The organism is Geopsychrobacter electrodiphilus DSM 16401, assembly GCF_000384395.1.
Lineage (GTDB): Bacteria > Desulfobacterota > Desulfuromonadia > Desulfuromonadales > Geopsychrobacteraceae > Geopsychrobacter > Geopsychrobacter electrodiphilus.
The window spans coordinates 1-56,011 of record NZ_ARWE01000001.1; the positions used below are offsets into that span (position 1 = coordinate 1).

General features: G+C 50.7%; 60 protein-coding genes, 2 pseudogenes and 3 riboswitches (1 of these 65 cut by a window edge). Of the genes and pseudogenes, 12 read left to right on the plus strand and 50 right to left on the minus strand.

Annotated features, from left to right (window positions below; translation table 11 throughout):
• The 22 genes and pseudogenes from D888_RS23845 to D888_RS0100105 all read right to left on the minus strand — a co-directional run.
• A partial coding sequence (locus tag D888_RS23845) for a hypothetical protein (protein ID WP_211215650.1) occupies positions 1-303 on the minus strand: 303 nt, incomplete at its 3' end.
• A 197-nt stretch (positions 304-500) separates the two neighbouring features.
• Positions 501-575, minus strand: a riboswitch (cyclic di-GMP riboswitch).
• 60 nt (positions 576-635) lie between these two features.
• A riboswitch (cyclic di-GMP riboswitch) is annotated at positions 636-711 on the minus strand.
• A 60-nt stretch (positions 712-771) separates the two neighbouring features.
• Positions 772-848: riboswitch (cyclic di-GMP riboswitch) on the minus strand.
• A 482-nt stretch (positions 849-1,330) separates the two neighbouring features.
• On the minus strand, positions 1,331-1,882 hold the full coding sequence (locus D888_RS0100010) for a cysteine hydrolase family protein (protein ID WP_020674460.1): 552 nt from the start codon (positions 1,880-1,882) through the stop codon (positions 1,331-1,333).
• Between the two features lie 398 nt (positions 1,883-2,280).
• Positions 2,281-2,637, minus strand: coding sequence for a hypothetical protein (locus D888_RS0100015; RefSeq protein WP_026362136.1), 357 nt, complete (start codon positions 2,635-2,637; stop codon positions 2,281-2,283).
• Positions 2,638-2,843: 206 nt separating this feature from the next.
• On the minus strand, positions 2,844-3,254 hold the full coding sequence (locus D888_RS23510) for a GFA family protein (protein WP_083928731.1): 411 nt from the start codon (positions 3,252-3,254) through the stop codon (positions 2,844-2,846).
• Between the two features lie 23 nt (positions 3,255-3,277).
• On the minus strand, positions 3,278-3,859 hold the full coding sequence (locus tag D888_RS20150; RefSeq protein WP_020674462.1) for a class I SAM-dependent methyltransferase: 582 nt from the start codon (positions 3,857-3,859) through the stop codon (positions 3,278-3,280).
• A 278-nt stretch (positions 3,860-4,137) separates the two neighbouring features.
• A pseudogene (locus D888_RS24840) lies at positions 4,138-4,257 on the minus strand (transposase); the annotation flags it as partial.
• Positions 4,258-4,417: 160 nt separating this feature from the next.
• On the minus strand, positions 4,418-5,728 hold the full coding sequence (locus D888_RS0100025; protein ID WP_020674463.1) for a DUF2254 domain-containing protein: 1,311 nt from the start codon (positions 5,726-5,728) through the stop codon (positions 4,418-4,420).
• 546 nt (positions 5,729-6,274) lie between these two features.
• Positions 6,275-7,138, minus strand: a complete 864-nt coding sequence (locus D888_RS0100030) for a DMT family transporter (protein WP_020674464.1) — start codon at positions 7,136-7,138, stop codon at positions 6,275-6,277.
• 76 nt (positions 7,139-7,214) lie between these two features.
• Positions 7,215-7,790, minus strand: a complete 576-nt coding sequence (locus D888_RS0100035) for a GNAT family N-acetyltransferase (protein ID WP_033423267.1) — start codon at positions 7,788-7,790, stop codon at positions 7,215-7,217.
• Positions 7,791-7,946: 156 nt separating this feature from the next.
• On the minus strand, positions 7,947-8,432 hold the full coding sequence (locus D888_RS0100040; protein WP_020674466.1) for a GNAT family N-acetyltransferase: 486 nt from the start codon (positions 8,430-8,432) through the stop codon (positions 7,947-7,949).
• 123 nt (positions 8,433-8,555) lie between these two features.
• Complete coding sequence (locus tag D888_RS0100045; RefSeq protein ID WP_020674467.1) at positions 8,556-9,143, minus strand: hypothetical protein; 588 nt, start codon at positions 9,141-9,143, stop codon at positions 8,556-8,558.
• 101 nt (positions 9,144-9,244) lie between these two features.
• Complete coding sequence (locus D888_RS0100050) at positions 9,245-9,586, minus strand: lipid-A-disaccharide synthase N-terminal domain-containing protein (protein ID WP_020674468.1); 342 nt, start codon at positions 9,584-9,586, stop codon at positions 9,245-9,247.
• A gap of 141 nt (positions 9,587-9,727) precedes the next feature.
• Complete coding sequence (locus D888_RS0100055) at positions 9,728-9,994, minus strand: hypothetical protein (RefSeq protein ID WP_020674469.1); 267 nt, start codon at positions 9,992-9,994, stop codon at positions 9,728-9,730.
• A 140-nt stretch (positions 9,995-10,134) separates the two neighbouring features.
• Positions 10,135-10,416 (minus strand): antibiotic biosynthesis monooxygenase family protein, encoded by a 282-nt coding sequence (locus tag D888_RS0100060; RefSeq protein ID WP_020674470.1) that lies wholly within the window; start codon positions 10,414-10,416, stop codon positions 10,135-10,137.
• 188 nt (positions 10,417-10,604) lie between these two features.
• Positions 10,605-11,534, minus strand: coding sequence for a DMT family transporter (locus D888_RS0100065; protein ID WP_020674471.1), 930 nt, complete (start codon positions 11,532-11,534; stop codon positions 10,605-10,607).
• Between the two features lie 129 nt (positions 11,535-11,663).
• Positions 11,664-11,963: a hypothetical protein gene (locus tag D888_RS0100070; RefSeq protein WP_156826907.1), complete on the minus strand. Its 300-nt coding sequence runs from the start codon at positions 11,961-11,963 to the stop codon at positions 11,664-11,666.
• A 52-nt stretch (positions 11,964-12,015) separates the two neighbouring features.
• Positions 12,016-12,417: a hypothetical protein gene (locus tag D888_RS0100075; protein ID WP_020674473.1), complete on the minus strand. Its 402-nt coding sequence runs from the start codon at positions 12,415-12,417 to the stop codon at positions 12,016-12,018.
• A 137-nt stretch (positions 12,418-12,554) separates the two neighbouring features.
• Positions 12,555-13,283, minus strand: a complete 729-nt coding sequence (locus tag D888_RS0100080) for an NYN domain-containing protein (protein ID WP_020674474.1) — start codon at positions 13,281-13,283, stop codon at positions 12,555-12,557.
• A gap of 170 nt (positions 13,284-13,453) precedes the next feature.
• Complete coding sequence (locus tag D888_RS0100085; protein WP_020674475.1) at positions 13,454-14,098, minus strand: hypothetical protein; 645 nt, start codon at positions 14,096-14,098, stop codon at positions 13,454-13,456.
• A 145-nt stretch (positions 14,099-14,243) separates the two neighbouring features.
• Positions 14,244-14,852: a DUF1294 domain-containing protein gene (locus D888_RS0100090; protein ID WP_020674476.1), complete on the minus strand. Its 609-nt coding sequence runs from the start codon at positions 14,850-14,852 to the stop codon at positions 14,244-14,246.
• 516 nt (positions 14,853-15,368) lie between these two features.
• The gene (locus D888_RS0100100) at positions 15,369-15,761 is read right to left on the minus strand and encodes a hypothetical protein (RefSeq protein ID WP_020674478.1); all 393 of its coding nucleotides are present in this window, start codon (positions 15,759-15,761) and stop codon (positions 15,369-15,371) included.
• A gap of 154 nt (positions 15,762-15,915) precedes the next feature.
• Positions 15,916-16,503, minus strand: a complete 588-nt coding sequence (locus D888_RS0100105; protein WP_020674479.1) for a hypothetical protein — start codon at positions 16,501-16,503, stop codon at positions 15,916-15,918.
• A 139-nt stretch (positions 16,504-16,642) separates the two neighbouring features.
• Here D888_RS0100105 and D888_RS0100110 point away from each other — a divergent pair, with 139 nt between their 5' ends.
• Positions 16,643-17,752, plus strand: a complete 1,110-nt coding sequence (locus tag D888_RS0100110; RefSeq protein WP_020674480.1) for an IS110 family RNA-guided transposase — start codon at positions 16,643-16,645, stop codon at positions 17,750-17,752.
• 397 nt (positions 17,753-18,149) lie between these two features.
• Here D888_RS0100110 and D888_RS0100120 read toward each other — a convergent pair whose 3' ends face one another.
• The 12 genes from D888_RS0100120 to D888_RS0100175 form a co-directional block, all read right to left on the minus strand.
• The gene (locus tag D888_RS0100120; RefSeq protein WP_211215651.1) at positions 18,150-18,944 is read right to left on the minus strand and encodes a hypothetical protein; all 795 of its coding nucleotides are present in this window, start codon (positions 18,942-18,944) and stop codon (positions 18,150-18,152) included.
• Positions 18,945-19,188: 244 nt separating this feature from the next.
• Positions 19,189-19,857 (minus strand): hypothetical protein, encoded by a 669-nt coding sequence (locus D888_RS0100125; RefSeq protein ID WP_020674483.1) that lies wholly within the window; start codon positions 19,855-19,857, stop codon positions 19,189-19,191.
• 63 nt (positions 19,858-19,920) lie between these two features.
• Positions 19,921-20,406, minus strand: a complete 486-nt coding sequence (locus D888_RS0100130; protein ID WP_020674484.1) for a hypothetical protein — start codon at positions 20,404-20,406, stop codon at positions 19,921-19,923.
• A gap of 122 nt (positions 20,407-20,528) precedes the next feature.
• Positions 20,529-20,912 (minus strand): hypothetical protein, encoded by a 384-nt coding sequence (locus tag D888_RS0100135; RefSeq protein WP_020674485.1) that lies wholly within the window; start codon positions 20,910-20,912, stop codon positions 20,529-20,531.
• Between the two features lie 31 nt (positions 20,913-20,943).
• Positions 20,944-21,675 carry a S1 family peptidase gene (locus tag D888_RS0100140; RefSeq protein WP_020674486.1) on the minus strand — a complete coding sequence of 244 codons (732 nt, stop codon included), beginning with the start codon at positions 21,673-21,675 and terminating at the stop codon, positions 20,944-20,946.
• Positions 21,676-21,811: 136 nt separating this feature from the next.
• Complete coding sequence (locus D888_RS22725; RefSeq protein ID WP_020674487.1) at positions 21,812-22,381, minus strand: hypothetical protein; 570 nt, start codon at positions 22,379-22,381, stop codon at positions 21,812-21,814.
• Between the two features lie 150 nt (positions 22,382-22,531).
• The gene (locus tag D888_RS0100150; protein WP_020674488.1) at positions 22,532-23,284 is read right to left on the minus strand and encodes an aspartate racemase/maleate isomerase family protein; all 753 of its coding nucleotides are present in this window, start codon (positions 23,282-23,284) and stop codon (positions 22,532-22,534) included.
• Positions 23,285-23,697: 413 nt separating this feature from the next.
• Complete coding sequence (locus D888_RS0100155; RefSeq protein WP_156826909.1) at positions 23,698-24,456, minus strand: hypothetical protein; 759 nt, start codon at positions 24,454-24,456, stop codon at positions 23,698-23,700.
• 137 nt (positions 24,457-24,593) lie between these two features.
• The gene (locus D888_RS0100160; protein WP_020674490.1) at positions 24,594-25,280 is read right to left on the minus strand and encodes a DUF4145 domain-containing protein; all 687 of its coding nucleotides are present in this window, start codon (positions 25,278-25,280) and stop codon (positions 24,594-24,596) included.
• 134 nt (positions 25,281-25,414) lie between these two features.
• Positions 25,415-26,062, minus strand: a complete 648-nt coding sequence (locus D888_RS0100165) for a hypothetical protein (RefSeq protein WP_020674491.1) — start codon at positions 26,060-26,062, stop codon at positions 25,415-25,417.
• 127 nt (positions 26,063-26,189) lie between these two features.
• Positions 26,190-26,603, minus strand: coding sequence for a hypothetical protein (locus D888_RS0100170; RefSeq protein ID WP_156826910.1), 414 nt, complete (start codon positions 26,601-26,603; stop codon positions 26,190-26,192).
• Positions 26,604-27,094: 491 nt separating this feature from the next.
• A complete protein-coding gene (locus tag D888_RS0100175; protein ID WP_020674493.1) occupies positions 27,095-27,553 on the minus strand; it encodes a hypothetical protein in 459 nt (152 codons plus the stop codon).
• A 144-nt stretch (positions 27,554-27,697) separates the two neighbouring features.
• Here D888_RS0100175 and D888_RS20160 point away from each other — a divergent pair, with 144 nt between their 5' ends.
• The 3 genes and pseudogenes from D888_RS20160 to D888_RS0100185 all read left to right on the plus strand — a co-directional run bounded on the left by D888_RS20160 (position 27,698) and on the right by D888_RS0100185 (position 29,881).
• Positions 27,698-28,966 (plus strand): integron integrase, encoded by a 1,269-nt coding sequence (locus tag D888_RS20160; RefSeq protein ID WP_020674494.1) that lies wholly within the window; start codon positions 27,698-27,700, stop codon positions 28,964-28,966.
• A gap of 89 nt (positions 28,967-29,055) precedes the next feature.
• Positions 29,056-29,181 (plus strand): annotated as a pseudogene (locus D888_RS23515) (tyrosine-type recombinase/integrase); the annotation flags it as partial.
• Between the two features lie 226 nt (positions 29,182-29,407).
• Positions 29,408-29,881 (plus strand): EVE domain-containing protein, encoded by a 474-nt coding sequence (locus D888_RS0100185; RefSeq protein ID WP_020674495.1) that lies wholly within the window; start codon positions 29,408-29,410, stop codon positions 29,879-29,881.
• A gap of 22 nt (positions 29,882-29,903) precedes the next feature.
• On the opposite strand, the gene arfB is transcribed toward D888_RS0100185, so the two are convergent.
• Positions 29,904-30,293: an alternative ribosome rescue aminoacyl-tRNA hydrolase ArfB gene (gene arfB, locus D888_RS0100190; protein ID WP_020674496.1), complete on the minus strand. Its 390-nt coding sequence runs from the start codon at positions 30,291-30,293 to the stop codon at positions 29,904-29,906.
• Positions 30,294-30,651: 358 nt separating this feature from the next.
• Between arfB and D888_RS0100195 the strand changes: the two genes are divergently transcribed.
• The 5 genes from D888_RS0100195 (at position 30,652) to D888_RS0100215 (ending at position 38,779) form a co-directional block, all read left to right on the plus strand.
• Complete coding sequence (locus D888_RS0100195; protein WP_020674497.1) at positions 30,652-31,071, plus strand: hypothetical protein; 420 nt, start codon at positions 30,652-30,654, stop codon at positions 31,069-31,071.
• Between the two features lie 162 nt (positions 31,072-31,233).
• On the plus strand, positions 31,234-33,306 hold the full coding sequence (locus tag D888_RS0100200) for a serine protein kinase (RefSeq protein ID WP_033423270.1): 2,073 nt from the start codon (positions 31,234-31,236) through the stop codon (positions 33,304-33,306).
• 31 nt (positions 33,307-33,337) lie between these two features.
• On the plus strand, positions 33,338-34,699 hold the full coding sequence (locus D888_RS0100205; protein WP_020674499.1) for a DUF444 family protein: 1,362 nt from the start codon (positions 33,338-33,340) through the stop codon (positions 34,697-34,699).
• A gap of 164 nt (positions 34,700-34,863) precedes the next feature.
• Positions 34,864-36,474 (plus strand): SpoVR family protein, encoded by a 1,611-nt coding sequence (locus D888_RS0100210; RefSeq protein ID WP_020674500.1) that lies wholly within the window; start codon positions 34,864-34,866, stop codon positions 36,472-36,474.
• 16 nt (positions 36,475-36,490) lie between these two features.
• The gene (locus D888_RS0100215; protein ID WP_020674501.1) at positions 36,491-38,779 is read left to right on the plus strand and encodes a serine protein kinase PrkA; all 2,289 of its coding nucleotides are present in this window, start codon (positions 36,491-36,493) and stop codon (positions 38,777-38,779) included.
• Between the two features lie 71 nt (positions 38,780-38,850).
• Here the strand turns inward: D888_RS0100215 and rsxE are convergent, their stop codons facing one another.
• The 9 genes from rsxE to D888_RS0100260 all read right to left on the minus strand — a co-directional run bounded on the left by rsxE (position 38,851) and on the right by D888_RS0100260 (position 46,329).
• Positions 38,851-39,474: an electron transport complex subunit RsxE gene (rsxE, locus tag D888_RS0100220; RefSeq protein ID WP_020674502.1), complete on the minus strand. Its 624-nt coding sequence runs from the start codon at positions 39,472-39,474 to the stop codon at positions 38,851-38,853.
• Positions 39,471-40,076 carry an RnfABCDGE type electron transport complex subunit G gene (locus tag D888_RS20165; protein WP_020674503.1) on the minus strand — a complete coding sequence of 202 codons (606 nt, stop codon included), beginning with the start codon at positions 40,074-40,076 and terminating at the stop codon, positions 39,471-39,473. The genes rsxE and D888_RS20165 overlap by 4 nt, the downstream gene beginning before the upstream one ends.
• Positions 40,077-40,080: 4 nt before the next feature.
• Complete coding sequence (locus D888_RS0100230) at positions 40,081-41,073, minus strand: RnfABCDGE type electron transport complex subunit D (RefSeq protein ID WP_020674504.1); 993 nt, start codon at positions 41,071-41,073, stop codon at positions 40,081-40,083.
• A gap of 1 nt (position 41,074) precedes the next feature.
• Entirely contained in the window at positions 41,075-42,391 is a 1,317-nt protein-coding gene (rsxC, locus tag D888_RS0100235) for an electron transport complex subunit RsxC (RefSeq protein ID WP_020674505.1), read from the minus strand.
• Between the two features lie 20 nt (positions 42,392-42,411).
• Complete coding sequence (locus D888_RS0100240) at positions 42,412-43,263, minus strand: RnfABCDGE type electron transport complex subunit B (RefSeq protein WP_020674506.1); 852 nt, start codon at positions 43,261-43,263, stop codon at positions 42,412-42,414.
• A gap of 66 nt (positions 43,264-43,329) precedes the next feature.
• Positions 43,330-43,911, minus strand: a complete 582-nt coding sequence (rsxA, locus tag D888_RS0100245; RefSeq protein ID WP_020674507.1) for an electron transport complex subunit RsxA — start codon at positions 43,909-43,911, stop codon at positions 43,330-43,332.
• A gap of 160 nt (positions 43,912-44,071) precedes the next feature.
• The gene (locus D888_RS0100250) at positions 44,072-44,383 is read right to left on the minus strand and encodes a hypothetical protein (protein WP_020674508.1); all 312 of its coding nucleotides are present in this window, start codon (positions 44,381-44,383) and stop codon (positions 44,072-44,074) included.
• A 248-nt stretch (positions 44,384-44,631) separates the two neighbouring features.
• Positions 44,632-45,543, minus strand: coding sequence for an electron transfer flavoprotein subunit alpha/FixB family protein (locus tag D888_RS0100255; RefSeq protein ID WP_020674509.1), 912 nt, complete (start codon positions 45,541-45,543; stop codon positions 44,632-44,634).
• A gap of 15 nt (positions 45,544-45,558) precedes the next feature.
• Positions 45,559-46,329 (minus strand): electron transfer flavoprotein subunit beta/FixA family protein, encoded by a 771-nt coding sequence (locus D888_RS0100260; RefSeq protein ID WP_020674510.1) that lies wholly within the window; start codon positions 46,327-46,329, stop codon positions 45,559-45,561.
• Positions 46,330-46,786: 457 nt separating this feature from the next.
• Between D888_RS0100260 and D888_RS0100265 the strand changes: the two genes are divergently transcribed.
• Together D888_RS0100265 and D888_RS0100270 are read left to right on the plus strand one after the other, a co-directional pair.
• Positions 46,787-47,197: a helix-turn-helix domain-containing protein gene (locus D888_RS0100265; RefSeq protein ID WP_020674511.1), complete on the plus strand. Its 411-nt coding sequence runs from the start codon at positions 46,787-46,789 to the stop codon at positions 47,195-47,197.
• A gap of 135 nt (positions 47,198-47,332) precedes the next feature.
• Positions 47,333-47,719 carry a YbgC/FadM family acyl-CoA thioesterase gene (locus D888_RS0100270; protein WP_020674512.1) on the plus strand — a complete coding sequence of 129 codons (387 nt, stop codon included), beginning with the start codon at positions 47,333-47,335 and terminating at the stop codon, positions 47,717-47,719.
• 3 nt (positions 47,720-47,722) lie between these two features.
• Here the strand turns inward: D888_RS0100270 and D888_RS0100275 are convergent, their stop codons facing one another.
• Positions 47,723-48,706, minus strand: a complete 984-nt coding sequence (locus tag D888_RS0100275; RefSeq protein ID WP_020674513.1) for a lytic murein transglycosylase — start codon at positions 48,704-48,706, stop codon at positions 47,723-47,725.
• Positions 48,707-49,089: 383 nt separating this feature from the next.
• On the opposite strand from D888_RS0100275, the gene D888_RS20170 reads away from it, so the two are divergent.
• Complete coding sequence (locus D888_RS20170) at positions 49,090-50,700, plus strand: HD domain-containing phosphohydrolase (RefSeq protein WP_020674515.1); 1,611 nt, start codon at positions 49,090-49,092, stop codon at positions 50,698-50,700.
• A 102-nt stretch (positions 50,701-50,802) separates the two neighbouring features.
• On the opposite strand, the gene D888_RS0100290 is transcribed toward D888_RS20170, so the two are convergent.
• The 5 genes from D888_RS0100290 to D888_RS20180 all read right to left on the minus strand — a co-directional run.
• Complete coding sequence (locus D888_RS0100290; protein WP_020674516.1) at positions 50,803-51,771, minus strand: iron-sulfur cluster assembly scaffold protein NifU; 969 nt, start codon at positions 51,769-51,771, stop codon at positions 50,803-50,805.
• A 41-nt stretch (positions 51,772-51,812) separates the two neighbouring features.
• Entirely contained in the window at positions 51,813-52,973 is a 1,161-nt protein-coding gene (locus D888_RS0100295; RefSeq protein ID WP_020674517.1) for a NifS family cysteine desulfurase, read from the minus strand.
• Between the two features lie 232 nt (positions 52,974-53,205).
• Entirely contained in the window at positions 53,206-53,574 is a 369-nt protein-coding gene (locus D888_RS0100300) for an iron-sulfur cluster assembly scaffold protein (RefSeq protein WP_020674518.1), read from the minus strand.
• A complete protein-coding gene (gene mobB / locus D888_RS24700; protein WP_020674519.1) occupies positions 53,561-55,522 on the minus strand; it encodes a molybdopterin-guanine dinucleotide biosynthesis protein B in 1,962 nt (653 codons plus the stop codon). The genes D888_RS0100300 and mobB overlap by 14 nt, the downstream gene beginning before the upstream one ends.
• Before the next feature lie 12 nt (positions 55,523-55,534).
• Positions 55,535-56,011, minus strand: the 3' portion of a protein-coding gene (locus D888_RS20180; protein WP_020674520.1) for a formate dehydrogenase accessory protein FdhE. The gene runs 375 nt beyond the window's last position; 477 of the gene's 852 nt are visible here — the last part of the coding sequence; its start codon lies beyond the right edge, outside the window; it ends in the stop codon at positions 55,535-55,537.

The window sequence follows — 56,011 nt, forward strand, 5'->3', positions numbered from 1 at the left end:
CGGAGTCGGAGTCGGAACCGGTACTGGGGTCGGAGTCGGAGTCGGCACTGGCACTGGAGTCGGAGGAGTGGTCACCGCATCATCATCCTCATCATCATTACTACGTTGATGCCGATTGTATCGGTGGGACGTTTGGTTATGACTGTCGCCTTGATCACTCCGGCTGTAGCGTGAAGAACGGTCGTGTGAAGAACTGTCATGGCCATCATGGCCATCGTACGCAAAACTGACTGCAAGCAGACAGGGAACAAGCAACGCGGCCATCCCTAAAACGGCAATAACTTTTTTGAATTCACGTAACATTAAATTAATCTCCATTATTGATTAAGTAATTTAGTTCCAATGTTTGACACAGGCCCTGTTTGACTCAGGTCCTGTTCGACAAAGATCCTTCCTTGTAACTCCTAGACTTTCGGCGCGACAAACCTCCATTTCGCCTAAGGGTCTCGGTTTTTCCGTGTCCGGACACAAAAAAACCGGGACCGATTATCAGGAGATACTTCGGTAACCCGGCTGTCTCTGAGAGACCCTTGGCTTTCCGCCCCACCCTCGCGAGTGGTTTAGTATTGTCGTGTATCGTCAAAAATAGACGATGAGGGCACAAAAAAACCGGCTCATCGAATATCTAACGATATTTCGGTGAGCCGGCTGTCTCGGTGAGACCCTGTGGCTTTCTGCCCCATCCTCGCGGATGGTTTAGTATTATCGTAATCGTCAGGAACCAGGCGGTGTAGGCACAAAAAAACCGGCTCACCGAATATCTGGCGATATTTCGGCAACCCGGCTATCTCAGAGAGACCCTATAGGTTTTCCGCCCCACCCTTGCGAGTGGTTTAGTATTGTCGTTTATCTTCCCCGCTAAATTTTGTAGGACCATAAATTGAGGCAGGATTCATGTCAACAGTTTTTTTTGAATAAAAAGAATAAACTGGATAACTTGCTAAAATCACAAGAATAAAAAAACAAACCTGCAATTTATACAGTAATTAACTGCCAATAGTCGTTTTTACAATGATTAATAGCTCGACAACTAATAATTTATACTTATATAAAAGCTTAAGAACTTAAATAATAAAGCACGTTAAATATGTTGTTTTTTGTATTAGATGAATCTATCGCAGTGGGAAAATGGCGCGAGGCCTTTGTCCTGACCCTCCGAGGTAATGGTCGCCCTGCTTTAGTAGCGCCAGATTCCATGCAATTTGGCTGAGAGGACAAGATCTCATCGATCATAAATTGCGGGGCTATTAAGATTTCGCTCTCAGCTGCGATAAGAAGGGCAGCACCCCTGAAGCGGGAAGCAAGGCCGGGGAGGAACAATGATCGACTCCTATGTCAGGCCTCTGATAATTTCTTCTGTCGCATCGATTTTAGCGTAAGGGGCAGAAAGGGCGGCCATAAAAGAGGCGTGAACCTCTGATGCCTTTATGGTTTTCCCTTTAAAAAGCAGATCCCTTGTCGCACACGCATCCTCGGCAACGACACAGTTAAAACCAAGATCAAACGCCGCTCTGGTTGTTGCATCGATACACATGTGGCTCATCGCGCCGCAGATGATCAGGTTCTTAATTTTCTTATCTTTTAATATTTCCAGCAGGGAGGTCTCTCGAAAACTGTTGGGGTAGTTTTTCACCACTACCTTTTCTCCGGCTTGTGGTGCAACGATTTTATTTATTTCAGCCCCATGTGTTTCTGGTATGAAAAAGGTGGCGCCTGGTCGGGCTGAAATGTGCTGAATGTGAATGATTGGCAAATTTCCCCTTCTGAATTTATGCAAAAGCAACTGCGCATTTGCCGCTGCCTTTGCAGTACCGACAAGCTCCATAGTACCGCCGGGGAAATAGTCATTTTGCAGATCAACCAGGATGAGACAATCATTCATTTTTACTCATTCCTTCCGTCAGGATCAGGTCTTAAAATGTCAGGGATTGCAAATTATTCGGAAAAGCCACCCTTGGGACAAGCGCGCGTAGGGTCAGGAATTATTTTCCCTCTGGTTTAATGCCTTTCGCGCTTCGTTCACGACACGGTGAACGTCAGGGAGGCATCACCTGCCCTCGGGATGTTTTGTTGAGCACTGGCAGGCACCCTTTTGTTTTTCTGCAACGATCCTTTCGAGAGCTGACGATTGACCGTTGTTACGAACGACATCGTGGCAAATGTCACTTTCAGTGTAATTGAAGCAGTAGCAAATTTTCTTGTGCATATTGATTCTCTTGAAAGGTGTTGATTTTATTTCACGAAAGCACCCGGCCTTTTTCTTGCCGCTTGATTATGTGTTTAATGTGCCTCTAACAATTCTATTATTTCGTTAAAAACTACTTCCAGGCTCATATTTGATTTTTCAAAATAAATATTTCTGTCATTTTTACTGTTTTTGCTTTTGTTATATAAATTGATAAGGGTTTTTTGGGTCCATTTCTTTTTTATTGCAAGAGGTGATACGATTAATGGTTCGACGTTTAGAAACCAGCCTTCAACTTTTGAATCTATGGTTGAATAAATGTGATTTGGCTTAAGTTTGAAATTTTTCAATTGATTTTCAAAATCATCCAATGAAACAGCAACGATCAATTCGCCTTCAATGTCACAGATGATCGGAAATATTGGTTTTCTGAATAAGCATTGCATTGTCATATTTTTATTTCTTACCCCTGACGGGCGTGATAAACAGCGGGGACGCGACCTGAGACAGCTCCCGGAATGGAGAGTGCCCAGCTATTATTCGTCCGCTGGAACTGCTGTTTCGGTGATACTTGGTTCCATTTTTGCGAATAACGATTGCTTCAGACGCATTTTTTAGGCGAATGCAAAGTGGTAAACACATGCTGCACGCTTTTTTGTTATGGAAAGCCATTACATCTTGATGCATTTATTCCATCCTCATACCATGGGGATTTGTCAGCCCAGAAGATGTTCTTATCCGGTCGAATATTCGGGTCACAGTCAAGAGAGCCAGCAGGGATAAAAAGTGTCTTACCGCTTTCATTGAGAAATGGCAGGCGGGAACCACATTCATTGCAAAACACATTTGTGAAAGACCTGCCTCCAGGATAGTCAAAGCGTTTTATATTTTCATTTCCTGAAATCCACTTTATTTCAACTGGTTTAGCTAATATATTTGACGCAAAAGAAGAACCTGTTAACTTTCGACATTGCTCACAATGGCAAAAATAAAAATTATTTAGTTCCGTTGATATTGTATATTTCACTCTGCCACACAAGCAGCTTCCGTTGAGTTTCGTTTCATCCATTTTTAGCCCCTTTATTTTCTGTGTTATGTGTAGATAGCCCTTTTTCCGACAACCAAAAAATGCTTTTGTAATTCACTATAAATAGCTACATCTTTAAATCCGGCATTGATCATTTGTTGCTTAACATTTTCGGGCAAACATCTGATTTTTGTAGGCGGCCCCTCAGGCATATCTTCCTTTTTCCAATCGGCAATAAAGATTTTTCCATCTGGTTTCAAGATCCTGTAGGCTTCTTCAACTGACAATGAAGGGTTCTCTAATTCATGATGAAGGTTAATCATAAACACCAGGTCTGCAATTCCGTCTTCAAGTGGCACAGTATACTCTTCAGCCTTTACGGGAATAATAGCGGGATACTTCGAAGACACATTTTCCTTCATCCAGTTGATCATTACTTCGGATAGGTCACAAGCATATATGGTCGAAGGTTTAAATTTTTGAAGAAACGCAATACTGAAAAATGCTGTTCCAGCACCTATTTCAACAAAGATATCTGGTTTCTCCAGATGCAATTTTTCCCAAATATAATCAGGAGGAATATCTATCAACCTCTGGGGATCATTCAATTTGTGTAATTTTTTGGGATCAAATTTCTTTTCAATCATTGGTAAGACCTTTCTTACAGTCAACACAGCCAAGCAGCCAGGGCGTCGATCCCAGCCCCGGGCTCTCTAAGAACCGTGCGTGCGACTTTCACCGCCCACGGCTCAAGCCCTCGCTAAAGTCGTTTTGCGATCCGTTCGTAATGTTTCCAACCTTGGACAGCGCCACTATGCGTTACCCTGACAAACTTGTTGCATCAAAGAGCAGCTGGACAGAAACCGGAAGTATTCCGACCAGGCCAACCTCCCGTTTCGACATTAAATCGCTTGCGAGCTTTTTACAACCAGGGGATGTAGCGCTGGCGGGTTTTGGCGAATTTAAATAAGAACGCCTGCTTATGGCAGCGATGTGTGATGTGCCAAACGTAGCCCGGTACAAAATAGCGATTTGCTCTCGGCAGGAGATCTCCCCTCCATCCCGCCAACCTTTTACGATGAAATTATAAGTCTATTTTGACCCTTGAAAAATGAGCTATAAGCCGTTTTGAGGGTGACATGTTGTACGTACAGCTTGTTATTTACGGAGTTAGATTGGTCCGACCTCAACCGCCCAACTCAGTCCTAATCCAATGATGTGGCTCGCTGAGTTTCTGACGAAGCAGCGGCCTCCGCGAACCTGGCGGCGTCTTGAACGGCCGTTAAGTCCTCCGCCAAATGCAGCGCACTCCGCGCACGCTTCAGTGCCAGCCGCCCGTGATATTCGGCGGCATCTCGCATTTCCGCATCGCCGTTTGATGCGAGAGAATGAAGCGCCTTCTGTAGCCGCACTGACACCTCGACCACGCCAGCGCCGTCACGGGCGATCGCCGTGAAAGCGTCATCGAACATGTCCCGCACCGAGATTTCCGGCACTTCTACGCGGTCGAACTTCAGCGTACGTTTTTCTTCAGCGAGCTCAGACTTACTCCACAAAACAAGGAGCCGTAGCAGTGTCCCGATGATATCTATTGCCGTACCGGGATCATTGACGGCGGGCGACAAGGCGCGACCCGCGATTTCCGACAGCACCACTAAACCAAATCGTGGGTCGTCGTCGAAAAGACGATCGCCTCCAATATGGAACGAATCGACGACGCACTTGCAGTCAATCTCGGTCTGATCGTCTGGGCGGGTGCTGACGAACGCCAGTGCCCGGCCGGGGGCGGCAAACGTGCCCGGCAGAGCCGCGACTACCACCCGCACCTGGGCTTCCTCCGCCCACGTCTGGAGCGCGGCGATGTCGATGTGTTGCACGTAACCCACGCTCGTCGCGAACACTGCTCGTCCGTGCGGCTGGGACCGCGCCGGCAAACCGCGAAGGGTTGGTGCCTCCCGCCGCCGTTTCAGGGCCCTGGCGGTCGCCTGTTCAACCTTGTCGATCGTCGATCCCATGCGTCCGAGGCGGGCGATGCGGTCAACCCAGCGGACAAAAGTGATGATGACCGTGCCGAAAACGATCAACGTCTGGACGAAGAGGATAAAGAGGCCTGCCGTCTCGAAGTAGCCGTTCTTCGCCGCCGTGAGTGATACGATGCTGAAAATGAATGCACCAACAAAGGTAGAAAGGGCGTTCTGTGATACGTCGTCGGCTACGACCAAAGTGAATGACCGCGGAGTTGCCGTGCTGCCTGCCGAGGCGTAGGCCGACACCATGGCCGTCACCGAAAAGGTCGCAATTACCAGCATGCTGGCAGCCATGGTGGACAGCAGAGTCTCGATGGAGTCCGCTGAAATCACAGGCGCGAACTGCGCTAACGTAGTACCATCAGCGAGTTTTGCGACGAACGCTGCCACGATTGATACTAGGCAGACTGCCAATGGCTTCACCCAGAGCCGATCGCGAAGCCGATTGAGGAGAAACCTGACGCGGTCCGCCGAAACGATTGAGGCCATCTCAGTCTCCTTTGCGCCGTCTAGCGAGGCTGTAAACGTGATTTAGATGCCGCTCTCTACGCCAGGAATTAATCTTATCACCAGAACGATCACCTGCTACCGGCACCTTGCCTGAGCGGTACGCGGTCCACCACATTCAGAAGCGGGAATTCAGCGATCCTTTACGGGCTTTTTCCTTTTAGGCCATTCCAAATTGATGAATCTTGGTTAGATTTTGTCGCATGTTCATCAACTGCTACTGCTCGTTGCCCTTTTTCTTGCCACGCCGACTAAAGCGCTTTATGCCGATGGGATCATTGATATGACCTAAAACCGGTTCAACGAAGTGTGGGGCCGGGGTCGGACCAAACAAACATCCCATTTTTCAAAAATAAATATCCCATAATTGCAGGTTGTCGGGGGATAGGTCTATTTTCGACCTTTAACACAGCCCCTTAATTTTATTCGACATCCCGCAGCACAGACGCGCCATTGTTTTGAACAGGCTTGGGGCTGCGGCCTTAGAGGTTTATATGGGGCTTGTTTATGCCCAGGCTTTGAGAGTCTCTAAGCGAGAGTCAGTAATAAGATTGAGCAAACGGCCGCCGCAACTGCCGCAAACTTGCGCGGGGTAAAGCGTTCCATTCCAAGCGCTACCGACAAAATGAGAGCGAGGATAAAGCTCATATTGGCGATGGGGATAACCGTACTGGCCTGACCATGTTCGATGGCGAGCAGGAGAGAATTGACAATCAGAAAGACCAATACTCCGGAAATAAGCGAATAGGTCGCCTTGATGCGCGTCATCCGCAGACGTCCTTCTCGAAAAAATGCGTACCCTGCACCACCGACAACCCAGCTGAGCGCACCGAGAATCAGCATCGGTTGAAGGGACGCTCCATTGAGCAGGCCAGCCTTAGAGGTTACCCCGTAAAGTGCCCGAAACAGGGAAGCCACCACCGCAAGGGTGAAATAGAGCAAAAATGTTCGCTGCGTGACCTGGTGGCTATGCCCGTCCCGCCGATAGAGTAGAAAAACCGCCAGGATTCCTGCTGCGATGCCAACCCCTTTATAGAGCCCCAGTGATTCATTAAGGAACAGCAACGCCAATACCACTACGCCCATGGTATTGAGCCGATAGATGGTTGAACCAAGACTGGCGTCGATATGCGTCAGACTCTCAAGCAGCAGCAGGTTGGATGCCGTCAGGAACAAACCTGCGATCAACCCGTAAACCAACGTCACGCTGGCAAAATGAAACTCGACTCCGCCAGCTAATGCAGTGGGCAGCTGCAAAATGACCCAGATCAGTCCGATCCCGAAGACATAGGCACCGCGTGAGCGATCCTTTGCCGCATATCGCTTAAACACAACATCATTCACCCCAGCGAAAACAAGACTCAACAGTGCGTAAAGGATGGAAGATGGCATGTCGTTACCGTTCGCGAGAGAGCAACCGTTATGCTGGCTGCTTCGGGAATTCTCAGGTCCTGTGCCGGAGGATATCCTATCCCCAGGCGTTTCTGATTTTAATCGCAGCCCATTCCGCTCGCAATAGACTATAAAAAACAGTGTCCCGTCGGCGACCATGAGTCATAAGCGTATGGCTTCTCAAGATCCCTTCTTCCACCATTCCGATTCGGGTCAATGCTCTCCTTGCGGGTGCATTCAGGACATCAGTTTTAAATTCAACACGTTCAACATCTAAATCTTCGAAACAGTGCTTAATCATTAAGTATTTCGCTTGATCGTTCAATCCCTGACCTAGGTATTCCTGGCCAAGCCAGGTCCACCCGATCTCAATCCTTTGGTCACGACGTGAAATATTTCCGAAGCTTGTTGAACCCACAATCTTGCCTATTGACTTGTCGATAATTGAAAAGGCGAGCCTTGATTGTTCCTCCAATTGCTTTAACGCCGAATTGATCCACTCATCGAGTTCATTCTCAAGCGATAAATCACTCGTAAAATACGTCCACATGGGCTCTTCTCTTGTTAACGCTTTGAATGAGGCTGCGTCTTCACGTGAAATTGGCCTTAACAGGACATCTTCCGCCTGGAGTATTCGATTGAAATCAATCATCTGGGACCTCACAAACGTCAGGTATTGAACAAATTATTTTCCTGGGACTTCTTGAAGCACAATAGTGCGCGATAAGCGGCGGCGCTGCGAACTTACGAGACCCACTGAATTCTTCGTGAACCGCACCTGATTACTCCATCCGCTTGATTATAAGTGTTATTTGGCCTTTGCAAATGACCTGAGATCTTCGCCCGTTAAGCGATAAATAACCCACTCCTTTTGAGCTTTTGCACCAATTTTTTCGTAAAATTTGATAGCAGGTTCATTCCAATCCAAAACGCACCATTCAAAACGGCCACAGTCATTTGCAACCGCCAGCTGTGCCAAATGGTTCAGTAGAAATTTTCCGGCACCACAATTGCGGTGGTTTGGTGAAATGTAGAGATCTTCGAGATAAAGCCCGTTCTTTCCGAGCCAGGTAGAATAATTGTAAAAGTAGACCGCATAACCAATGGGTTTGTTGTGAAGAGAGCAAATGAGAGCTTTGGCAGTGGCGTTTTTTGAGAAGAGCGATTCAAGTATGCTTTCACGCGTGGCGAGAACCTGATGCTCTGCTTCTTCATACTTTGCCAGTTCGGCAATAAAATTCAGGATTAATTGAGCATCTTCGGGTCCGGCTTTTCTTACCGTAAAATTGTTCATTGCTCCCTCCATTTTTGCCATAAACCGGTTCGTGCCAGGCGGTGGCGACGCGAGGGTTGGGCCTGTTACGGCAATTTGATTTTGCTTTTCAATTTAGCGTAGAAGTATTTTTCGTCCGGTTGCTTAAGTTGTCAGCGTTTTTTCGGACTTTATTGCCACGATGAAACCATAAATCACAAGGCACAGGGAACATAGCTGTTGAATTGAAAGTATTGGTTTGCTCTGAATGAACATCAGGGTTGCCATGCTTCCATTCATCAGCATGAAGAATAACCACCCATAAGATCGATTCATCGCCAGGAAGTAGCTCCCCAATAAAAAACCGATCATAACGCCAATCTCCAGCAATTGTGGAATTGAATTGAGACCTCCGTTTTCAAACAAGCTGTATCCTACGCCCAGTGCAAGGGAAACGTAGGTTACCGCTTTAGCAAACAGATCCAAACGTGAGGTGGAAACTTCCATTTTTTTGTAGACATTGTAAAGTCCCAATAACATTGAGGGGACGCCACCAACTTCAATTGAGGCAGCTATCCAATTCTGTTTTGAAACCAAAATAATTACCCAGGCGGGTACACCGAGGATATAGATTAACCACCCGGTCAATTTGAGTGACCTTTTTGACTTTTGGGGTCTGCCCTCTGCGCTGGCAAGCAAAATTTTATTGGCAAGGTAAAAGCCGCCACCCCAAATTTGAAGCAAAAGATTCATGAAGTTATCTCTGAACGCTAACGGGTCGTGATAAGCGGCGGCGACGAGGGGCGGCGACCTGCCAGCCAAATTTTAGATTTTGTTTTTTTAGAAGCACACCGCTATTTCCCGTGCGCTTGATTTGATGGTGGGGCGTTTTTCTTTTCTTCATTTTTCTTGTGGGTGATATCCAAATACAAATTATAGCCAGACACGCCGCAAGGAAAGAGATACGCAAGAATGCCCACTGAGTCATTCTTGCCGAAAACGAAATAGAGCAGGCATAAAATGCTTCCAGCCATGCTGAGTATCCAGAATAGACGGGGAATCATTGGTCTGCCTGCTTTTTTGGATGCCCATAGCTGTAAAAACCAGCGAGAAGTGAAGAGGAAAACACCTGTATAACCGATGAGTTTCCAGGCTGTGACACGAATTCCTAAAAAGATTACAATTGTCTCGTTCATATTTACTCTTTCGCTTAAGCGCTAGTGATAAGGGGTGGCGACACGAACTTGCGTGACCACCCGCAATTTTAGATTTTGTTTTTCGGGGAGCACACGGCTATTTTACCTCTGCTTGATAATAGGGTTCGGTTTGGGTCTTGTTTATTTGGTTTTTTTGCTCTTTTCTTTTAAATATTTCTTTTCCATAAAGTTCCAAGTCACATGTCCAAACAAAACACCACCGATAGGAAAAACTACAATTGCAATTAAGAAATAGTTTAAAAAACGACTTCCTGATGTATATGACATCACCAGTGACCATAAAATTGCTGTTAATACCCCCCAATTTAAAACACCGCTTATGAGAACAAATCTCTTTTTACCCTTACTCCGGGTTGCCTCCCAATTTTTAATTTGTTTTTTATTCATTTATTACCTCTTTAATTTTTTTAAAATAGCGGTAGTGATACCCGGTGGCGACGCGATCTGGGAGAACCCCCCAGATTTGCCTTTCGGGGGTAGCACTCAGCCATCCCCCCTCCGTTTGATTATATAAGTTATGTGCCGTTTCAATACTTTCGTATAATTTCAGTAATTTGAACCTGATACGCCTTGTACCATTTGGATTTACCCAGCTCTTGTGCTTTTTGATGTTCCGGGTCGTTTTTCCATGCCTTTATTTGGTCCTGATTGTTCCAATATGATATCGCGATTTCCTGATTTCTTTCAGTCACGGCCCTGAATTCAACGCAGCCATATTTATTTATTGCCAGATCTCGCATACGAGAGGCCATTTCAAAATAGGCCTCATCGAGTCCTTTAATTTCTGCCCTAAATATTACCGCGTACATGTTTGAAGTTTATTCCTTTTTGAGGACATAACGGTCTTGATAGGCGGTGGCGATGCGAATTTGCGTGACCCACCGCAATTTAGATTTTGCTTTTCAAATTTAAACTGACGTATTTTCCGTCCGCGTTGATTTGATAAGGGTTCGGCGTCATTGTGACACAGGCCGAGTTGTTGTGTCTCAATGCGAACCTACACTGCCGGCAAGGTCCGCCTGCGCCCAAGACCCCAGATACTAAACAAGAGCAGAAATCCACCGAACCACTGCCAGGCCCCCAGTTGCTCACCTAGAAAGAGGGCCGCCAGCAACACTGCGGTGAGTGGTTCGACCAGGGTGGCAACCGTCAATGCTGTTGGGGATAGCCGCGCGGCACCCCAACTGAAGGCGAGCAGCGCAAGTGCGGCAGTCACCACACCAAGGTAAAGGAACCAGGCTTGGGGTGGAACGCCGGTTGGCCAGTAAATAGGCCGGTACAGCGAGGAGAGGCCCATGACCAAAGCTGCAACGACAGTCAAGCACGTGGTTGCCTGCCCGGCACCGAGCCGGGTAGAAAGACGGCCGCTGATGAGCGCAAAACCTGCATAGAGCATTGCAGATCCGAGAGAATACGAGACGCCAATGATCAGTTCGTGTTGATCTGTAGTGCCCGCTCCAGCGTCATGTCGCGACACGATTAAGATCGTACCAGTCAAGGCGGCCGCTAACACAGCAAAAAGTTGAACGTTAAGTGTTTCCTGACCCCGAACAAGCGCGAAGACTGTCACAAGGACTGGCGGTAGGCATAAGGCGATCAATGTTGGAATTGCGGCTCCAATGTGTTCAATTCCAAGAAACCAGCACAGAACGTATCCGGCCATGGCAGTGCCGGCGGCGAGCACTGTCATTATAAGAGGTCGCAGCTGTTGCCAATGAATACGTCTCCCGAATACCGCGAGCAGTATCACAGCACCAACAGCGAAGCGCCAGAATGAGATGTTCTCAGGCGTGAAACCATGTTTAGCGATGAGCACATTCACTACCACAGCACCAGTCCCCCAAAGGAAGCCCGCGGAACAGGCTGCACCGAGGGCAATGAACGATGGTGAAGATGCTCGGTTAGAGCTGTTGGATGAATTGGGCATGGCTTGTAACGCCTTACGGTCGTGATTAAGTGGCGACGCGAACTTGTGTGACTTGGCGCAAGTTTGGATTTTGTATCTCTGGAAACACCCAGCCCCATTCCATCCGCTTGATTTGCTTGTTAGATGCCTCTACAGCACCAATGCCAGTAAGATAGGGAGAACAACAATTAAGGCAAGAGATGAGATTTGCCAGATGATCAATGCCTTTGTTCGCGCTTTGCCAAACTCCTGGCTGTGTGTCGCGTAAAACGCCTTGTAGAAATCTTCCATCTTCCCGGTTACTGACATGATGATCGTATCTTTAAAGCTGACATCGGCCACACCGCGAGTTCGCAGATACCGGCAAAAATAGAGAAGCAGCCCACCGTGGCAGCAGAACAGAAACATTAATACTGCCGCAAGACTCCACATTATTTGATCATTATTCATGATTTAAGCTGCTATTCGTCCTCGTTGATTAAATTGTCATGCATTCCTGACACTATCCCCAGCCCCTGAACTTCGCAGCGAGCCATGGCGCAAGTGCCGTAACTATAAGAACAACCGGCCAAATATTGCCTCCCTTGAACATGTACGCCTCCAGCAATGTCTGCCAGGATTTACCTTGCGCAAGGCCAAAAGAGAACTCGAACACAATGGTAAGAGCGAACCAGCCAAGGCCAATGCCTAAGAACTCAGCGGAACGACGAGCGCCCAGCCAGGGCAACGAAATATAGGCAATCACAAAGATGAGCGCCGACAAGAGCACACCACTCAGCATAAAGCTGGTTACCGTCCCGAGTTGTGGAATAAGGATCGTCTCCCGTAGCGTGCCGTTAAGTACGGCCAACATCAGAATGCCTGCCCATATAGCCAACGATTTAAGTGCAACCACCACGGGCATAGATCTTTCCTGAAACGCCTAACGGGAGTGATAAACGGCGGCGATGCGAAGATTCGGCCTCCCACCGCAATATTAGGTTTTGTTTTGGGGGGGAATACACCTGCCTATTCAGTCCGCTTGATTTGCTTGTTATCAGGTTATTTTTTCTTGTCCTTCACATACATACCACTATTATCTTTTTTAATTTCTATTTCAAATAATTCACTAGCTCTTATGAGATCGCTAAGCTTTAAGTACCCATAGTTTACTGAAGAAAATGAGCTATTATTTGAAATATAACTACCCACTTGGCCTAAATGTGACCAGCCATCGTCGCCTGCTGTTTGTTCTACTGCTGTTCTTAGAAGGGTTACAAGCTCGGTATCACCACGAAGTTCATTTCGTGATTTTTTTGATTTATTACTGCCATTGTTCTTTTTTTCATCCAAGGACTTAGCTAAATTTTCGGTATAAATAAACTGAGAGCAGGCATTAACAAAAGGAAGTGGGGTTTTCTTTTCTCCAAAACCGAATACGGTAAATCCACTTTCGAGTAAACGCATTACTAATGGAGTGAAATCGCTATCGCTGGTCATTAGTGCAAAGGCGTCAACAGTTTTACTGTACAGCAAGTCCATTGCATCAATAATCATTGCAGAGTCAGTAGCATTTTTTCCGGTGGTGTACGCAAATTGCTGAAGCGGGCGTATAGCATTTGGATGTAATTTTTCGATCCACCCGGACAGGTGTTCGCTCTTCCAGTCACCGTGTGCATGACGCACAGTGACTTTCCCATATTTTGCGATTTCCTCTAGAACGCCTTCAATGGAGTTGTAGCTGACATTGTCGCAATCTATTAGCAATGCAATGCGTTGCGTATTATCCATCGCCTCCTCCAATTCATTCTTGCTTTTAATGGTTCGTGATAAGCGGCGGCGACGCGAAAATTCGACCACCATCGCAATTTTAGGTTTTACTTTTCAATTTTGCACAGACGCATTTTCCATCCGGTTGATTAAGGTGTTAGCTGTCATTTCTTTTTTGATTATTTATTAAACTATAGCGCCTGCTCTGTATTTTTTTGTTGGGTCGTGACCGGTTCGAAAAGCCTGATTGAAGCTCTTGGCAGGTCTTTTAGCGGTTGCCATTTCGTATCAAATGCCGATTCATCGACAATTTGCATTCGGTTGAGGGAGTCGAAGACTCGCTCTCCTGTAAAGTCGATCACGGCATTCATCTTCCTTGAAGTTACATCTACTAGGAGGGTGCCGAGATAGTGTATTTTTCCTGATGCTGCAAACAGGCGATATCCAGGGTAGGTAAATCCATTTACCCGCCAATATTTACCCCTGTCGCGCATAAACATCGGTTGTCCGACCGGACCCATTCCGCCAAACAGCACAGCGATTTCATAGTCCCCTTCCGGGAGCATCCAAGAGAACGTACCGTTAGAGTCGACCTTGGGGGTTTCGTAATACTGGCCGTTTGTTACTCGAAACAAACGCATGAGGGGTCTGTTGAAAAGGTTGTATTTTAATACTTCCCCATCGACGACAAACTGAACTTTTCCAGTCACAACGCCCTTGTCGGTAGGTGAAACTTTGGTTGCATCAATAGATCGGATGGTTCCGACATTTAAGCTGCACCCCGTGAACAACAACAAAGTCAATGGTACACATAGAAGACTCTTAATAAATCTCATACGGAATATCCATACGCAGCTAACGGTCGTGATAAGGGGCGGCAACGCGAACTTGCGTAACCACCCGCAATTTTAGATGTTGCTTTTTGGGAAGCGCACAGCTATTTTCCGTCCGCTTGATTGCATGGTTAGCCCTCACACAAATTTACCAATAATAGAACTGTAGTGTAGCAACCCCGTTTGGCGTGAACAGCCATGCAAACGCTCCGCAATTCAACAATACTGTTACCCAAAATACAGAGCGAAATGATTGTTTCTTGGATTTGTGACGCAACTTTTGCTGGGCGATGAGGGCACCTGGCCAACCTCCTGCTAATGACAGTAGGTGTAGGGTACTTTCTTCAGCTCGCCACGCCCCATTCTTGGCGGCCGATTTATCTAATGCGTAAATGATAAAGGTTAGTAGGCTAAGAACCATGTATAGCCCGAGAATGTAAGGCGGAATTTTGGATGAGAGAACAGAGATTCCAACAACGATGAGAAATAAAACAGCAACAACGATTGAAAGGGAACCGCTCTTCCGTTTTGTTTTCTCGGGGCGTCGATCACCAGGTAATGTGGCTTCTACAGCGCATGGTCTGCCTTGTTTGTCGGAAGAGAGTGCGTAAGTTACTATCTGACCAATCGCCGGACGTTGATTGCGGTTGCGGAATTCTTTGATATGAACAAAAATTCGTTTTCCGCCAGAAATAGGCGTAATAAATCCAAATCCCTTTGCTTCATTCCAAGAAGTTATTTTTCCTTTAGTTCGCATGTTTTTTCTATTTCTGGGCTAACGGTGATAATAAGCGGCGGCGACGCGACGGTTCGGCCCAGTAGCGGCCTATTCGGGAATCACACGTTTATTTCCGTCCGCTTGATGACGTGGTTAGATTTTGATCTTAATGTATAAAATTATTTATCAATATAAATACAAACAATCCAAAAATTACTGAAAATATATAAAACACGAAACCGATAACTTTTGTTGCTTTTCCGGTAATTACCTTACTTCCTATCAGTACCACCTCATTTTCTCTGAATGCTTTTCTTGCAGCATTAAAGCTACCGATTGAAGCCCAAGAAAATAGACCTATAAATAATATATATGGCAGCAGGAATACTAAGACTGTCATAAGACCTACCTTCTTGATTTATAAAATCTAACGGTTCATGATAACCGGCGGCGACGCGAAGTTCAGGTCACCACCGCAATTTGGATTTTGCTTTTCAATATACCGCAGACGTATTTTCCGTCCGGTTGATTGGGTTGTTATGCGTTTTTGACCACTTACCTTATTTTGTAATACGAAAAGGCAATTTCCCCATTATGCCAACTTTCGTATTGATTTTGATCAATTTGGTAAACGTCATAGCACCGTTCTTTGCCTTCAAAGGAGGTCTTCCAGATTACGCATGTTTGATCGTTTATGAATCGATGGGTTCCTGTGTCTATGCCTGATTTGATTCCATCGTTCCAGTAGAGTTCGCGAGTGCCGTTCTGAAATGCGACAACCATGAAATTGAAACCAATGCCTGGTTCTTTGGACACACCAGCGAGGACTTCGTACCCTTGAATTCTTTTGGTAAGTTGCTCACCGGTTAATTTGATTTTTTCATCTGCTTCGGCGGTGACCACAGAAATTGACAAAACGGCCAACACAAATAGAATACAAAATTTCATTTATCATCCCCCTTGGTTGGTATTCGATCTTTTAAATTTTTACGCATAACGGTTCGCGATAAGCGGTGGCGACGTGAAGAAACGGCCTACTACCGCAATTTGATTTTGTTTTTCGGGAAGCGCCCAGCCCCATTCCATCCGCTTGATTTGCTGGTTAGCACTCAATTTCTGCAAATAACTCATCAAGTAACGGATCCATAAAATCACGATAATAGTGATTGAATGCTTTTCCGGGAAGTTTGCCTCTATGTGTAAAGTTGGCTTCAGTGCTAAGCGGTACTGGGTACCGACCAATCCACTGAATACACACGGTTGAAAATGCCAATAACTCACGGGTGTCAGCATTTTCGTTTTGCTTGATAACACCGGCGACCTCAGCCAATTTTTCAAGATTATGTGTGTCGATTTGGGTATTACCGAGTTTTTTAATTTGTGCGCTGACAAATTCGCCAGTTCCATCAATAGTTGCAATTATTGATGTGGATTTTGGATCATTTTTTATAATGATGCCTTTCAATAAACATTCCGCGCATAATGAGTAAAAAAACTGACAATTTCGCAAAATGTTTACAGCGCTATCGAATTTATCTTCATCTTGTTTACGTGTTTCTTTGTCAATTGATTTCAGAAGCTCGGAAGTAAATATTTCCCATAAAGCATCAGCAGATTGACGAAGAGATTTCGCTTTTTTGCACCATGCTTTTGGGTCAGTTGCGGTATTGATAAATTCTTCAGTTTTCATAATTTATTTCTGGATGCTAGACAATATGGTTCACACCTAAAGAAGTGACCTGTCTCCTTGTTAACGTGGATTGCGTGTCAGACACGTAGAGCCACATGCTTAGCTATGCGCTTAAGCAACCTATCAAAGGAGACAGGTCATGGAAAATTTTAGCACAGCTTTCGTCGGCTTGGACGTCCACAAAAATTCTATCGATATCGCCATTGCCGAATTTGGTCGTACTGGCGAGGTTCGGCATTACGGTGCTGTCGGCGGCGATCTCGATGCTCTCGGCAAAGCGGTGCGCAAGCTGCGCTCGCGTCATTCCACTCTCCACTTTGCCTACGAAGCTGGCCCCTGTGGCTATGAGGTTTATCGCTACCTGCATGGACAAGGTCTCGACTGCGTGGTGATTGCCCCATCGCTGATTCCGAGGCGTCCCGGAGATCGTATCAAGACCGATCGTCGTGATGCCCTGCAACTTGCGCGTCTTCATCGCTCTGGGGAATTAACCCCGATCTATGTGCCGCATCCTGAGGATGAAGCGATTCGCGACCTGGTTCGCTGTCGTGAGGATGCCCGGATTGCCCGGCATAAATCTCGCCAGCAGTTGAAAGCGCTGCTGTTGCGCAACGGTATCCGCTACGAGGGTAAGTCCTCCTGGATTCCGGCCCACCTGCGCTGGTTGTCTGAACTGCGTTTGCCGCAACCAGCCCAGCAGATCGCCTTCCAAGAGTATCTCGATGCCACGAGCAACGCTCAAGAGCGGGTCGAGCGACTAGAGAGACAGATCAGTGTCCAGATCGATTCCTGGCGGATGAAACCGTTGATCGCTGCCTACCAGTCATTGCGCGGAGTGCAGTTGGTGGTGGCTGCTACCGTAGCTGCTGAATTGGGTGACCTGCGCCGCTTCGACAATCCCCGCCAACTGTCGGCCTATGTCGGTCTGGTCCCGAGTGAGCATTCCAGCGGGGCCAGTACAAGACGTGGAGGCATCACCAAAACCGGCAACGTCCATGTGCGTCGTATATTGGTCGAAGCCGCTTGGGCCTATCGCCTGCCGCCACGGGTGTCGCGCATCATCCGCTTGCGGCAGGAGAACCTGCCATCGGCGATCAACGAGATTTCCTGGCAGGCGCAACTGCGTCTCTGTGGGCGTTATCGGCGGCTTATGGCGTCCGGCAAGTGCAAGCAACAAACGGTCACCGCCATTGCTCGTGAACTTTTGGGCTACCTCTGGGCCATCGCGAAGGAGGTCAGGGTCGGCTAAGTAGTGTTATGACAACCTACATCCCCACTGGCATGGGGCGAGGTGCAGCCACGGTCAGGAGAACCCTCGGGAACCGTTATGGGCGCGACAGAAAAGGTCGAAATGCCCGATCCTAGAGTGAGGCAGCTCCGTGACGTAATACGGTCAGGTGGTAACCAACCCACGAATATCAGCAGGATCAACCGTCGCAAAGACGGCTCCACCTCGCTTCATGCCTTCGGGGATGTGCATAAAAGTAAAAGAGCAAAGCCAAGGGAGCAGTGTGCCTACTTGACAGATGTAAACCATATCAACGGTTTGAGATAAGCGGCGACGACGAACTGTTTACGCTAACACCACAATTTGATTTTGTTTTTCGTGAAGCACCCAGCTATTTTCCGTCCGCTTGATTTTCTGGTTAGCTGCGGTTTTTATTATTGTTGTGCATTACTGAGAATGCTTCTTTGTTAATTCTTTTATTCTCAATAAGGGTTACAAGCCCAGCGAAATTGAAACCTGCAACAGGAGCTAGAAGTTGTCCTCTGAGTCCACCAATCAGCCCGTTTATGTAGCTGAAATTTGTTTCATACGCAGACTGAAATGCAAGACAATCTGTAACATTAACCGTAGCAATAAGATCTGGTAATAGATTTGGGTCGTTTTTTTCAATGTAAGGAATGAATACCCACATTTTGTCGGTGGTAGCTGTAAAAGCATCAATTGCTAACTGAAGGCTTTTGGCTGCACCCCAGGTACTCATAAGAAACGAAATATGCTTGCTGGAGAGGCGGTGACAGTTGATTGATAATGCACTAAGCCTTTCTCGTGTTGATACAAATTTGGGAAGGTTCTCCATTATATGTTGAGCGTTAAATATTGTATTAGGAGTCTCCCCATTTTTTTGAATGTTATTTATTGAATCAATCACAGTCTCGATAAAAATATTTGTGTTTGTGAGAAGACCACATGCTTCTGCAAAAAATTCCTCAATTTCACCAGCAGCCGATATTTTTATTTGAGCATTTAACTGTTGTTTCCAGTTTGCTGTTGCTGTGTGAAACGCAAATAAAAATCCAAGAATAGTTAATAATGATGATGTTATAGCTATTTTATAATCGGTTGAAATATTGGCCAGCCAATCTATCAGTTCTTGTGGCGTAAACGGAGTTACTACACTATTTGAAAAAAGAAAAAAGTATATTGATGCAGACAATATGAGGACACCAATGAGGGTTGAGGTAAGAAACCTCCAGAAGTAACCTGAGATGACCAATACATAGAAAAGCCTGGTGGACAACCATGGTGGTATTTTAAATATAAGGTGCAATTCAGGGCTCCTAAATTTTTGGGCAGCTAACGGTTCGTGATAACCGGCGGCGGCGTGAAGGTTCGGCCCCCACCGCAATTTTAGATTTTTCTTTTTTGGCCAAAAACAGACGTGTTTTCCGTCCGGTTGATTAGTTTGTTAGGTTAATTTTGTTTGTTGCCTCAACCAGGGCTATTTGTAATACGCCTCCCAATTGGCATAATAACCTGTCAAATTCGCCGCACAGTTTTAGAATTTCAACTGGCTGTAAATTGAAGACTATTCTCAGTTGCTCATCTAGTTCGTTGTGACGATGGGCTGAGCATACAATTCTTATGTCTTTAAGTTGATGGTGATTTTCTTTTTTGAACTTATTTATTTCTTTTATTACTGGGTTTATTTCTTCCAATATTTGTTCTTCTGGAAACATCTTGAGAACCGATTCCCGAAATTCTTTATTTATTATTTTGGGCAGATCCTGTGATGCTTCATAGAGAATTACAGCTGCATGGCGTGCGTAAAATCTTTTTTGCCACATGTCGGGTTCGAACATGAGTTTTTCGCCAATGATTGCAAGGTCGAAAGAGCAAACATTTATATACCCAGATACGTTCCAAATTTTTTCTACGTCTGGGAGGGAAAGTTTCTCAGCTGTTTCTCGTCCACTCGCGATTACTTGGAGAGTTTTTTCAAGAGTTTCAAGTTTCCCCTTCCAGTCTTTCTTTAGCTTAGCTGCGTTTTGGTTGATTAGAGCATAAAGTTCATCTGCTTCGGTTGAATCAGGTCCGTATATTTTTTTCAGATCGAGCTTAATCGTCATTTTATTTTATAAACCTAACGGTTGAAATAAGCGGTGGTGACGTGCCCTGTGTGACCCACAGAGCTATTCGTGAACCGCACATGTATTTTCCATCCGCTTGATTGGATGGTTAGCAGGCTTTTTAGAATTACGCTGCCACTTCATAAGTGTATAAATTTTCACAATTTCTGAAATGAGGAATAGAAGGATCGCGGCAACAGGCGGCAGAAAATCTAAACGGCCCAGGATGACGAATGCGAAATAAATTGATGGTGTAACCATGACTACGCGAAATGGTGTTTGGCAATAAGCCATCCAAGCACCACTGGGTTTTCTTAAAACAAGCAGGATGCCTGAGAGCGGTATTGAGATGAAAAGGGCTAGACTTATGAAAGTAATTGCGGCAAATGACCACGAGCCGCCTAGAGTGTTCTCTATGTTTATCAATGCTTCTATCAAATTGGTGTAATAAGGAATTCCACCTTTCAAAGTAGAAGAAACTGCGTATATGACAAAAAATGTCAAATCGCAAACACCCCAAAAAACAACTGTTTTTTCAATTGGTTTCATTCAAGTTTTGCCTGCTAACGGTTCGCGATAAGCGGTGGCGACGCGAGGTGATGGCCTAACACCGCAATTTGATTTTATTTGTGGGGAGCACCTAGCCCCATTCCATCCGCTTGATTTGCTTGTTAGATCGCTCTTTTGTTTGCTTTTGCCCAGTCAGCGTGCAATTGAAAAAAGAGTCCAACCACCACCAAGGATACGAATACAACCGCAGAAAAAACATATAGATTTATGCCTTTTGGCAGGTTGTAAATAAAAACCGCAAATAAACAGATATCGATCAGTTGTAGAAAAAAGAAAAAGCCCCATTTGCCGTCAGGGTTCCTCTGAACTGCAGACCCTCCTGTGCCACCGAAGGCTCGCTTCAGTTCGAAGAAATATTTTTCTTTGAATGTATTTGGTTCAATATCCATTTGGCGATCTAACGGTTTGAGATAAGCGGTGGCGACGCGAAGGTTCAGCCTACTACCGCAATTTGGTTTTGTTTTTTGGGAAGCACCCAGCCCCATTCCATCCGCTTGATCAGCTTGTTATACGTAATTATTTCAAACCAAGTCGTTCAAACTCTTGGTTTACAAATTCAATTTTAAAACCAATGCCAATACCTGAATTGGCATTAGCTTCGATAACCTGTGACATTGCCCCAAACCCTTGAGCCATCATGTTTGCGAACCCACCAAAATCGATACCCATGATTTGAACAGAGCCACGATTCGCTATGCCTGCACATTGCTGAGAAAGTTGAGATACTTGCAGTCCTAACTGCTGGAGTGATTGCCCGCCAAGAAAACGCCGCTGTGTCACAATACCAATAATTCCGCCGGTATTAACGTCTACGATGGGTCCGCCAGAGTTGCCACCATTTACAGAACCATCTATATAGAAAGCATGATCGTTAACAGGCCCAGAAATAATTGCTTCATGAACTAATAAGTCATGTATGCCATGAGGAAACCCTGCAAAGGCTATTCGTTCACCACGACTTGTTGATTGATTTGGTTTCGGAAGCAATACATTACGACCAGCAGGTAAGGGACCCCGGATCTCCAAAATAGCAAAGTCATACTGACTTTTATCGGAGTGGCTCAGAAGTTTAGTTTGAAATTGTTGCCCACCTTCAGTTACGGCAATAATTGGTTGGCCTGCAACTAAATGTGCCTCAATAACATGATGGTTAGTAATAACGATGGCATCACTTCGGAAACTAAAGCCACTTCCTGAGCTTTGACCACATACTATTCTAAAGATTGAATCTGCAAGTCTTTGGTGCATATCAATTCCTTTTCTACGTATAACGATCGTGATAAGCGGCGGCGACAAAATTGTTCGACTTACTACCGCAATTTGATTTTGTTTTCGGACAGCACCAAGCTATTTTCCGTCCGCTTGATTGCATTGTTATGCATGGTTATTGTTTAGTTAGATGCCAACCTGACTGATGAGGGCACTCATAAATTTCTAAATGTATTCCCTTTTGTCTCATTATTATTTTAGCTCTGTTCTTTGCGCCATCTTTGGATAAATAAAGTTCTTTAGAATTCCCCTTACTGTCGGCACAATATTTACATGTTACGCTCGGAGTATGATTTGATTTTGGACTCAAATGAAAGTTACCGCATTGTTCACATTTATAAGGAACCTGTTCACCGTATGAAAGGCTCAGTTCTATCGCTGCGTCCTCTGCATGCATTAAATTAGAGTAAGAGACCCTCTTTTTACCAGTTTGCTTATTAATGCAATTGTCCCGGTTTTCTTCCCAAGTTTTTAGTTTTTTATAAATTGATTTATGATCTCTATTTTTATTGAAATATTCTTCGTGTCTGTCTAATATTGAGAATTCATCATCATTTGGGTTTTCAAAATCTACAAATTCCTGTTCTTCTATTATTTTAAGCGCAACGGGAATTAACTCGTTGAGTCTTTGCCCATTCTTGATTAGCTCAAAAACCTCGTCGCTAGCCATACCTCTATATCTCATAATTTTGTCCTGTAATTATTGTTGATGCATAACGGTTTGAGATAAGCGGTGGCGACGCGAAGAAACGACCTACTACCGCAATTTGATTTTGTTTTTCGGGAAGCACCCAACTATTTTCCATCCGCTTCATTTTCTTGTTAGGCAGCCTTTTTAAACATTAGATAGAATGCCAATATTTGGTTTCAGGGTAAGGCCTAGCTCTCGTGCAATTGCCCAGTAAAGGGCGGTGTCAGCTGCAACAATTGGGCGTTGGATCTTGGCTTCTAGTTCAGAAATAATGCCGAGAGTTCTAGCTCCTGCTCCTGTTACTACAATTGCTTCCGCGCTGGAAGCAGCCCCAGCAGAAAAAGTGATCGAATTGCTTGTCAGTTCATTTGTCATGGACCAGCCAAAATCTTCTATTTTTGTTTCTGGGCCAGCAACTCCTTGGTCTGAAAGCGACGAAACATGCACCACGTCAAAACCACACAGATTCATAAAATATGAGAAGCCGTCACGCCAAATATTGTCGTAATACGTACAATTTACAGCTACCTTACTTACGCCTAGCGCCCTTAGAGCGTCAACCATGGCTAAGCTAGTCATGAGGGCAGGGATTTCAGCAGCATTTATTATTGACTCATTTCTGTAACGTGCCTCTGCTTCTGACTGAACACAAGCCCAAGCAAATGGGCTACCAACCTGAGCAATGAGGTCGCAACCAATGGCCTTTATACTTCTTGCACATAAATTGAGTTCATTCTGAGTGTTTGCAATAGTCTCCAGCCGATAGTCAAATTCTGGAAGAAGAAGAGGTGCTTGCTGAGTTAGCACACATTCTTCAACCACTGTGGGGAACTCGGAAGGTGCCGGATCAAACCAAGCTGGTGGGCTAATAAAACCAATTTTTGGTTTGCTGTTCATATTTCAGATGCCTAACGGTCGTGATAAGCGGTGGCGACGCGAACTTGCGTGACCTACCGAAATTTTAGGCTTTGTTTTTCGGGGAGCACCCCGCCATTTTCCATCCGCTTGATTGCCTGGTTGTATTGCTGTTTCTACAGCGACGATCTGATTCAATTCTGACAGGATTGGGTTGAATACTTTTGATGCCTTTGACTGAAATTGCCTCTATTCAGCGTTTCAATTCGACACCTCAAATTCAGTCGGGCATATTCTGCTTCGGCAACCACTTCTGCTTGTTGATGCCTTTAATTCATTTTGCAATACAACGGTTCATGATAAGCGGTGGCGACGCGAACTTGCGTGACTTACCGCAATTTTAGATTTTGTTTTCGAGGAGCACCCAGCCCCATTCCATCCGCTTGATTTTTTTGTTAGGGATTTTTTAGTAGTTGGTCACTTTGAAAAAGAAGAATTAATTCTTCATAACTCAATGGTTCTTCGCTGGCTACATTTTCATGGTAATTTCTAAGCCAAGCACTCTTCTCCTTCAGTCGAGCGTCTGTCTCTGCCGCAATCTCTAAATTGATGACAGTTTGATTGTGCTTTGAAAAATATTTTGCAGAGCCTTCATCTTCATATATTATTTGATCCATTCCTTTTAGATAGTCTATGAAATATTCTCCATCTTTGTCTTGCGATACAAACCTTCTGTGATGATGCAGCCAAGAATCTTTATGTTCAGTATCTTTGAATATGTCCTTGTCGATAATAATTCTGGATGTTTTAGCTATTTTAGACTCTATATCGTAAGCACGATTGAGGGCCGGCCCAAAAAGAGTGTTTTTTTCCGCGTAGATTTCACCACAAGTCAAAGCGCCGCGTACGAGGACCCCTTGCTCTGCGAGACTGCCTTGTGCATACGCCAGCAGGAAAACTTCTGTACTCAGATCCCCTTCCCTTAAAAATAAGTCCGAGTCAGGGTCAACAAAGCGAGCACGTACTATTGAATCAGAAAACATCAAAACTCTTAAATCGCCAGGATTTGTTGTGTCTCCAAAACCACCAAGCTTATCTTTCGTGTGATAGTGGAATTTGGACAAAGATTCATAGACTTCCTCTGGGGGTGACTTATGGACTAACTGGCGAAATCCCAATATGTCTAGAAATGTGAAAATTGCTTTTTTATACATGGTCCCTAACGGTTCATGATAACCGGCGGCGGCGAAATGCTCGAACACCACCGCAATTTCAGATTTTGCTTTTCAATTTAGTGCAGACGTATTTTCCGTCCGGTTGATTGGTTTGTTAGGTGCATTTATTCGTTTGCTTAACGCCGAGCGTTTCTTCTTTCTTTTGCAAGTTCAATTCGTTTTTGTTCTGTATAAATTCGTTCAAGGAGAACAAAGGTGAAATCAAGGATGTCGGCAGCGTCTTCTTCGCCTAAAGTGCCATCGTGTGCACCGTCGTTTCCATTGTCTTTTATGCATGTTGATAGTTCGCGAAGAGCCTCAGGGAGTAGCCCATTGTCAAAAAGCCAGGGCAGCCTCAAGCCAAGATTTCTTCTGGTGCTTCGATTCAGGCCTTCAACTTCTTCTACGGGGAGCATGTCTTTTGTTGCAAGGTCTATACAGAGCCTAAACATTGTTGCTGCTGCATTGTGGCAGGCGATTGCCATGCATGCTGCTCCCTCTCGGAAAGCTGCTTCAATTTGTTTAGGAAGGTGTTCTGGTGGCTGTTCTGCGGCAATGTCTTTGAGGGATATGTGGCCTTCAATTTTGACAATTTGATTGACTGCCCTACTGTAGCTTGAAAGACCATTTTTGATTTCCACCTTATCGTTTATGTCTCTTTGGCTTAAGACGAAAATAGTAGACCTGTTGCAGGCCCGACATACACAAAAAGCTTCAAACCAGTATTGCCATTTATATTTGACGTATAGAGGAATGTCTGTGAGCAGGTCAAAGGTAATTTCTTTGGCTTTGCACCGGGGACAAGTAGCTACTATTTCTGACACGAAACACCCTCCTTTGATTTTGCACCTAACGGTCGTGATAAGCGGTGGCGACGCGAACTTGCGTGACCTACCGACATTTTAGATTTTGTTTTTCGGGAAGCACCCAGCCCCATTCCATCCGCTTGATTGCATGGTTAGCTCTTTTTGAATATTGGTTTATTGAAATAGTCAGCAATGGAACTTCGACCCTCAATCACTGATTTGCAAATTGATTCCATTTCCTTGATTACCGTTTCTACGCGTGGATTGATTGGGTCTTCCTCCACTGAATTTGCCCAGAAAATGGCCTCTTGTTCTTCTACTCTCTTTTGATGGGCTGCCCGTTTCTCTGCAGTTATGAAGTGTTCTGTTGCCCACCACCTTGATAAATGTCGAGCTGAGTTCATAATTTCGTTGGTGATCTGCCTTAGGTCTTCAAATGGTTTTGCTTCATCTCTTCCAATTTGTGCCATAAATCTGTAACGCAAGGCATGTATTTTATTGAAAAGTTCTTGATATTGCTTATATCTGTAAAAAACTACGTTGGCATTTTTCCTGGCTTCCCAAGATGCCTTAGATTCCTTAGGCCCTTGTTCTATTTCTTCCTTTTCACTTGGGTATGAAAAAGGGTGCCTTAGGTAGGTAATGGCATCAGAAGCCTCATAAAAAGATGCCAAGGTATCTTCGGCTAACTCAATTTTTCTTTTCTCCATATGCTCTTTACGCCAAGCATTGATCCCAGATATAGCAACCCAAATACCTATGAGAATAGAAATGCTATGGAGTGCATCAGACCAATTCATGATGATTCTTTCTGAGAGCTAACGGTTGTGATAAGCGGTGGCAACGCGAACTTGCGTGTACCACTAAATTATTCGTAAACAACAACGCTATATTCCATCCGCTTCATTATATGGTTAGCAATATTCTTTAGTTCAGACGTAATTTGACCGCGTTTGTTTTCATTTCTTTCATTGGCTTTTCAAGTGCTTTTTTGCACCTTGGGATTGCCATGTAGCTTTCGAAATCAACACCTTTTTCGTACTGCTTAAATGTATTGTCTTTTGCAATTTCATTCATGGTGCAAAAGCACATAGTTGTTGCCAAATTATCCATGACTGGGGTTATGGCAACCATTTCATTTTTCAATTTTTCCAGATCTTGTTTTGCTTCAATTCCTTTTTTTTCATAAGCCTTAACTTGTGGATAAACAATCGACTCGCGACAATTTTCTACAGACTTATAGAAATTCATGTAATCCCAACCGCTTTTATATTCTGCAGAGTATGAAATTGAGAAGAAGGAACAAATCAATAGAACTACTAAAGCTGAAATCCTGATCACTTTTGTTCTCCTAAGTTAATTTAAAATGCTAACGGTAGTGATAAGCGGTGGCGACGCGAACTTGCGTGTACCACTGAATTATTCGTGAACAGCAAAGATATATTCCATCCGCTTCATTATATGGTTAGCTGTTTTTATACCTACTTACTTAGACATTTCTGGCAAATATAGTTCTTTGATGGTTTCTTAAATAAAATATAAATACTTAGGCAAACAACGAAGGTAAAGCCAACAACAGAAGGTTCATAAACGCCAGTTATAAAGATCAAAATGAGGGGTGCGATTGTTAATGTTGCCCACGCAATATTTTCATTTTTGATTTTCTCTTCCTGATGACCACATCTGGTGCAATTGATTTTTGCCATTATTCATTCTCGACAGCTAACGGTACATGATAACCGGCGGCGACGCGAACTTGCGTGACCTACCGCAATTTGGTTTTGCTTTTCAATTTAAAGCAGACGTATTTTCCGTCCGCGTTGATTTAGTTGTTATGTTGCATTTGTATTTTTTATTAGCTCTAGGATGTGCCACAAACAGTACGCTATCCCACCAGCTACTAACGTTCGAAGCTGCAAATGTCCGCACTTGCCAGCTTCGTCTGAATGTAACTTCTCTGCATTACTTACGATCTTTATTGCTTCTGCTTTTTCTATAGAATTGTTCGGTTGGTCAGGGTGAGTTCCATTTTCTAACTGAATTAGGCCAATACTTGAGTACAGTGTCATCGTGGTCCGTTGTCTATTTCTGCAACCGAACCAAAAGCTTAGACCCCAAAGAAACACCGCAATTCCGACGACGCTCATTGACCATGACAATTTCATGCCTGTAGTCGTTTTTATTGCGAATGCGATGGCTGCTGCGGAAACGGCAAGAAGGAAATAAGTGTATTTATGCTGTTCTTCTCTATGTCGTCTCTTCACTTCTAGTAATTCTTCACGTCTGTCCATATTTTCTTTCTTGAAACATAACAGGGATTAGGCGGTTACCAGAATATCGAATATACGGTAACCGGATATCGGTTGAAAATCTCAATAAATACAGTATCTTATTTTTACTGTATTTATAACCACATTTTACACTTGGAGGGGGGCATGTCGACATCTGTGGGGGATATCATCCTCAACGCTCAATTCTGGCAGTCATACGAAAACTGTCTCATCAAAAACGGTATCAAATCTCAACATATTCGCTGGTACGTTAACTGGTGCCAGCAGTTTGTCAAATTCATCGGCAAGCGCCCTTTGCTGGAGTGTCAGCCTGAACATGTTTCCGCCTTTTTGGATAATTTGCGTTTGAACTCTGCGGTTCTGGATTGGCAGTACTCTCAGGCCCGGGTAGCTCTGTGGCATCTGTTTCGTGATCATCTTAAAATTTCCTGGGCTGATGATACGGTCGTTCCGCAATCTGCTGTGACGATTAAAGGGGTTGAGCTGAGCTCGCCTTTGTCGGAGAGCCACCAGGCGACACTGGATAAATTGCGTAGCACCTTGATTGGGCGGCAGTATGCCAAACGCACCCAAGTTGCTTATCTGGATTGGGCCACCAGGTTTTTGCGGCATTATTCGCAGCGCAAAATTATTGATCTGGATGCAATTTCGGTTAAAGCCTATCTGACCTATCTGGCCGAAGAGCATAAGGTCGCGGTTAATACCCAGAAGCAGGCCCTGAATGCGTTGGTCTTTCTTTTTCAGCAAGCGGAAGGGCGTGAACTGGGCGACTTTTCAGATTTTTCTCGTGCTAAAAAACCGATCAAGGTTCCGGTTGTGCTTTCCCGTGCCGAGATGTCTGCTCTGTTAGGGCGGCTGGAACCCCCCTTTTCGCTGCTGGGCGGACTGCTCTACGGCTCGGGGTTGCGTCTGCTTGAAGCGGTTCGTCTGCGGATCAAGGATGTTGATTTTGCTAATAACCAGCTGGTTGTGCGTGACGGCAAGGGGCGTAAGGATCGGGTCACGGTGCTGCCGGCGATGTGTCTTGATCCCTTGAAAAATCAGATTGCCGAGGCGCGGCGCATTCATACCAACGACCTCAAGCGCGGCTACGGCGAGGTGTGGTTGCCCTCAGCCTTGCGCAAGAAGTATCCGGGCGCGGGTACGGACTGGCGTTGGCAGTATATCTTTGTGGCGACCAGAGTCAGCGTTGACCCGGAAAATGGCTTGATCCGGCGCCATCATTTTGATGCGTCTGCGGTGCAGCGTGCCATCAAACTTGCGGCGCGGCAATGCGGATTAAGCAAACCTGTCACCCCGCATACCCTGCGTCATTCCTTCGCAACCCATCTAGTAGGAGGCTATCGGACTATCCGTGAATCGACTGCAAAATCAGCTGATCGGCCCAGATTCCCGACAAATTTCGACAAATAGCCCTGCTATTCGCTCTCAATTTCTCGAAAATCTGGTCTCGAACATCCGCTTTTTCGTTTCGATCCAGATAGTCAGACAGACTCCTCGGAAGCGGTTCGGATATCCGCACGGTGCAGGAGTTACTCGGGCACAGCGACGTGTCAACAACCATGATTTATACCCATGTGCTGAACCGTCCGGGGTTGGCAGTGACAAGTCCGATCGATAAATTGTAAAAGAACATGGTGAGGCGTGAGGGTTGGGCGGGGGAGTTTACCCCCTTGATGAAACATAAAAAGCCGTCGGGGTGATTGTTGCAATCACTGGAACGGCTTAGATTGATATCATGTGGTTTTCCCCCTTGGAAGTACCCGTTTATAGCAAATTCTGTGGTATCTCTCTAGCTTTATTCTCATTAGGGGGTGAAAATTGTCGAGAGCGCGCGAGTTGGGAAGGGAATCTATGAACTACTGGTTGATGAAGTCGGAGCCCGAGGCGTTCAGTATTGATGATCTGGCGCAGCGCCCTGAGCAGACCGAGCACTGGGACGGGGTGCGTAACTATCAGGCGCGCAACATGATGCGCGATGAGATGAGGCTGGGGGATCAGGTCTTGTTTTATCATTCCAACTGCAAGCCGCCGGGGATCGTCGGCATCGCGCAGGTGCTGCGTGAGGGCTATCCCGATTTCACGGCGTTTGATCCGCGCGACAAGCATTTCGATGAAAAGAGCGATCCGCAACAGCCGCGCTGGTTCATGGTCGATGTGCAGCTGGTGCGCAAGCTTAAGCGCCTGATCAGCCTGGAGGAATTGAGGCTGCATGAACAACTGGAAGGGATGAAAATCCTGCAGCGCGGCAACCGCTTGTCGATCACGCCGGTGAGCAGAGCGCATTGGGAATTTATTCTGGGGCTGGAGGGCGAGAATTCTGTCTGACAGGCTTCTAAGGAGGCCGGGGTTAGAAGTCGATCTTGCCGCGCAGGGTCTTGGTCTGGCCATGCTTGGTCTTGCTGTCGAGGCGCCGGGTGCGGGCGCCCTTGCCGGGTTTGGTCGGGCGGCGTTTTTTGGGAACATGGCTCACTTTTTTGATCATCTCTTCTAGGCGCAACAGGGCATCGGCGCGGTTTTTCTCGAAACTGCGGTAATTTTGGGCCTTGATCACCACCACCCCGTCGCCGGTCACGCGCCGGTCATTCAACTGCAGCAGCCGCTGCTTGATCTCATCTTTTAGTGAAGACGCAGGGATGTCGAAGAACAGGGTCACCGCGCTGGAGACCTTGTTGACGTTCTGACCACCTGCACCCTGGGCGCGGATGGCGACAATGCGGATTTCATTTTCGGGGATCATGCTGTTATCACCAGAACTTTCCAAATCTTATCTCACCCCAGGGCCGCGAAGTCGCAGCGCGAAAGCACTCAACTGACTCGCCCTTTGGAGAGAGCAGACGAAAAGAGCGTTCTCCGCGTCTTTGCGCCTTACGTTGACCAAACTATAGCCCAGTTTCAGGCAAAAGCCCATTTCTCTCCCCGCCCGGCACAGAATCCAACCCGACATCTTGACCTTCAACCAATTGATATCACGGGAATTAACGCAGACATCTGCCCCAATTTCACCCGATGTCTAATGCTTTGAGCAAAAACTCCGAGTAGGCTGTGAATCACAGGCAAACGAAGAAAGTACCTTACTCGAACAGCAGGAGGAACATATGCGCAACTTACTCTTTTTACTGATTCTGGTTTCCATCGGGCTGACAACTCCGGCACTGGCAGACGGTCGACGTGGCGATCGCCAGCACAATGAGCAGCGGGTCGAGCACAATGCCCGGGAATACGCCCGGCATGATCGCGGCACACGGCATGGTCAATTTCAGCAGCGGATGAACCATCTGCGTCGGGATCTGCGTCAAGAACGCCGGGTCAATCGCCGCCTTGTGCGCCGGGTCGTGCGCCGGGACCTGCGGCAAGAACGCCGGGTCAATCGCCGCCTTGAGCGCCGGGTCGTGCGCCGTGAACTGCGGCATGAGCGCCATGACTGGCGTCGTCCTCTGCCTGTTGTGACCTATCATCAGGCTTACCGGCCGCGGATTTTTTCCAACCTGGTAGTCCGGATCCCGCTGTTCTGGTAAACTGAAACTATCAAAGTTGTTGTTGCTATGGGCCGTCTCTGTCGAGGCGGCCCTTCTTGATCATTGGAAGAAAATTAATGCGCAAGGAGACCCGACAGACCCCCAATTGCCGTTATACTTAAAGGCGAACCAATGGAAATCTTGCCTGCTCTGGAGGTGACCATGGCACAGAAAACCAAACGTAAAGATGATGGCTCCCTGGCGTTCCATCTGCAGTCCGTGAAAGACGGGTCGCGCAGATATGAGAACGTTTTTCAGTCTGTGGCCCGCATGATTCTGGCCGACGAAATCAAGAAGGTGGTGGTCAACGGCCGCACCACCTACGATTTTATGCTGTTTCGACAGGGCGCCAAGCATGCGATCGGCATGTTTGATGAGCTGAACAGCTTCGTCAGTTTCGTCAAGGACGCGGCCGAAGGCGGCAGCTCCAAGGAGATGGCCTTCGTGCTGGTCGGTGAGCCGGGGAACGGCAAGACCTTCTTTGTCGAGTATCTCTGCAGCTGTTACCGTCATTTTTTGAGTCAGGACGGCAATCGCAAGTACAGCTTCCGTTTCACCGGTCTTGAGAACATCGGGACTTATGGCAAAATCGACAAGGTCGAATCCCAGACCTATGAAGACCCGATGATTCTGGCGATGAATCTGGGGGAAACCGTTGAAGAGAGCCGCAAGCTGCTGGTTGATCAGTTCGGCTTCAAGGGGCCGGATCTCGACAAGCTGTGGGAGAACTACCGACCCTTAGGCGCCTGCAGCAGCTACATCCTCAACGACCTGCGCGGTTTCCACGCGGGCAATCTGACCAACCTGCTCAAGACGATTCAGATCTTTCCGGTGCCGCTCTCCGAAACCCTCGGCACCGTGACCGGCAAGTATGCGGCCAAGGACAAGATCACCTCAAGCGCCGTCGATTTGCTCGGGGAGGAATCGATCCAGCGGCTCCTGCATATCAGCGACACCAACAACCCCTACCGCTTCGACCTGCGCCGCGGCGCCCTGGCGCGGGTGGCCGGGGGCGGCATCCACTTCTCCGATGAAATCTACAAGAACAAGAAAGATCTGGTGCAGGTCTATCTGGGGGTGATCCAGAACCGCATGATCGAGATCGACGGCTACAAGTGGCCCATCGACACTCTGATTATCGCGACCAGCAACAATTCAGAGTTCAATCGCTTCCTCTCCGAGAAAGAGGAGGCGCCGATCATCGACCGCTGCCGGGTCTGCTATGTGTCGCACAACACCAACTACCGGCTGCAGGCGCAGCTGACCGATTATGCTATCGGCAGCGAGGCCAAAACCACCCTCACCCACCAGCTGCTGCATCAGGACCCGAACCTCAACTACGCCGCCTCGGTCGCCGCGGTGCTGACCCGCCTGGCGCGCTCGGAGAAGCTGACCCCGATCGAGACCATGAAGCTCGCCGCCGGTGAGGTGGCGGGGGAGAAGAGCATCAAGACCCTCTCCGAAGTGATCGACACCCTCAACCAGGAAGCCGATATCACCAAGCGTTTCGGCCAGAAAGGGATGGGGCAGCGCAACCTGGGGCGGGCGATTCAGCTGCTGGTCGAGAGCAGCGAGACCAACGAGGGGCAGTGCATGTTCGCCTGCGATATCTTCGGCACCCTCGAGCGGGTGGTGCTCGATTATGTCACCGACGCCAACGACCGCGCCAAGTACCAGGAGGATATCAAGCTGGCGCGCAGTCTGTACCGCGAGCGGGTGATGACCGAGATGTTCAACGCCTACATGGACGAACCGCAGGCGATCCGCAAGGACGTGATGAACTACGTCAACATGATCATCGGCATCGACGCTGAAAACCTCGGCCCCGACAAGATGTGGAAGTATCGTGATCCGCAGACGGGTGAACTCAAGGCGCTCAAGATCGATCAGCGCTTTATCCAGAGCGTCGAGGAGCGGCTCGGCCTGAAGACCGAAGAGCAGCGTGAAACCTTCCGCACCTCGGTGCGGAAAATCTACGGCCAGAAGATCTCCCTCGATGCCGAGTACGACTTTATGGACAACTTTGAACTGGTGAAGGCGGTCACCGATGTGCGCCTCAAGAGCGATATCGCCGGCGCCGGCTCGCTGGTCGGCGCGCTGGCCAACCGCACCAACGAGGAGAACCAGAAACTCTACGACCGCATGATCGAGACCATGCTCGGCCAGCTCGGCTACTGTCGCACCTGCGCGCAGAAGACGATCGAGTATTTCTGCACCCAGGAGGATGAAAGTTAAATTCCGTCCCTGATTCAATCCGGGAGGATTTATGACGCGTAAGGAACTCTATCAACGTCTGAAGGCCGCGGGTCTTACGGCGCGGCAAGAGCAGATTATCGCTGCCGAGATGGAGGATTATGCCAGCCACGAGCCGCCTCCAGCCCGGACCAGCCCCGTCCCCTTGAACGACCTCTACAGCCTGAATGATCTGGGCTGCCTGCAGAATCTGACCCTCAACCTCACCACCTTTAACCTGCGCACCCTCGACCAGCTGCTTGAACGCGACAAGCTGCGCGAAGTCGATGGCTTTCCGCGCAAGATCCGCATCGGGCGCATGGTGCGTCCGGGGCGCAGCGCCGATGGCAAGGTCGTGGTGGTACCGACCACCGTTGAGGAGAAGTTCATCCACGATAACCGCTTCAACCAGCAGCAGGAGGGGGAAGGGAGCGGCGGGGGCAGCGGTGCGGGGGAAGAGGGCGAGGTGATCGGCGAGCAGCCGGTGCGGCCGCAGGGAGAAGGGGAAGGAAGCGGGGCCGGCAAGGGGAAGGGGGCCGACCATGAAATGGAGTCGAGCGCCTATGATCTGGGCCGAATCCTGACCGAAAAATTTCAACTGCCGAATCTGAAGGATAAGGGCAAAAAACGCTCCCTGACCCGCTACACCTATGATCTGACCGATAAGAACCGTGGCTTCGGCCAGGTGCTCGATAAAAAGGCCACCCTCAAACAGGTGCTGCAGACCAACATCGGGCTCGGCAATCTTGACACGAGCGGTGAGATCGACACCACCCGACTGCTGATCGCTCCGCGCGACAAGGTTTACCGCATCCTCTCGCGCGAAAAGGATTATGAATCACAGGCGCTGGTCTTCTTTGTGCGCGACTATTCCGGGTCGATGGCCGGTAAAGCGACCGAGCTGATCGTGACCCAGCATGTGCTGATCTACAGCTGGCTGCTCTACCAGTACTCCGGCCAGGTCGAGACCCGTTTTATCCTGCATGACACCGAGGCCAAGGAGGTTGAGAATTTTCACACTTATTACAATTCACGCGTCGCCGGGGGTACCCAGGTGGCCGCCGCCTACCGGATGGTCAATGAACTGGTCCAGCAGGATTCCCTCGATCGCGATTACAACATCTATATTTTTCATGGCACAGACGGCGACGACTGGGATCGCGAGGGGCGCGATACCCTGCCCGAGCTGAAGAAAATGCTCGGTTACGCCTCACGCGTCGGGATCACCATCGCCGAGCATTCGTACGGTGCGAGCGGCAACACCGAAGTTCAGACCTACCTGAAAAAATCAGGTCTGCTTGAACAGGCTCACGACATGCTGCGAGTCGATAACATGGCGGAAGATGAGGGTGAAGATCGGATTATCGAAGGGATTCGTCGCTTGATATCTGAGTAGGCGTGAGGTGTGAGGTGTGAGGTGTGAGGCGTGAGGTGCGAGGTGCGAGGTGCGAGGTGCGAGGCGCGAGGCGTGAGGCGTGAGGCGTGAGGCGTGAGGCGTGAGGCGTGAGGTTTATACCGAACTTGGAACGTGGAACATCGAACTTGGAACGGGGTTAAACAATGGAGCTGATCAGCCAGCAAACCAAAAAAATCATGGAAGGATGCAAGGTGCGTGCGCGCGAGGCGGGCCTGCAGTTTGAGGATGAGACCCTCGAATATGTGGTGACCAATCGCGATATGCTCGAGCTGATGCCGAAAAACATGATTCCGACCCTTTATGACTACTGGGTGCACGATGTCGAGGTGCTGCGCGAGAAGGGGAAATACGAACTCTACCCCGGCAACCCCTATGAAACAGTCATCAACACCCGGCCGGCGATCTCTTTTTATAATGACAACAACCCCGACTGGCTCAACGTGATGATCTTTTATCATGTGCTGGCGCATATCGATTTTTTTCAGAACAACCTCTACTTCCGGCATACCTGGGATTACGACCTGGCGGGGCAGGCGCTGGCCGACAAACGCCTGATCGCAAGGCTGCGCAGCGAACACGGGCGCTGGGTCGACTACGTTATCGAGTTTGCGCGCGGCATCGACAATCTGGTCGGCTATCATGCCGAGCTCTCCAGGCTGCACCGCGCAACCGAGGGTTGCAGCAGGCGGCTCGATTACTTCTTTGACGTCTTTCTGCAGCAGGTGCGCCCGGTTTCGACCAGCGAATATGTTAACCAGATAGAAGCCTATAACCAGGCCTGTCGTGATGCCGGCAAGCTGGGGGAACAGAACTTCTTTTCCAACGTCGTGCGGACCTTCCCCGAATTTGAAGCGGCCTTCGACAGGCATGAAAACGACAAGGTGGTGACGAGTCCTGACCTGCTGCAGTTTCTGATCGATCATTCTCCGATGCTGGCCAAAGAGGAGAATCTCTGGATGAAGTCGGTGTTGCAGATCGTGCGTTCGACCTCGATCTACTTTCAGCCGCAGATCCGTACCAAGATCATGAACGAAGGCTGGGCCAGTTACTGGCATGAAACCCTCTTTCTGCAGGATGATCGGATCAGCGGCAACGAAATCGCCTTCGCGCGGGTCAACGCCGGGGTGACGGCGATGCCGCGCGTCGGACTGAACCCTTACGCGCTGGGGATGAGGCTGTTCTATTTCATCGAAGAAGCGGCCGATCGCGGTTGCTATCATTATGCCTATCGACGGCTGAAAAACATGGAGCAGAAGCGTCGGTTTGATCGCAAGACGGGCAGCGGCCGCGACACCCTCTTTGAGGTGCGTGAGAACTTCTGTGACTTCACCTTCATCAACAGCTTCGTCGATCAGGATTTTATCGACCACAATCGGTTGTTTGTGGCCGGGCGGCGGCTGGATGAACAACGCATGGTCTGGCAGTATTACGTTAAAAGTCGCCACGCCGACGATTATCGCCAGATGCTCTTCGACAGCCTTTACCATCCGCCTGAAATCAAACTTGCCGCCGAAAAAGCCAAGGACGGTGAGCTCTACCTGAATCACGTTATTGAGGGGAAACCGCTGGTGCAGGAGTATATCGCCAACACCATGCTCGGCATCGAATACCTCTGGGGCGGTCCGGTCTGCCTGGAAACCAGCGAGGCCGAAGTGAAAGCCGGGGATGGTCAGGATGAACCCCCGCAGACCCTCAGCTGGAAAAGGGTGTGTTACCGCATGGCCGAGCGTCACCTGGAGCGTACAGTTCTCTGAGCAGAATTGAGGGCCCATGAACAATATAAAATCAGCACTCAGTCATTTTTCGCGCCAGCAGGGGCGCCAGGTCCGCAGTGGCCCACTCGACTTCGCGGCCTTCCTGCAGAAGGTGAGCGATGATCCGGAAAAGGGGATTCGTAATATCTTTCAGGTGTTTCATGACATGGTGGAACACCTGGTCGGCGCGCCGGTGGATGAATATGCCGGGGATCCGGAATCGATCAACTATGTCTATCATGACACCACTCGCCTGTTTGTCGAAGGCGCCGACTCCCCCTTCTTCGCCGATCGTCTCTTCTCCAACCGCCTGATACAGCTGGCCGAAAACTTTCGCCACGGCTCTCTGCAGAATAAGATCTATATCTTTAGCGGTCCCCACGGCAGCGGCAAGAGCACCTTTCTGGATAACCTGCTGGCCAAGCTTGAAGAGTACGCTAATTCGGCAGAAGGCTGCACCTTTGAGGCGCTCTGGCGGCTCGATCGCAGATTGCTCGGGACCTTCAGCGAGCAGGACAGCGGTATGTTTCTCAACCGTCTGGCCGGTCTGCTCGATGAATATGAATTTAAGCAGAGCGAGCTGATCGACGCCCAGCAGTTGATGCAGGGGGTCGATGAATATATTGAGATCCCCTGCCCCAGCCATGACAGTCCGCTGCTGATGATCCCCAAGGAGTACCGTCGCGAATTTATCGACGATCTGTTCAAGAATGATCAGGCCAAGTGGAAGCTCTTCACCGAAAAGCAGTATGACTGGTTGTTCAATGAGCAACCCTGCACCATCTGCAGCTCTCTTTATCAGGCGTTGCTCGAACGGCTGAAATCGCCGGTCAAGGCGCTCGAAATGCTCTTCGCGCGGCCCTATCATTTTAATCGCCGGCTGGGGGAAGGGATCAGCGTTTACAACCCCGGCGATCGCATCCTCAAGGAGAACGTCCTCGACAACAGCATGTTGCAGAACCGAATGAACCTTATGCTGCGCGACAGTAATCTGGTGCGCTATCTGTATTCCAATTTTGCCAAGACCAACAACGGGGTCTACGCCCTGATGGATATCAAGGGACACAACGTCGAGCGCTTGCACGAACTGCACAACATCATCAGCGAGGGGGTGCACAAGGTTGAATATATCGAGGAGCACGTTAATTCGCTGTTCCTGGCCTTGATGAACCCCGAAGATCGAGCGCGCCTGGATGAAATCCCGTCGCTGATCGATCGGGTCGAGCTGATCAATATCCCCTATGTGCTCGATCTGCGCACCGAGGTCGAGATCTATCGCAACGCCTTTGGCCGTCATATCGACGCGAGTTTCCTGCCGCGTGTCATGCATAATTTTGCGCGGATTATTATTTCGACGCGTCTGGCCAAAGAGTCGCCGGCGATGCTGGAATGGATCGGTTCTGTCGATAAGTACCAGCGTTACTGTGATGATCATCTCCATCTGCTGAAAATGGAAATCTATACCGGCAATATTCCCGAATGGTTGAATGAGGATGACCGCAAAAAACTGACCGCCAGGCGGCGGCGGCAGATTATTGCCGAGTCGGAGAGCGAAGGGGTCAGCGGTTTTTCAGGGCGGGATTCGATCCGTATCTTCCGCGAACTCTATAGCAGTCTGGCGCGCGAAAACTCACTGATCGATATGAAGAGCCTGTGCCGCTTCTTCGAGAGCCGGCCTGAATGGCAGGCACTTATCCCCGAAGGGTTTATCGATTCTCTCTGTCGCATGTACAACTACACCATCATGCAGGAGGTGAAGGAGGCGCTCTACTACTACAACGAAGAGCAGATCGAAAAAGAGATTAAAAATTATCTGTTCGCGATCAATTTCGAAGCGGGCACCCAGGTGACATCCCCCTACACTGGTGACAAACTGCTGGTCGGCGATGAGCTCTTTGGCGCCCTGGAGCGCCGCCTTGTCAGTCCGGCTGCCGATCTTGCGACCCGCCTGCAGTTCCGCAAGGCCACTCAGAAACTGTATGCTTCCCAGGCGTTGACTCAGGAGCTGATCCTGGCCGGCAAGGCCTTGGAAGAGACCGAGCTTTATCACAGCCTGCATGAGCGCTATGTCCATTATCTCAAGGAGAAAGTTCTTGATCCGCTGCTTAAAAATGAAAACTTCCGCCGCGCGATCAAGGATTTTGAAGGAGAGAATTTCCGCACCTACGATCGCAAGGTGCGTGATGATGTGACCTTCCTGATAAACAACCTGTGCGAGCGCTTCAAATATACCGGGCTGGGGGCGCGCGAGGTCGCGCTTTACCTCATCGACAACAGGATTTCGGAGGAGTTTGCCGAGGAATAATCCGGGCCTGGGCAAAAAAAAAGAGCCGGTGAAAAGTTCACCGGCTCCGTTATTTTCGCGCAATAAGCAGTTCAGCCGCAGTGACTCTCCACCGGTTTCTTCTTCCCTTTATTGCGTCCCAGACGACTGATTAACGCCAGCAGCAGGCCGAGGGTGATAAAGGCGCCGGGGGGCATGATCATCAGTAAAATCGGTTTGTAGGAGGCGCCGAGCAGGTGGACGCCGAGGATCGCGCCGGAGCCGAAGAATTCACGCACCGAGCCGAGAATAAACAGGCCGAGGGTGAAGCCGAGTCCCATCCCCAGGCCATCGGCCAGGGAGGCGGTGACCGGGTTCTTCGAGGCGAAGGCCTCCGCGCGGCCAAGAATCAGGCAGTTGACCACGATCAGGGGAATAAAGATGCCGAGGGCCTGGTAGAGATCGAAGAACCAGGCCTCCATACACAGCTGCACCACGGTCACGAACGAAGCAATAAGGACCACAAAGGCGGGGATTCTCACCTCGGCCGGAATCAGCTTACGCAGCAGGGCGACGGCGAAGTTCGAGCAGACCAGCACGAAGGTGGTGGCAAGCCCCATGCCCAGGGCATTTTCGGCGCTGGTGGTGACCGCCAGGGTCGGACACATGCCGAGCAGCAGTTTGAAGACCGCGTTCTCCTGCCACAGGCCTTTGGTGAACGTTCGTATCAGGCTCATTGTGTTCCTCCCTGGGTGGCCAGCACTGCCGCCTTGTGGGCGCGGTAAAATTCAAGCCCGGCCTTGACGGCCTTGACGACGGCGCGAGGTGAGATCGTCGCCCCGGTGATCTGGTCAAACTGACCGCCGTCCTTCTTGACCCGCCAGTCGGCATTCTTCAGACTTTTCCCCTTGAACTGATTTTTGAAAGCCGGTTCCACAATCCGCGCGCCCAGTCCCGGGGTCTCGGAATGATTCAGGATTTCGATCCCGTTGAGGCTGTCCTGCGGGTTGAGTCCGACCATAATTTCGATATTACCGCTGTAGCCATCCGTTGCGATCACTTTAAACGCGGTGCCGGTCAATTCACCGTTCTTGCGGCCACGGTAGAAGGTCAGCAGCACCGGTTTGCCCTTTTTGTTGACCCCATTCTGCAGGCTGACACTGTCGGTGTCGGGGCTGTTATCGTAGGCCGGCAGCACGGCACTTATGGCCTTGAGCATCTGGATGCGGCGCTGCTCCTTGATCGGTTCGCGGGTGACACTTTCAACCTGCGAAAGGATCAACGCCGCAATCGATGCGATCAGGGTCAGGGCCAGGATGAGGCGGATGGTATCTTTCATATCTTCAACCCTTGACGGCTTCGAGCTGGCCGTAGATCTTCGGACGGCAGAAGCGATCGATAAGAGGAGTCGCAGCGTTCATCAGCAGAATGGCGAAGGAGACCCCCTCAGGGTAGCCGCCGAAGAGCCGGATCAACACCGTCAGCAGGCCGCAGCCGCAGCCGAAGATCAGCATCCCTTTGTCGGTCACCGGGGACGTGACCATATCGGTGGCCATGAAGAAGGCGCCGAGCAACAGGCCGCCGGTCAGCAGATGAAAGAGGGGGTTCGGGTATTTCTCGGGCGAGATCGCCCAGAAGACGCCGCCGATGACCAGCACCGTGCCGATGAACGACACCGGGATATGCCAGCTGATAACCTTTTTCCAGAGCAGATAGAGGCCGCCCAAAATCAGCGCCAGCGCTGAAACTTCCCCCAGACTGCCGGCCATATTGCCGGAGAGATAGTCGAGAAAGCCGCTGTGTGCGAGCGCCGGCAGCTTGCCGGTCAGCATCACCGCGGTCTTCATTTCACCGAGGGGGGTGGCGGAGGTTACCGCGTCGAGGGTGGTACTTAAGGGGGCCGGTGCGGTCCAGCTGGTCATCTGCACCGGAAAGGAGATCAGCAGCACTACCCGGGCGACCAGCGCCGGGTTGAAGGGGTTATGTCCCAGCCCGCCGTAGACCTGCTTACCTATGAGAATCGCCACCGCCGCACCGAACAGGGCCATCCACCAGGGGGCAGAGGCCGGCAGGTTGAGCGCGAGCAGGATACCGGTCAGCGCCGCCGAGCCGTCGACCAGGGTCAAGGCACGCCCCTGCATTTTACAGCTGAGCGCTTCGGCGGCCAGGCAGCCGATGGTGCACAGCAGCAGCACCAGCAGTGCGGCGAGGCCGAAGAAGTAGAGAGAGGCTATGCAGGCGGGGAGCAGGGCGTAGATCACCTTGCGCATCACCTTGTCGGTGGTTTCGCCGCTATGGATATGGGGCGACGAGGAGAGATAGAGCTGATTTTCCACGTCAGAGTGTCCTTTTTTTCGCCATGATGGCGGCTTTGGCATAACGGATCGACTGGACCAGCGGCAGGGTCGCCGGGCAGATGTAAGTACAGCAGCCGCATTCGATGCAATCGAGGGCATGATAGTCGGCGGCTTCATCAAACAGATCAAGCCGGGCGTAACCAGCGATGGTGGTCGGCTGCAGATGGATGGGGCAGACGCCGATGCAGCGGCCGCAGCGGATACAGGGGCCGGACTCAAGGCGCGGCAGATCCTGTTTGCGGAAGATCAGCAGCCCCGAGGTGCCGCGGATCGCCGGGGTCTCAAGCGACAGCTGGGTCTGGCCCATCATCGGTCCGCCCATGATGATCTTGGCCGGCTCGCCGTTTAACCCGCCGCATTGATCGACCAGAAACTGCAGCGGCGTGCCGACGCGCACCAGCAGATTCTTCGGCTCATTGATTGCGGGGCCGGTGATACTGACCACCCGTTCGACCAGCGGCCTCCCGAGGCGGATCGCGTCGCTGATCGCGGCGCAGGTGCCGACATTCTGGACCACCACGCCGACCTCCATCGGCAGGGTGCCCGAAGGCACCTGGCGGCCGGTAATAGCATCGATCAGCTGCTTTTCGGCGCCCTGCGGATACTTGACCTTCAGCGCCTGCACCTCGATGTTGCGCGGGGCGGCGGCCCTGGTCATGGTCTCGATGGCATCCGGCTTGTTCGCCTCGATGCCGATCACGGCGCGCTTGATGCCGAGCACCTTGAGCAGGATCTCGACCCCGTCCAGAATACGCTCGGTGTCCTCGAGCATCATCCGGTGATCGGCGGTGAGGTAGGGTTCGCATTCGACGCCGTTCAGGATCAGGGTGTCGATCTGTTTCTCCGGCGGCGGCGAGAGCTTGACATGGGTCGGAAAGGTCGCCCCGCCCATGCCGACGACACCGGCTGCTTGAATGCGACGTTTTAATTCTTCGATATCCAGGGTCGCCGGGTCAGCGCCGACCAGGCTTTCATCCCAGGCGTCTGCGCCGTCCGGCTTGATCACAATCGCCGGCAGCGCCTTCCCCATGGGGTGCAGGCGCGGTTCAACCGCGATCACTTCGCCGGAGGTGGACGCATGGATCGGCACCGAGACAAAGCCCTTGGCATTGGCGATCAGTGTCCCCTTTTTGACCAGGGCGCCAACCTCGACACAGGCTTCGGCGGGCGCGCCGATGTGCTGGGCCAGCGGAATGATCAGCTCTGCCGGGAGCGGGCAGAGCTCAATCGCCTTGTGCGCCGAGTAGTGCTTGCCGTCCGGCGGATGGAGCCCGCCTTTAAAAGTTTTCAGGTTCATTGCTTGAGTACTCATGGTGGTTAAGCCGCCTCCTCCGGAGTTTTAGCCGGTGCGTTCGGGGCGATGAAGCTGCTCCCTTCGGGGTAACCGGTGGAGAAATCACGGATACATTTGGTCGGACATTTTGCCACGGCCGCCAGCACATCACCGTCGGCGGCGTAGTCAACGCGGGCGAGGAAGTTTTCAATCTGGTAGACCTCGGGAGCGGTCTTCTTGCAGATCTGGCAGGCGATACACCCGACCTGACAGTATTTCCGCACCTGCGCGCCCTTGTCGGTACTGTTGCACAAGACGTGGGTCGTGGCGCTGGCCGGGGTCATCTTGATCACCTGGCGCGGACAGGTCGCGACGCACTTCTGGCAGCCGGTACACTTGTCGCGGTCGATGATTGCCAGCCCTTGTGAGGTGATTTCGATCGCATCGAAGGGGCAGGCGCGCATGCAGGAGCCTAAGCCGAGGCAGCCGGCGGGGCAGGTTTTCGGGCCATCGGCGATCTTTTGTGCGGCGTTACAATCTTCAAGACCGAGATATCGATATTTCAGGCTGGCCTTGAGGTTGTCCCCCTGGCAACAGACCACGGCCAGCTGCGGGTTGGCAGAGACCGCCTCGACGCCCATGATATGGGCGATTTTTTCGATTGTTTCGGCACCGCCGGGGCTGCACAGATTGGGCGGCATGGTGCCGGCGACGATCGCTTTGGCGTAGCCGCCGCAACCGGGTTGCCCGCAGGCACCGCAGTTGGCACCGGGCAGCACTTCGAGAATCGCCAGTTCGCGCGGATCGACCTCAACCGCAAATTTTTTGGCGGCGATACCGAGGGCAACAGCAGCGAACAGACCGATACCGCCGAGGGTTAAGATTGAGGCAAGCATGTGTTTCTCCCTGCAAAACAAGATGCCGGTTCCGCGAGTAAGGCGGAGAGACCGTTATCGAGAGGTTTAACCTTTGACGAGGCCAGCGAAGCCCATAAATGCGAGGGACAACAGTCCGGCGGTTACCAGGGCAATCGCCGTCCCGCGAAAGCTCTGTGGAACCGGTGAAAGATCGATCCGCTCGCGCAGGCCGGCGAAGAGGACCATGGCCAGCGTAAAGCCGATGCCGGCGCTCATTGAGAAGACCACCGCCTGCAGAAAGGTGTAGTCCTTTTGAATGTTGAGTACCGCGACACCGAGGACTGCACAGTTGGTCGTGATCAGCGGCAGGAAGATGCCGAGGGACTGGTAGAGCACCGGGCTGGTCTTCTGGATGACCATTTCGACCAGCTGAACCAGGGCAGCAATGACCAGAATAAAGGCGATGGTCTGTAGATATTCGATGCCGAAGGGGATCAAAATGAAATATTGCAGGAACCAGGTCACCACCGAGGCAACCGTCATGACGAAGATAACCGCCATCCCCATGCCGAGAGCGGTTTCGACCTTCTTGGAGACCCCGAGAAAAGGGCAAATCCCCAGAAAGCGCGCCAGAACGAAGTTGTTGACGAAGACCGCACTGACGAGAATGACTAACAGTTCAAGCATGGGCAACTCCCGGACGTCTATTCTGAATGGTATAAGACCAGTTGTTGTAGGATAGCGGGGGTCTTTTTGTCAAATGTTTTGTTTTTCGCACGGATAGGTGTTAATTGCGCGAAAGAGGTGAAAAAAAGAGGGACCGGCGCAGCTGCGGCGGTCCCTCTTTTCAGGCATTTTTGCCGAAGGCGATGAGCAAGGTTCTGAGCGCCTCAGGGTTGTTGGAGCGGATCGCCCCGGAGAGAAAATCCTTAACCCCCGGTCGGTAGCCCTCGTTCCAGATTCGCTCAAAAAATTCGGTACTTGTCTTGCACACGCAATCGGCCGAGTCGGTGGTTTTCCCCTCTTCGACCCGACAGTTCTGTGCGTCAATGAAAACGGTCTTTTTGCACTCGTCGATGGAGAAATAGTAGCTGATGCTTTTGTCGATCTTGCCGAGCTGAAAAGATTGGGGCATCTCTTTGAAGATTGCGTCGATCATTGGGGCCTCTTTCCTGGTTGAAAATTACTTATTCACGGTTAAATACCTGACGAACTGCAAAATCATCTCTCGCTCGTTCGCTGGCCCTCACTAACCAGAAGCAGGCGCCTCGAGGCGAGTGGCAAAGCCACAAAGGTGCAAAGAAAATCTTTTTCAAGGTTTGGTTTAAACCAAGACCAACGTTTTGGTTTTTAGTTTTGACCTTGCCCTTCTCTGCGGCTTTGCATGAGGCGCTTTTGATCCTGCTTTCAGCCCGCCAGTTTTGCAGTCAAGGCCGGCGCAAATTGTTTGATATCGGCCACCACCAGTACGTCGGCGACTTCGCCGATGGGGGCGTCCTTGTCGGTGTTGATCGCGAGGATGAACTCCGATTTCTTCATCCCGGCCAGATGCTGGATCGCGCCCGAGATGCCGCAGGCCACATAGAGCTTGGGCGAGACCACCTGGCCGGTGGTGCCGACCTGCCGGTCATGGGGTGCCCAGCCGGCGTCGACCACCGGGCGACTGGCGCCGTATTCGCCGCCCAAGGCTTCGGCCAGCGCCTGAATCATGGCGACGTTCTCCGGTTTGCCGACTCCGCGTCCGGCGCTGACGATGATCTCGGCCTTGCCCAGATCGACCTGTCCCGCTTCGGCCTGCTCGTATCCCAGGAATTCGCTCTGCGCCGGGGTGCTGGTGGTCAGCTTCTCCACCTGGGGAGCGCCGCTCTGTTCAGCCGGCATGAACGCTCCGGCCTGCAGGGTGATGACACTCTTGCCGGTGGCGGCCTTCACCGTGCGCCGCAGCTTGGCGTTGCAGGCCGGGAGCAGATAGCCATCCCCCTTGATCTCCACCACCTCGGAGAGTTGCGCCGCGCCCAGCGCCAAGGCCACCCGCGGTGCCAGATCCCAGCCGCTGCTCGAATGAAGAAAGACCACCGTATCGGCGTTGGCTTTATCAACCGCATCCAGAATCAGCTGCTTGTGCAGCGCCGGGTTGTATTCCCCGACTGTGGCGACATCGGCCAGATAAAGCTTGGCGTTCACCTGGGGCAGGGCGGCTTCCGTCCCGACCAGGAACAGCTCGAACTCACAGCCGAGTTTCTGGGCGAAGCCGACCAGCTCGTAGGTCGGCTCCAGCAGTTTTCCTTCTCTATATTCTCCAACCAGTAATGCTTTCATGGTTCACTCCTGTATTTATAAAACGGATGTCTTCTCTTTCAGGATCCCGATCACCTTGTCGACCAGCTCGCCGATCTCCCCTTCGAGGACCAGGGCTGAACCCTTCTTCTCCGGGTACGCGAGGGCGAGGGTCGTAAGGCGGGCTTCATCCTTCAGCAGCTCGCCAATCGGAATCTCGAGCAGCTCCTTCTTCTTCGCCTTCATGATGTTCGGCAGGGTCGGGTAACGCGGGGTGTTGAGGCCCAGCTGGCAGGTCACCAGCGCCGGGGTACTCGCCTTGACCGCCGCTCTTAAGCCGCCTTCGAGTTCACGCCGCACCGTTATGCTGCCGTCGGTGTATTCAAATTCGACTGCGGTGGTCAGGACCGGAATTCCGAGCAGTTCGGCAACCAGCACCCCGACCTGACCGCTGCCGCGATCCTGCGACTGCATGCCGGTGAAGATGACGTCGAAGCTTTTGTCTTTGGCGAAGGCGGCGATGCTGCTGGCGATCTGGAAAGAATCTTTCTCGGCCGCCGCCGGATCGACAATATTCACCGCCCGCTCGCAGCCCATGGCCAGCGCCTTCTTGAGCGCCTCCTTGACCCGCGCCGGACCGATACTGAGCACCGTCAGATCGGCATCGCCGAGCTGCTCCTTGAGCTTGACCGCCTGCTCGACGGCGAACTCGTCATACTCGTTGATGCGCCAGGCGAGATCGCTCTCTTCGAACCAGGTGCCGCTGGCGGCGACCTTGAAGCGTGATTCCATGTCGGGAACCTGTTTGATACAGACCAGAATGTTCATTCCTTGACCTCCTGTTTAAAGTCTTTTTTTTTCACCACGGAGAACATGGAGGACACCGAGAAAACCCATCTTTTTGGTTTTATCCAAGAGCCTTGCCTGTGTGTTGACCTTCCTCTGTGTTCTCTGTGGCCTCCGTGGTGAAGCTTGTCTTTTAAAGGTTATCCCTAAATTCGCTCGGCCAGAATCTCTAGCAGGTCGAGCGGTTTCAGTTGTTCATCGAGATCGGCACCTTGGGAGGTCCTCAATGAGGCTCTCGGTGGTCTACTTGCGAAGGGAAGTTGCCGATATCGTTTATCTTATATTTTTATATTACGTAAAGGTCAACCTTAAATATAACAGCAGTATATAATCTTTCTTTTTATGAGAGGATAGCTTAGCATAGGAGAATAAACAGTTCTGGCCTGATTGCCTATCCGGTTCTGACAAATCGAGGCTAACTAACGTAAAGGGAAGATATATGACGGCTTTACCGGAACATCCGATAGCGATTGGCGAGGTTGCACGGCGGCTGGGCATAACCACTCGTACCATCCGTTATTATGAAGAGATCGGTCTGATGGGCCCACCTGAAAGGGTTGGGGGGGGGACCCGGATGTATGATCGTGCCGAGATTTTACGGCTCAAGTTTATTCTGAAGCTCAAAGAATTGGGGATCAGCCTCAAGGAGATGCAGATTATCGCCGAATATTTTGACGTTAATGATCAAAACTTCGGTACCCTGACGCCTCATCTGGTTGAGCTCCTTGATGGTCACATCGGCAAGGTCGACGAAAAGATCGCCAATCTTGCCTCGCTGCGGCGTGAAATTGTCGATTACCGCAGCCGCATCGTCGATATCCTGCAGGGAAAGGTGCCACCTGTCCGCTGAAATGGCGTTGCAAAAACGTTCACTCAGCGGTGTTGCCACAGTCGCTAGAGAATAGGCATGCCCTTACCCCTCACCCCTCACCTGAGTTTTGCCGGGCGAATCTTTTGCTATCAGTCATTAAAGAAGAGGATGTCGATGAAAATCTCAACTGAAATTGAAGTGCGTTTTGCTGACCTCGACGCTTACGGGCATGTTAACAACGCGATCTTTTTCACTTACCTGGAAACGGCACGGGTTAAACTCTTTCGGCAACGCTTTGCCGAACAGATGAAAAACGGCCTGCTTTTTCTGGTGGTCGAAGCCAGCTGTCGCTACCGGCTGCCGATCGAGCTGAATGATCGGGTACTGATTGATATCGAGACTGAAGCCCTCGGGCGGAGCAGTTTTACATTCTCTTACCTGATCCACAACGGTGACGGCAAAGAGTTTGCCACCGCCCGCACAGTGATGGTCTGCTATGACGCAAAAAAGGCGAAGACGATTTCATTGCCCGTTGATTTTCGTGCGGCACTTGAGGGCTAGGTCTTAGCGACTAATCCGGTCAGCCAGGGTGCCGACGGCGATGGCGAAGGCGTTGGACCGGTTCCATTTACGCAACACCCTGAAATTGTCATAGACCAGATAAGCCGGACCTTTGTCCCCGTCCGGCAGAATCAGCGAGGCTTCAAGTTGCGGCGTACTGAAGGCCTTGCCATCAGGGCGCATAACGCCGAGAGAGTGCCAGCGCTCGACGGTCTGCCGCGTGTCGAGACCGGCCAGGGAAGCGTCGAAATCGGGAGGAAGGGTCACAGCTTCTCCCCAGCCCTGTTCAGGTTGCCAGCCGGCTTGGGCCAGATAATTCGCAGTTGAGGCAAAGACATCGGGCACCGAACCCCAGATATTGATGTGCTTGTCACCATCGGCATCGACCGCGTGCTTAAGAAATGCCGAGGGCATAAACTGACATTGGCCCATAGCCCCGGCCCAGGAGCCCTTCATCCGCTTCAGCCGGATATGCCTTGCATCCAGAATCCGCAGCGCGTTCAGCAATTCCCCGCGAAAATAGTCCGCACGCCGGCCGTCATGCGCCAAAGTCGCCAGCGCTTCAATGACCGAGAAACTTCCGCTGTGGCGGCCGTAGCCGGTTTCGATCCCCCAGAGTGCGAGGATAAAGCTCCGCTGCACCTGGTACCTGTCTTCCACTCGCCCCAGCCATGTCGGGTAGCGGCGCAGCATGACTTTGCCGGCTGCCACTCTTTTCGAATTCACCCGGGCAGCAAGGTATTCCTGAGTGGATTGTTTAAATTCTGGCTGGTTGCGGTCGAGTTCAAGCACCCGCGGCAGTGGATTCTTAATCCCTTTCAGAGCTCGATCAAGGGTTTTCTTTGTAATCCCGGCGGCCAGCGCTTCATTGCGCAGGTCCTGCAGCCAGGGACCGAAATCCTGGGGTACGGCCTGTGCTTGAGAAGAATTCAATCCCGGGATAAAAATGATCATTGAGATGAGCAACAATCTGACGAATTGAGTCATCGAAAATCCTTAGGGGATGGCATATGACAGAAGCCTTCTGGCTTAATGTAGAGTTTATCAGAAGGACGAAATGGACGTGAGTAAACAGCGGATAACTTTGATTTTTAAATTAAATAAAACAATGATTTATAATCTGAAAAATATTTTTATAAAACTTTCTTATCAAATGGTAAAAAATAAAATGAATAATATTGGTATGTTAAATGTTTTTATGATGAAAATATGCCAGAATCTGAAGATAAATTCTTCTCCAATTGTTGTCAGGATTAAAGAAAAAAATAAATTTATGTAACTTTTTTGTTTGATAAGAAACAGGGTTTGGTCCAATATCGATTCTGCGAGGGGGCCCACTGTGGGGGAGGAAAGGTTTTCTTTAGACAAAGATGAGCGTCCACTCCCTGATCCGTCGATTTTTACAGGCTGCCGATTCTCTTCGCCGTATTGCAAATTTACGCAGGGCTTGTGGCGCGTTGTCGGCCCTTTTCCGGCAACGTTTTTTGCGCCTCGGCAACAGACTGAGTTTATTGATTATCGGGCTGGTCATTCTTCTGACAACCGGTATCTCGATGTTTGTGGTTTCCATCATGGATGATGTATTACTCCAATCCATGATCAGGCAGGGAACGACCAGCCTCTATGCTATCTCCGGGGCTGCCAGGCAAAGTCTGGTAACTCGGGACTTATCGGCGCTGGGAAATCTCGTTCCTCAGGCAGAAATGGCTCAGAATGACCTTGCCTATGTTGCTATCATCGACCAGGGACATCGGGTGATTGCGCACAGCGACCCTGGCCTGGTCGGTTCCCTCCTCCCCCGAAAAATCGGAAGTTTAATCGATACCGAGGGGGCCTTAACGGTCAATCGAGTGAGTCGCCAGACGAATGACTACTATGAATTCACCTTGCCGTGGCAGCTTGCCGGTCAGCAGAAAGGTGAAATACTGATCGGACTTAGCCCTCGGTCGCTGTTGCTGGCGCGCAAAATCGCGCACCAGCGGATTTTATTTGTCGCAGGGTTGGCAATTTTTTTGGGGGTGGCTGCGGCACTTTATTTGACCCGTCTCTTTGTGCGGCCGATTAGCCGCTTGACCGACGGCGTTGAACAACTCAAAGCCGGGAGCTACAAGGTTTGGGTGCCAATTGTCAGGCCCGATGAACTTGGCAAACTGACGGAAAGTTTTAACGGCATGGCCGCCGAACTGGCGATCCAGCGCCAACGACTGAATGCCTCAGCGCAGGAGCTGGAAGAATCCTACCACGATATTGTTCAGATCTTGGCTGGTGCTCTGGACGCGCGGGATAATTACACCTACGGCCATTCAACCCGGGTCGCGCAACTGGCGGTGATTCTGGGTAAAGAGCTGAAGCTCAACGATGCGCGCCTTAAAGACCTCGAAATTTCGTGCCTGTTACATGACATCGGTAAGATTTGCATTCCTGACAATATCCTGAATAAGACCGATCAGCTTAACTTTCAAGAACATTTCCTGATCCAACAACACCCCTTACATGGAGTCGCACTTCTCGAGCTCTCAGCATCCCTTAGCCGGTATATCCCTGCCGTTCGTTATCATCATGAGTGGTACAACGGCAAGGGCTACCCTGAGGGATTATGCGGAGATGAGATCCCCCTTGAAGCACAAATCCTGGCCCTTGCCGATGCCTACGACGCCATGACAACGTCTCGGCCCTATCGGCAGGGGCGTTCCGCCTCTGCCGCCTTAAGGGCAATTCAACAATTTAGTGGTGTGCAGTTTGCCCCTGATTTGGCAGAAAAATTCATCAGGGCTTTGCAAAACCAGAGACTGGAAACGCGTGATGCCGTAGATGAAATATTCACAACGTCCAAACAAAAACGTACTGAGACCTGCGTCCCAGTGGAACAAAGAAGGCTGAAAAGCTTCAAGCTGTGCCCGGTTCTGCAGCATCAAAATAACCCTGTCTCCTTGAGTGTGCGCCGTGTCACGTCTTTCTCACGGCAAGGAGATACTGCCTAGATACGTGCTTTGTGCTTTCGGTGTAAAAAGAGCCGATCCTCGGGGATCGGCTCTTTTTTAGTCAAGATCGAAAAAGTTTCGGTGGGATACCCGTTATGATGATTAAACCACCACGCCGCGAATTTTATCACTCAAATTCTTCTGCAGGGTCTGTTCGACAAAGGTCAGGGTGCCGGCGACGCTACCAGCGCAGCCTTTGCATGACCCCTGATAGCGGACGTGGACGTTGACGATGCCGTTCTCGCCGGGCTGGACATCTTCGAGTTCGATGCCACCGCCATCGTGCGCCAAAGCCGGACGGATATGTTCGTCGAGCACCGCTTCGATCGCCTTGATCTGTTTGACGACTGACAGCTTGTCGAAATCAGCGGACATCGTTTTGTCGGGGTTGCGTTCGTGATCCATTTCGGCGCGAACCCGGGCGAGAATGTCGACCAGGTAGTGGTCGCGCTTTTCATGGCCGCCGGGCTGGATGCAGGATTTGCAGAAAGCACCGGCCTTGGTGTAGTCGGAAATATCCTCAACCGTCTTCAGATCGTTGATGCGGATGGCGTCTTCAACCGTCTGTAGCGAAACCCGCGCACACTCACAGACAATGTCGGGCTCGGCCAGAGTCGAAATATCGACGTTGCGGTAGATTGAGGTCGCGCGCTTGATCACCTCGTAGGCCATGACGCTGCAGTGCATCTTTTGGGGTGGCACGGCGGCGACATCGACTTCATCCCGCAGGGCGTGTTCAACGTCAAGGTTGGTCATTTTAGCCGCCTCGTCGACGGTTTTGCCGACGCACATTTCGGCCATCATGTCGGTGGCAGCGATCGCGGTGCCACAGCCGAATGATTTGAAGGTCGCCTTTTTGATGACATGGGTCTTGGGGTCAACGATCCAGAAGAGGCGCACCGTATCACCACAGGATTCGGCACCTTCGTTGGCGATGACCAGCTTGCCGCCCATCTCCTTGGCGTTAGCTTCCGTCAGCTCCCCGAAGTTTAGCGGGTTGTTCATGCGGTCGGCTACTTTTTTGGAATACTGTTCCCAGAGTTCGCCGCCGATCAGATCTGCTTTTGCCATGGTTCTTCTCCTCTTATGCGTTCAATTCGAATCGTTTACAGTTAGTAGGATGTTGAGAAACTGCGCAGTCGCGTGACCGCTTTATTAATGGTGTAGATCGTAAAATCGATCTCCTGTTCGGTGGTGAAGCGCGACAGGCTTAGGCGCACGCCGGTATGCGCCAGTTCACGGTCGGCACCGATGGCGGTCAGAATCGGACTGGCTTCCAGTGATTCCGATGCGCAGGCGCTGCCAGTCGAGGCGGCGATGCCGGTCTGATTCAGGTCCCAGATCAGTGCCTCACCCTCGACGCCGCGGATGCTGACATAGACCGTATTCGGGGTTCGCAGCTCACGCTTGCCGACGATCAGGATGTCATCGATTTTCAGCAGGGCATCTTCCAGTTTATCGCGCAGGCGCCGTACTTCGGTGTTCTCATAAGCAAGATGCGTATTGGCGAGTTCCATCGCTTTTCCCATGGCGACCATGCCGGCCACGTCGACGGTGCCGGCGCGTCGGCCGCCCATCTGTTCGCCACCGTGCAAAAGTGGAGGCAGGCTGGCGCCGTTGCGGATATAGAGGCCGCCTATCCCTTTGGGGCCGTGAAACTTGTGGGCGCTGAAAGTCAGATAGTCGACATGAACATCCTTGAGATCAACCTTGAGCTTGCCGATCGCTTGAACCGCGTCGGTGTGCAGGTAGACGCCGCGCTCCTTGCAGACTTCTGAAATTTCCTTGATCGGCAGGATCAAACCGGTCTCATTGTTGGCCCACATGACTGACACCAGGGCGGTATGGTCGGTGAGCGCTTCCTTGACCATCCTGGCCGTGATCATGCCATCGTGGTCAGGGGCCAGATAGGTGACCTTGACCCCGTGTTGCTCGAGGAAGCGACATGATTCACGGATGCAGGGGTGTTCGAGCTGAGTAGTGACGATATGTTTCTTGCGCGTATCCTTGAGCAGGTTGAAGTAGAAACCGAGGATGACGGTGTTGTTCCCCTCGGTCGCGCAGGAATTGATGATGATATCGTCCTCATCGCGGGCGCCGATTCCGGCGTAGAGCTGCTCCATCGCCTGATGCATGTAGGGCCGCACCTCGATACCATAGGAGTGCAGCGAATTGGGGTTGCCGTACATGTGGCAGTAGAAGGGGTCCATCGCATCGCGCACCGCCGGATCGACGATTGTCGTCGCATTGTTATCGAGATAAATTCGTTCCATGATCCTGTCCCTGAGATATAGCGTAAAAATGATGCGTCGACAGCTGCCGGGCGCATCGCTTTAGTTGCTGAGAAAAAACCTATGTTTTTGTTGAGCGAAATCAGCTGAATCGCGATTGGTTGTTTCTAGATTAAACCGGAAAATGCGGCAGGTCAATAAATCCGACAAAAATAGTCTGATATTTTTTTATGCCGGGAGGGTTATGCCGGGCGGTGGGCTGGATGACCGGTGCTCAGACGCGCTCAGCAAGATAAGCCCGGATCGCCTGATGCAAGGCATCTGCCGCCAGGTTGGAGCAGTCCATTTTATCGGCGGGCAGGCCGTCTAGGGCAGTCGCAACATCGTCTTTACTGATCAGCAGCGCTTCGTCGAGGGTTTTGCCGATCGCCATTTCGGTCAGGATCGACGAGGTCGCAATCGCCGCTGCGCAGCCGAAGGTCTTGAAGCGGATCCGGGTGATGGTTTTGTTCTCAATCTTCAAAAAAAGACGCAGCATGTCGCCATCGGCCGGGTTGCCGATCTCGCCGATGGCATCAGCCTGCGGCAGATCGCCGACGTTTCGCGGATGAAGAAAATGATCCATGACCTTATCGCTGTACATTCGCAGGCACCTTGGTTTCAGAGGTTGACAAGACCGTTGAGATGATGAAATCAACGATGGTCGCCGGGTCGTTCAGGTCGAGCAGCGGGACCTCAAGTTCAAGCGGTTGATCGCTGGCTACCGCCATCAGGCTGGGATCCGTCTGTTCCCCAATACAGATATACGCTTCACTGTGTGCGGGTCGGTGAACCTCGATTTTGGGTAAGCCGCTGAGCTTGAACCCTTCGATCAGGACCAGATCGACATCGCTGAAGTAGCTGGTGAGCAGCTCATCCAGCTCGGGGGTTTGATCCTGTTGCTTGACCAGCGCCAGTTTCGCCTGTGAGCTGATCAGCATGGTATCAGCTCCGGCAGCAGTTAGACGGTAGCTGTCTTTGCCCGGATGGTCAATCTCGAAACGATGGGCATCATGCTTTACGACCCCGACGCGGAAGCCGCGTGCTTTGAAGATGGCGATCACCTTTTCGAGCAGGGTGGTCTTGCCGGTGCCCGATCTGGCGATGAACGAGATGGCCGGAACCGGCAGCTTTCGCGGGTGCGAAGAGGCCGGAGTTCCGGGCAGCGGCTTTGTCTGATGACGCGAGGGGCTGGTTTCACGCAGGCTGAAATAATCCTGTGGCGTGTTGATGTTGTGGAATGAGCGCCCTTCGGTATCGAATTTTTTGCAGGCTTCGGCGCAGAGTTCGGTGACGCGAAGCGCCGGGAAAAAATCGGTGATCCGTCGACCATTATTTTGCAGCAGGGTTTCGATAGCGGTGAGGCAGCTCTTGCGGTAACAGCTGTGCAATGGCTCCAGGCCGGAATCGGTGCGCGGGATATGGACGTCGGCCTGACCAATCTCAGCGCACAGATGACGGATCAGTTCGGGCTGCAAAAACGGCATATCGCAGGCGACGACAAAAATCTGCGGTTGGCTGGCGTGCTGAAGCCCGGAGTGAATGCCGGCCAGGGCGCCCTGGCCGCGGTAGAGGTCCGGCACCTTGCGACAGGGGATGTCGGCGTAGAGCTCCGGTGAGTTGGTGACGATCAGGACCTCTTCGAAGAGGCTCGCCATCAGTTGATAGCTGCGCTCGATAAAACGTTCCCCCGCCAGTGCGAGTAAGGATTTATCGCTCCCCATGCGCCGGCTTTCGCCGCCCGCCAGAATGACGCCGCTGGTGTGGGGTATAAGCCACGCGGCATTCGGCAGGGCCAGCTGCGCCGGATGGGTGTAGACCTCGAAGGTTTCGCCACGCAGATAGCCGATCAGGGTGATCCCCGCCTGGCGTGCCAGACGAACCGCCGCTTCGGTCGGGGAGGTGCGCGAGGCGATCAGGCCGATGCCGAGGCGCGCGGACTTGGCGACCATTTCCGTCGAGATGCGTCCGGAACTGACCAGCATGCAGCCGTGCAGATCGAGTCCCCTGAACAGCGCTTCGCCGGCGATCCGGTCAAGGGTGTTATGCCGACCGAGATCCTCGGCGTGCAGCAGCAGGCCCGAGGCGTTGCCGACCGCGGCCGAATGCAGCCCGCCGTGCCGCCCGTACAGTTCGGCCCGCCGCGCCAGCTGGCGCATCAGGGCGAGGACCGCTTCTGCGGGATAGGCTTCTGGTTGCGGCTGGCGAGCTGCGCCGCGGAGTTCGAGATCAAAACTGATGCCGGTTCCACAGCCGGAGGTCAGGGTCGGGCGCAGGCCTTGCGGGGTTTCTCCCCGGATCTCGACCCGTGCCGCGCCCTGCTCAGTGCAGACGCCGAGGCAGCGGATATCCTCAAGGGTGTCGATCATCCCCTGCAGCTTAAGAAAGCCGATCACCAGAAAGTTCAGCTGGTGCGGTGATGCGATCAGGGTCGCCAGCGGGCGCTCATTAACCGTCAGATGCAGCGGATATTCGGCGACCAGAGGGCGCACCGTCGGTTGCAATTCACCCCCCTGGTAGCGGTGGATGGGTAATGGGAACTGAGCGCTCATGCGTCTTCTCCTTCAGGCGTCCAGAGTCTCTTTCTTGCCCCTGCTGAAACCTTCCCTGGCTGCGAGCAGATCCAGATGCAGGGTCGCAACATCTTCGATTTCGAGGGGGAGATCCGCTCCCTTTTCGCGGCTGTCGACGACCTTGAGATAGCCGCTGCACTTGCGGCAGATATCCACCCGGTAGCCCGGCTCGCCTTCTGTGGTGAAGTACCCGAGGCTGTCGTGCTCGGTGTTGCCACAGTGGGTGCAGGTCATGCGGTGAAAACCCCAGCTGTTGCCGCACTGGCCGCACTGCAGCTTCTTCTTTCCCTCTTCGCCGCTCAGTTCGGCGATGGCCGGGAGTCCGCCGCAAACCGGGCAGTAGCCATGATCCCAGTGCTGAATCTCAGATTTAAGCCCCTGCTCCACGCAGCGTTGCAGGCCGGCGCCCAGGGCGGTGGCGAGCACGTATTCGAGGAGCGCGGGTTGGATGCCGACAGCCGTTGCCGT

What these genes read in the sequence shown, in the direction of transcription:
- D888_RS0100010 (WP_020674460.1), bottom strand. Translation starts at nt 1,882, where the DNA reads ATGAATGATTGTCTCATCCTGGTTGATCTGCAAAATGACTATTTCCCC.
- D888_RS0100015 (WP_026362136.1), bottom strand. Translation starts at nt 2,637, where the DNA reads ATGACAATGCAATGCTTATTCAGAAAACCAATATTTCCGATCATCTGT.
- D888_RS23510 (WP_083928731.1), bottom strand. Translation starts at nt 3,254, where the DNA reads ATGGATGAAACGAAACTCAACGGAAGCTGCTTGTGTGGCAGAGTGAAA.
- D888_RS20150 (WP_020674462.1), bottom strand. Translation starts at nt 3,859, where the DNA reads ATGATTGAAAAGAAATTTGATCCCAAAAAATTACACAAATTGAATGAT.
- D888_RS0100025 (WP_020674463.1), bottom strand. Translation starts at nt 5,728, where the DNA reads ATGGCCTCAATCGTTTCGGCGGACCGCGTCAGGTTTCTCCTCAATCGG.
- D888_RS0100030 (WP_020674464.1), bottom strand. Translation starts at nt 7,138, where the DNA reads ATGCCATCTTCCATCCTTTACGCACTGTTGAGTCTTGTTTTCGCTGGG.
- D888_RS0100035 (WP_033423267.1), bottom strand. Translation starts at nt 7,790, where the DNA reads ATGATTGATTTCAATCGAATACTCCAGGCGGAAGATGTCCTGTTAAGG.
- D888_RS0100040 (WP_020674466.1), bottom strand. Translation starts at nt 8,432, where the DNA reads ATGAACAATTTTACGGTAAGAAAAGCCGGACCCGAAGATGCTCAATTA.
- D888_RS0100045 (WP_020674467.1), bottom strand. Translation starts at nt 9,143, where the DNA reads ATGAATCTTTTGCTTCAAATTTGGGGTGGCGGCTTTTACCTTGCCAAT.
- D888_RS0100050 (WP_020674468.1), bottom strand. Translation starts at nt 9,586, where the DNA reads ATGAACGAGACAATTGTAATCTTTTTAGGAATTCGTGTCACAGCCTGG.
- D888_RS0100055 (WP_020674469.1), bottom strand. Translation starts at nt 9,994, where the DNA reads ATGAATAAAAAACAAATTAAAAATTGGGAGGCAACCCGGAGTAAGGGT.
- D888_RS0100060 (WP_020674470.1), bottom strand. Translation starts at nt 10,416, where the DNA reads ATGTACGCGGTAATATTTAGGGCAGAAATTAAAGGACTCGATGAGGCC.
- D888_RS0100065 (WP_020674471.1), bottom strand. Translation starts at nt 11,534, where the DNA reads ATGCCCAATTCATCCAACAGCTCTAACCGAGCATCTTCACCATCGTTC.
- D888_RS0100070 (WP_156826907.1), bottom strand. Translation starts at nt 11,963, where the DNA reads ATGAATAATGATCAAATAATGTGGAGTCTTGCGGCAGTATTAATGTTT.
- D888_RS0100075 (WP_020674473.1), bottom strand. Translation starts at nt 12,417, where the DNA reads ATGCCCGTGGTGGTTGCACTTAAATCGTTGGCTATATGGGCAGGCATT.
- D888_RS0100080 (WP_020674474.1), bottom strand. Translation starts at nt 13,283, where the DNA reads ATGGATAATACGCAACGCATTGCATTGCTAATAGATTGCGACAATGTC.
- D888_RS0100085 (WP_020674475.1), bottom strand. Translation starts at nt 14,098, where the DNA reads ATGAGATTTATTAAGAGTCTTCTATGTGTACCATTGACTTTGTTGTTG.
- D888_RS0100090 (WP_020674476.1), bottom strand. Translation starts at nt 14,852, where the DNA reads ATGCGAACTAAAGGAAAAATAACTTCTTGGAATGAAGCAAAGGGATTT.
- D888_RS0100100 (WP_020674478.1), bottom strand. Translation starts at nt 15,761, where the DNA reads ATGAAATTTTGTATTCTATTTGTGTTGGCCGTTTTGTCAATTTCTGTG.
- D888_RS0100105 (WP_020674479.1), bottom strand. Translation starts at nt 16,503, where the DNA reads ATGAAAACTGAAGAATTTATCAATACCGCAACTGACCCAAAAGCATGG.
- D888_RS0100110 (WP_020674480.1), top strand. Translation starts at nt 16,643, where the DNA reads ATGGAAAATTTTAGCACAGCTTTCGTCGGCTTGGACGTCCACAAAAAT.
- D888_RS0100125 (WP_020674483.1), bottom strand. Translation starts at nt 19,857, where the DNA reads ATGACGATTAAGCTCGATCTGAAAAAAATATACGGACCTGATTCAACC.
- D888_RS0100130 (WP_020674484.1), bottom strand. Translation starts at nt 20,406, where the DNA reads ATGAAACCAATTGAAAAAACAGTTGTTTTTTGGGGTGTTTGCGATTTG.
- D888_RS0100135 (WP_020674485.1), bottom strand. Translation starts at nt 20,912, where the DNA reads ATGGGGCTGGGTGCTTCCCAAAAAACAAAACCAAATTGCGGTAGTAGG.
- D888_RS0100140 (WP_020674486.1), bottom strand. Translation starts at nt 21,675, where the DNA reads ATGCACCAAAGACTTGCAGATTCAATCTTTAGAATAGTATGTGGTCAA.
- D888_RS22725 (WP_020674487.1), bottom strand. Translation starts at nt 22,381, where the DNA reads ATGAGATATAGAGGTATGGCTAGCGACGAGGTTTTTGAGCTAATCAAG.
- D888_RS0100150 (WP_020674488.1), bottom strand. Translation starts at nt 23,284, where the DNA reads ATGAACAGCAAACCAAAAATTGGTTTTATTAGCCCACCAGCTTGGTTT.
- D888_RS0100155 (WP_156826909.1), bottom strand. Translation starts at nt 24,456, where the DNA reads ATGTATAAAAAAGCAATTTTCACATTTCTAGACATATTGGGATTTCGC.
- D888_RS0100165 (WP_020674491.1), bottom strand. Translation starts at nt 26,062, where the DNA reads ATGAATTGGTCTGATGCACTCCATAGCATTTCTATTCTCATAGGTATT.
- D888_RS0100175 (WP_020674493.1), bottom strand. Translation starts at nt 27,553, where the DNA reads ATGGACAGACGTGAAGAATTACTAGAAGTGAAGAGACGACATAGAGAA.
- D888_RS20160 (WP_020674494.1), top strand. Translation starts at nt 27,698, where the DNA reads ATGTCGACATCTGTGGGGGATATCATCCTCAACGCTCAATTCTGGCAG.
- D888_RS0100185 (WP_020674495.1), top strand. Translation starts at nt 29,408, where the DNA reads ATGAACTACTGGTTGATGAAGTCGGAGCCCGAGGCGTTCAGTATTGAT.
- arfB (WP_020674496.1), bottom strand. Translation starts at nt 30,293, where the DNA reads ATGATCCCCGAAAATGAAATCCGCATTGTCGCCATCCGCGCCCAGGGT.
- D888_RS0100195 (WP_020674497.1), top strand. Translation starts at nt 30,652, where the DNA reads ATGCGCAACTTACTCTTTTTACTGATTCTGGTTTCCATCGGGCTGACA.
- D888_RS0100200 (WP_033423270.1), top strand. Translation starts at nt 31,234, where the DNA reads ATGGCACAGAAAACCAAACGTAAAGATGATGGCTCCCTGGCGTTCCAT.
- D888_RS0100205 (WP_020674499.1), top strand. Translation starts at nt 33,338, where the DNA reads ATGACGCGTAAGGAACTCTATCAACGTCTGAAGGCCGCGGGTCTTACG.
- D888_RS0100210 (WP_020674500.1), top strand. Translation starts at nt 34,864, where the DNA reads ATGGAGCTGATCAGCCAGCAAACCAAAAAAATCATGGAAGGATGCAAG.
- D888_RS0100215 (WP_020674501.1), top strand. Translation starts at nt 36,491, where the DNA reads ATGAACAATATAAAATCAGCACTCAGTCATTTTTCGCGCCAGCAGGGG.
- rsxE (WP_020674502.1), bottom strand. Translation starts at nt 39,474, where the DNA reads ATGAGCCTGATACGAACGTTCACCAAAGGCCTGTGGCAGGAGAACGCG.
- D888_RS20165 (WP_020674503.1), bottom strand. Translation starts at nt 40,076, where the DNA reads ATGAAAGATACCATCCGCCTCATCCTGGCCCTGACCCTGATCGCATCG.
- rsxC (WP_020674505.1), bottom strand. Translation starts at nt 42,391, where the DNA reads ATGAACCTGAAAACTTTTAAAGGCGGGCTCCATCCGCCGGACGGCAAG.
- D888_RS0100240 (WP_020674506.1), bottom strand. Translation starts at nt 43,263, where the DNA reads ATGCTTGCCTCAATCTTAACCCTCGGCGGTATCGGTCTGTTCGCTGCT.
- rsxA (WP_020674507.1), bottom strand. Translation starts at nt 43,911, where the DNA reads ATGCTTGAACTGTTAGTCATTCTCGTCAGTGCGGTCTTCGTCAACAAC.
- D888_RS0100250 (WP_020674508.1), bottom strand. Translation starts at nt 44,383, where the DNA reads ATGATCGACGCAATCTTCAAAGAGATGCCCCAATCTTTTCAGCTCGGC.
- D888_RS0100255 (WP_020674509.1), bottom strand. Translation starts at nt 45,543, where the DNA reads ATGAAAGCATTACTGGTTGGAGAATATAGAGAAGGAAAACTGCTGGAG.
- D888_RS0100260 (WP_020674510.1), bottom strand. Translation starts at nt 46,329, where the DNA reads ATGAACATTCTGGTCTGTATCAAACAGGTTCCCGACATGGAATCACGC.
- D888_RS0100265 (WP_020674511.1), top strand. Translation starts at nt 46,787, where the DNA reads ATGACGGCTTTACCGGAACATCCGATAGCGATTGGCGAGGTTGCACGG.
- D888_RS0100270 (WP_020674512.1), top strand. Translation starts at nt 47,333, where the DNA reads ATGAAAATCTCAACTGAAATTGAAGTGCGTTTTGCTGACCTCGACGCT.
- D888_RS0100275 (WP_020674513.1), bottom strand. Translation starts at nt 48,706, where the DNA reads ATGACTCAATTCGTCAGATTGTTGCTCATCTCAATGATCATTTTTATC.
- D888_RS20170 (WP_020674515.1), top strand. Translation starts at nt 49,090, where the DNA reads ATGAGCGTCCACTCCCTGATCCGTCGATTTTTACAGGCTGCCGATTCT.
- D888_RS0100290 (WP_020674516.1), bottom strand. Translation starts at nt 51,771, where the DNA reads ATGGCAAAAGCAGATCTGATCGGCGGCGAACTCTGGGAACAGTATTCC.
- D888_RS0100295 (WP_020674517.1), bottom strand. Translation starts at nt 52,973, where the DNA reads ATGGAACGAATTTATCTCGATAACAATGCGACGACAATCGTCGATCCG.
- D888_RS0100300 (WP_020674518.1), bottom strand. Translation starts at nt 53,574, where the DNA reads ATGTACAGCGATAAGGTCATGGATCATTTTCTTCATCCGCGAAACGTC.
- mobB (WP_020674519.1), bottom strand. Translation starts at nt 55,522, where the DNA reads ATGAGCGCTCAGTTCCCATTACCCATCCACCGCTACCAGGGGGGTGAA.